The sequence below is a fragment of the Streptomyces sp. NPDC053513 genome, from assembly GCF_044544765.1.
In the GTDB taxonomy this organism is placed as follows: domain Bacteria; phylum Actinomycetota; class Actinomycetes; order Streptomycetales; family Streptomycetaceae; genus Streptomyces; species Streptomyces litmocidini.
Window position 1 is genome coordinate 323,120 of the sequence record NZ_JBITXP010000001.1, and the last position, 57,010, is coordinate 380,129.

The 57,010-nt window shown below is 74.0% G+C and carries 45 protein-coding genes (2 of these 45 cut by a window edge); 17 read left to right on the forward strand and 28 right to left on the reverse strand.

What is annotated here, in order from left to right; all coding sequences use genetic code 11:
- Positions 1 to 184, reverse strand: partial view of a response regulator transcription factor gene (locus tag ACIGW4_RS01320; RefSeq protein WP_123457530.1) — the 5' portion only. The gene continues 470 nt to the left of window position 1, outside the view; only the first 184 of its 654 coding nucleotides appear in the window; the start codon lies at positions 182 to 184; its stop codon lies off the left edge, out of view.
- A 364-nt stretch (positions 185 to 548) separates the two neighbouring features.
- Between ACIGW4_RS01320 and ACIGW4_RS01325 the strand changes: the two genes are divergently transcribed.
- Positions 549 to 722, forward strand: coding sequence for a hypothetical protein (locus ACIGW4_RS01325; protein WP_177181614.1), 174 nt, complete (start codon positions 549 to 551; stop codon positions 720 to 722).
- Positions 723 to 858: 136 nt separating this feature from the next.
- On the opposite strand, the gene ACIGW4_RS01330 is transcribed toward ACIGW4_RS01325, so the two are convergent.
- Positions 859 to 1,659: an inositol monophosphatase family protein gene (locus ACIGW4_RS01330; RefSeq protein ID WP_399577657.1), complete on the reverse strand. Its 801-nt coding sequence runs from the start codon at positions 1,657 to 1,659 to the stop codon at positions 859 to 861.
- Positions 1,660 to 1,668: 9 nt separating this feature from the next.
- Positions 1,669 to 2,796 (reverse strand): ferrochelatase, encoded by a 1,128-nt coding sequence (locus ACIGW4_RS01335; RefSeq protein ID WP_123455830.1) that lies wholly within the window; start codon positions 2,794 to 2,796, stop codon positions 1,669 to 1,671.
- A gap of 144 nt (positions 2,797 to 2,940) precedes the next feature.
- Here ACIGW4_RS01335 and ACIGW4_RS01340 point away from each other — a divergent pair, with 144 nt between their 5' ends.
- Together ACIGW4_RS01340 and ACIGW4_RS01345 are read left to right on the forward strand one after the other, a co-directional pair.
- The gene (locus ACIGW4_RS01340) at positions 2,941 to 4,200 is read left to right on the forward strand and encodes an MFS transporter (RefSeq protein ID WP_359588464.1); all 1,260 of its coding nucleotides are present in this window, start codon (positions 2,941 to 2,943) and stop codon (positions 4,198 to 4,200) included.
- A complete protein-coding gene (locus ACIGW4_RS01345) occupies positions 4,142 to 5,479 on the forward strand; it encodes a D-arabinono-1,4-lactone oxidase (protein ID WP_123455828.1) in 1,338 nt (445 codons plus the stop codon). Before ACIGW4_RS01340 ends, ACIGW4_RS01345 begins: the two co-directional genes overlap by 59 nt.
- Before the next feature lie 3 nt (positions 5,480 to 5,482).
- Here the strand turns inward: ACIGW4_RS01345 and ACIGW4_RS01350 are convergent, their stop codons facing one another.
- Positions 5,483 to 6,379 (reverse strand): hypothetical protein, encoded by an 897-nt coding sequence (locus ACIGW4_RS01350; protein ID WP_399577660.1) that lies wholly within the window; start codon positions 6,377 to 6,379, stop codon positions 5,483 to 5,485.
- Positions 6,380 to 6,865: 486 nt separating this feature from the next.
- Between ACIGW4_RS01350 and sepH the strand changes: the two genes are divergently transcribed.
- The gene (sepH, locus tag ACIGW4_RS01355) at positions 6,866 to 7,906 is read left to right on the forward strand and encodes a septation protein SepH (RefSeq protein ID WP_123457529.1); all 1,041 of its coding nucleotides are present in this window, start codon (positions 6,866 to 6,868) and stop codon (positions 7,904 to 7,906) included.
- A 355-nt stretch (positions 7,907 to 8,261) separates the two neighbouring features.
- On the opposite strand, the gene ACIGW4_RS01360 is transcribed toward sepH, so the two are convergent.
- Complete coding sequence (locus tag ACIGW4_RS01360) at positions 8,262 to 9,089, reverse strand: sulfurtransferase (RefSeq protein WP_359588470.1); 828 nt, start codon at positions 9,087 to 9,089, stop codon at positions 8,262 to 8,264.
- Between the two features lie 159 nt (positions 9,090 to 9,248).
- Between ACIGW4_RS01360 and ACIGW4_RS01365 the strand changes: the two genes are divergently transcribed.
- A complete protein-coding gene (locus tag ACIGW4_RS01365; RefSeq protein WP_398712160.1) occupies positions 9,249 to 10,022 on the forward strand; it encodes a VOC family protein in 774 nt (257 codons plus the stop codon).
- Between the two features lie 10 nt (positions 10,023 to 10,032).
- Here the strand turns inward: ACIGW4_RS01365 and ACIGW4_RS01370 are convergent, their stop codons facing one another.
- From ACIGW4_RS01370 to ACIGW4_RS01385, 4 genes are all read right to left on the reverse strand, one after another.
- Entirely contained in the window at positions 10,033 to 11,388 is a 1,356-nt protein-coding gene (locus tag ACIGW4_RS01370) for a polysialyltransferase family glycosyltransferase (RefSeq protein WP_123455824.1), read from the reverse strand.
- A gap of 3 nt (positions 11,389 to 11,391) precedes the next feature.
- Entirely contained in the window at positions 11,392 to 12,357 is a 966-nt protein-coding gene (locus tag ACIGW4_RS01375) for a glycosyltransferase family 2 protein (RefSeq protein WP_399577663.1), read from the reverse strand.
- Positions 12,358 to 12,486: 129 nt separating this feature from the next.
- Positions 12,487 to 15,039, reverse strand: a complete 2,553-nt coding sequence (locus ACIGW4_RS01380; protein WP_399577665.1) for a YfhO family protein — start codon at positions 15,037 to 15,039, stop codon at positions 12,487 to 12,489.
- A 324-nt stretch (positions 15,040 to 15,363) separates the two neighbouring features.
- Complete coding sequence (locus ACIGW4_RS01385) at positions 15,364 to 15,981, reverse strand: isochorismatase family protein (protein WP_399577667.1); 618 nt, start codon at positions 15,979 to 15,981, stop codon at positions 15,364 to 15,366.
- A gap of 177 nt (positions 15,982 to 16,158) precedes the next feature.
- Between ACIGW4_RS01385 and ACIGW4_RS01390 the strand changes: the two genes are divergently transcribed.
- The 6 genes from ACIGW4_RS01390 to ACIGW4_RS01415 all read left to right on the forward strand — a co-directional run bounded on the left by ACIGW4_RS01390 (position 16,159) and on the right by ACIGW4_RS01415 (position 23,945).
- Positions 16,159 to 16,848 (forward strand): TetR/AcrR family transcriptional regulator, encoded by a 690-nt coding sequence (locus ACIGW4_RS01390; RefSeq protein ID WP_399577669.1) that lies wholly within the window; start codon positions 16,159 to 16,161, stop codon positions 16,846 to 16,848.
- Between the two features lie 136 nt (positions 16,849 to 16,984).
- Complete coding sequence (locus tag ACIGW4_RS01395; RefSeq protein ID WP_359588476.1) at positions 16,985 to 19,255, forward strand: serine/threonine-protein kinase; 2,271 nt, start codon at positions 16,985 to 16,987, stop codon at positions 19,253 to 19,255.
- A complete protein-coding gene (locus ACIGW4_RS01400; RefSeq protein ID WP_399577672.1) occupies positions 19,252 to 20,562 on the forward strand; it encodes a hypothetical protein in 1,311 nt (436 codons plus the stop codon). The genes ACIGW4_RS01395 and ACIGW4_RS01400 overlap by 4 nt, the downstream gene beginning before the upstream one ends.
- Positions 20,563 to 20,620: 58 nt before the next feature.
- Positions 20,621 to 22,516: an AAA family ATPase gene (locus ACIGW4_RS01405; RefSeq protein ID WP_399577674.1), complete on the forward strand. Its 1,896-nt coding sequence runs from the start codon at positions 20,621 to 20,623 to the stop codon at positions 22,514 to 22,516.
- Positions 22,513 to 23,187 (forward strand): 4Fe-4S single cluster domain-containing protein, encoded by a 675-nt coding sequence (locus ACIGW4_RS01410; protein ID WP_398712176.1) that lies wholly within the window; start codon positions 22,513 to 22,515, stop codon positions 23,185 to 23,187. The genes ACIGW4_RS01405 and ACIGW4_RS01410 overlap by 4 nt, the downstream gene beginning before the upstream one ends.
- The gene (locus ACIGW4_RS01415) at positions 23,175 to 23,945 is read left to right on the forward strand and encodes an FHA domain-containing protein (RefSeq protein ID WP_399577677.1); all 771 of its coding nucleotides are present in this window, start codon (positions 23,175 to 23,177) and stop codon (positions 23,943 to 23,945) included. The genes ACIGW4_RS01410 and ACIGW4_RS01415 overlap by 13 nt, the downstream gene beginning before the upstream one ends.
- 33 nt (positions 23,946 to 23,978) lie before the next feature.
- On the opposite strand, the gene ACIGW4_RS01420 is transcribed toward ACIGW4_RS01415, so the two are convergent.
- Positions 23,979 to 25,568: a glycosyltransferase family 39 protein gene (locus tag ACIGW4_RS01420; RefSeq protein ID WP_398712180.1), complete on the reverse strand. Its 1,590-nt coding sequence runs from the start codon at positions 25,566 to 25,568 to the stop codon at positions 23,979 to 23,981.
- 255 nt (positions 25,569 to 25,823) lie between these two features.
- Here ACIGW4_RS01420 and ACIGW4_RS01425 point away from each other — a divergent pair, with 255 nt between their 5' ends.
- The 3 genes from ACIGW4_RS01425 to ACIGW4_RS01435 all read left to right on the forward strand — a co-directional run bounded on the left by ACIGW4_RS01425 (position 25,824) and on the right by ACIGW4_RS01435 (position 29,486).
- Positions 25,824 to 27,074 (forward strand): MFS transporter, encoded by a 1,251-nt coding sequence (locus ACIGW4_RS01425; protein ID WP_398712181.1) that lies wholly within the window; start codon positions 25,824 to 25,826, stop codon positions 27,072 to 27,074.
- Between the two features lie 22 nt (positions 27,075 to 27,096).
- Positions 27,097 to 28,125 carry a guanitoxin biosynthesis L-enduracididine beta-hydroxylase GntD gene (gene gntD, locus ACIGW4_RS01430; RefSeq protein ID WP_123455813.1) on the forward strand — a complete coding sequence of 343 codons (1,029 nt, stop codon included), beginning with the start codon at positions 27,097 to 27,099 and terminating at the stop codon, positions 28,123 to 28,125.
- A gap of 452 nt (positions 28,126 to 28,577) precedes the next feature.
- On the forward strand, positions 28,578 to 29,486 hold the full coding sequence (locus ACIGW4_RS01435; protein WP_123455812.1) for a helix-turn-helix transcriptional regulator: 909 nt from the start codon (positions 28,578 to 28,580) through the stop codon (positions 29,484 to 29,486).
- A gap of 30 nt (positions 29,487 to 29,516) precedes the next feature.
- Here ACIGW4_RS01435 and ACIGW4_RS01440 read toward each other — a convergent pair whose 3' ends face one another.
- Positions 29,517 to 30,158 (reverse strand): ATP-binding cassette domain-containing protein, encoded by a 642-nt coding sequence (locus ACIGW4_RS01440; RefSeq protein WP_185094653.1) that lies wholly within the window; start codon positions 30,156 to 30,158, stop codon positions 29,517 to 29,519.
- A 322-nt stretch (positions 30,159 to 30,480) separates the two neighbouring features.
- Here ACIGW4_RS01440 and ACIGW4_RS01445 point away from each other — a divergent pair, with 322 nt between their 5' ends.
- Complete coding sequence (locus tag ACIGW4_RS01445) at positions 30,481 to 31,503, forward strand: histidine kinase (protein ID WP_399577682.1); 1,023 nt, start codon at positions 30,481 to 30,483, stop codon at positions 31,501 to 31,503.
- Positions 31,494 to 32,135: a response regulator transcription factor gene (locus ACIGW4_RS01450; RefSeq protein WP_359588489.1), complete on the forward strand. Its 642-nt coding sequence runs from the start codon at positions 31,494 to 31,496 to the stop codon at positions 32,133 to 32,135. The genes ACIGW4_RS01445 and ACIGW4_RS01450 overlap by 10 nt, the downstream gene beginning before the upstream one ends.
- Before the next feature lie 54 nt (positions 32,136 to 32,189).
- Here ACIGW4_RS01450 and ACIGW4_RS01455 read toward each other — a convergent pair whose 3' ends face one another.
- The 9 genes from ACIGW4_RS01455 to hsaA (ACIGW4_RS01495) form a co-directional block, all read right to left on the reverse strand.
- Positions 32,190 to 33,512 (reverse strand): serine hydrolase domain-containing protein, encoded by a 1,323-nt coding sequence (locus ACIGW4_RS01455; RefSeq protein WP_399577685.1) that lies wholly within the window; start codon positions 33,510 to 33,512, stop codon positions 32,190 to 32,192.
- Positions 33,509 to 42,766, reverse strand: a complete 9,258-nt coding sequence (locus ACIGW4_RS01460) for an amino acid adenylation domain-containing protein (protein WP_399577688.1) — start codon at positions 42,764 to 42,766, stop codon at positions 33,509 to 33,511. The genes ACIGW4_RS01455 and ACIGW4_RS01460 overlap by 4 nt, the downstream gene beginning before the upstream one ends.
- 17 nt (positions 42,767 to 42,783) lie before the next feature.
- Positions 42,784 to 43,719 (reverse strand): phosphopantetheine-binding protein, encoded by a 936-nt coding sequence (locus tag ACIGW4_RS01465; RefSeq protein WP_399578175.1) that lies wholly within the window; start codon positions 43,717 to 43,719, stop codon positions 42,784 to 42,786.
- Between the two features lie 127 nt (positions 43,720 to 43,846).
- Entirely contained in the window at positions 43,847 to 44,716 is an 870-nt protein-coding gene (locus ACIGW4_RS01470) for a MaoC/PaaZ C-terminal domain-containing protein (protein WP_123457140.1), read from the reverse strand.
- Positions 44,716 to 45,204: a flavin reductase family protein gene (locus tag ACIGW4_RS01475; protein ID WP_123457139.1), complete on the reverse strand. Its 489-nt coding sequence runs from the start codon at positions 45,202 to 45,204 to the stop codon at positions 44,716 to 44,718. Before ACIGW4_RS01475 ends, ACIGW4_RS01470 begins: the two co-directional genes overlap by 1 nt.
- Positions 45,192 to 46,085, reverse strand: coding sequence for a VOC family protein (locus ACIGW4_RS01480; protein WP_359590219.1), 894 nt, complete (start codon positions 46,083 to 46,085; stop codon positions 45,192 to 45,194). Before ACIGW4_RS01480 ends, ACIGW4_RS01475 begins: the two co-directional genes overlap by 13 nt.
- Positions 46,086 to 46,130: 45 nt before the next feature.
- Positions 46,131 to 47,000 carry a 4,5:9,10-diseco-3-hydroxy-5,9,17-trioxoandrosta-1(10),2-diene-4-oate hydrolase gene (gene hsaD / locus ACIGW4_RS01485; protein ID WP_399577691.1) on the reverse strand — a complete coding sequence of 290 codons (870 nt, stop codon included), beginning with the start codon at positions 46,998 to 47,000 and terminating at the stop codon, positions 46,131 to 46,133.
- Between the two features lie 12 nt (positions 47,001 to 47,012).
- Positions 47,013 to 48,179, reverse strand: a complete 1,167-nt coding sequence (gene hsaA, locus ACIGW4_RS01490) for a 3-hydroxy-9,10-secoandrosta-1,3,5(10)-triene-9,17-dione monooxygenase oxygenase subunit (protein ID WP_399577693.1) — start codon at positions 48,177 to 48,179, stop codon at positions 47,013 to 47,015.
- A gap of 116 nt (positions 48,180 to 48,295) precedes the next feature.
- Positions 48,296 to 49,465: a 3-hydroxy-9,10-secoandrosta-1,3,5(10)-triene-9,17-dione monooxygenase oxygenase subunit gene (gene hsaA / locus ACIGW4_RS01495; protein WP_399577695.1), complete on the reverse strand. Its 1,170-nt coding sequence runs from the start codon at positions 49,463 to 49,465 to the stop codon at positions 48,296 to 48,298.
- A 182-nt stretch (positions 49,466 to 49,647) separates the two neighbouring features.
- On the opposite strand from hsaA (ACIGW4_RS01495), the gene ACIGW4_RS01500 reads away from it, so the two are divergent.
- On the forward strand, positions 49,648 to 50,526 hold the full coding sequence (locus ACIGW4_RS01500; protein WP_311319332.1) for an IclR family transcriptional regulator: 879 nt from the start codon (positions 49,648 to 49,650) through the stop codon (positions 50,524 to 50,526).
- On the opposite strand, the gene ACIGW4_RS01505 is transcribed toward ACIGW4_RS01500, so the two are convergent.
- The 8 genes from ACIGW4_RS01505 to ACIGW4_RS01540 all read right to left on the reverse strand — a co-directional run.
- Positions 50,510 to 50,983, reverse strand: a complete 474-nt coding sequence (locus ACIGW4_RS01505) for an SRPBCC family protein (RefSeq protein ID WP_399577697.1) — start codon at positions 50,981 to 50,983, stop codon at positions 50,510 to 50,512. The two genes, ACIGW4_RS01500 and ACIGW4_RS01505, sit on opposite strands and share 17 nt — an antisense overlap.
- Positions 50,984 to 51,122: 139 nt before the next feature.
- Positions 51,123 to 51,899, reverse strand: a complete 777-nt coding sequence (locus tag ACIGW4_RS01510) for an SDR family oxidoreductase (RefSeq protein WP_398706772.1) — start codon at positions 51,897 to 51,899, stop codon at positions 51,123 to 51,125.
- Between the two features lie 22 nt (positions 51,900 to 51,921).
- Positions 51,922 to 52,974 (reverse strand): 2Fe-2S iron-sulfur cluster-binding protein, encoded by a 1,053-nt coding sequence (locus ACIGW4_RS01515; RefSeq protein WP_399577700.1) that lies wholly within the window; start codon positions 52,972 to 52,974, stop codon positions 51,922 to 51,924.
- Positions 52,967 to 53,269, reverse strand: coding sequence for a hypothetical protein (locus tag ACIGW4_RS01520; protein ID WP_399577702.1), 303 nt, complete (start codon positions 53,267 to 53,269; stop codon positions 52,967 to 52,969). Before ACIGW4_RS01520 ends, ACIGW4_RS01515 begins: the two co-directional genes overlap by 8 nt.
- Position 53,270: 1 nt before the next feature.
- On the reverse strand, positions 53,271 to 54,425 hold the full coding sequence (locus ACIGW4_RS01525; protein WP_399577705.1) for a Rieske 2Fe-2S domain-containing protein: 1,155 nt from the start codon (positions 54,423 to 54,425) through the stop codon (positions 53,271 to 53,273).
- A 25-nt stretch (positions 54,426 to 54,450) separates the two neighbouring features.
- Positions 54,451 to 55,473, reverse strand: coding sequence for a 4-hydroxy-2-oxovalerate aldolase (gene dmpG / locus ACIGW4_RS01530; protein ID WP_123457129.1), 1,023 nt, complete (start codon positions 55,471 to 55,473; stop codon positions 54,451 to 54,453).
- 12 nt (positions 55,474 to 55,485) lie between these two features.
- The gene (locus tag ACIGW4_RS01535; RefSeq protein ID WP_399577707.1) at positions 55,486 to 56,397 is read right to left on the reverse strand and encodes an acetaldehyde dehydrogenase (acetylating); all 912 of its coding nucleotides are present in this window, start codon (positions 56,395 to 56,397) and stop codon (positions 55,486 to 55,488) included.
- Between the two features lie 7 nt (positions 56,398 to 56,404).
- Positions 56,405 to 57,010: the 3' portion of a 2-keto-4-pentenoate hydratase gene (locus ACIGW4_RS01540; RefSeq protein WP_123457128.1), read on the reverse strand. The gene runs 177 nt beyond the window's last position; only the last 606 of its 783 coding nucleotides appear in the window; its start codon lies off the right edge, out of view — the gene reads right to left on this strand; the stop codon is at positions 56,405 to 56,407.

Sequence of the window (57,010 nt, forward strand, 5' to 3'; positions counted from 1 at the left end):
CGTCGTCGCCGTGGACGAGCGGGAGGTCGCGGTCGAGGACGACGACGTCGTAGTCGTTGACCTCCACGCGCTCCAGGGCCGCGGCGCCGTCGTACACGACGTCGACGGCCATGGCCTCCCGGCGCAGTCCGGTGGCCACCGCATCGGCGAGCAGCTGCTCGTCCTCGACGACGAGTACGCGCACGTCGTTCATTCCTTCCCGTCGAGCCGCTGTCCGGGGTGGGGACCGGCTGAGTTCCACGCACTGACTGTGCGTGTCCATCCTGCCCCGTACGCGCGTAAACCGGCTGTAAGTCGGGGGTGCGGGGCCTCGGGCGGGAGGGGGCGCGCGACGGGGCGCGCGGGCCGGAACGAAGAATTCACCGGATTCGCGGGCCAGTTGAGGTTTCTCTGAGGAAGGGGTTGGGGAGGACGACTGCACACCCCGTGATCACGCCCTGTATGTGGCGCGCCACCTACCGCTCTCTGTCCCCCAGAGTTCGCAGTGCGTGATCCACCCACCCTCGGCACACCCCCGTGCCACCGGACCCACGAGGAGGGGGCGCACGATGGACGCTTTCACCGCAGGACTGCTGCACCGCATCAGGACCACGCAGACGGACCTCACGCGGGCCCGTGAGACGGGCGACGACTACCTGGCGGAGGTGGAGCAGGCGGAGCTGGAAGACCTGCACCGGCTGGCCGCCGAGCACGGCGTGGAGGTGGCCTCGCCGGGCGTCTGACCCGTCCCACCCGCACTTCGTCCGACCGTACGCACGCGTGGGCCCCGGCGCCGTCCCGGCACCGGGGCCCACGCGCGTCCGTCTCCCGGCCCGACGGGGCCCTGTCCGGCCCGACCGGGAAGGTCCGCCGGTCCCGCTAGTCGTGCCAGGCCCCCAGCTCCTCCAGGAGCTCCTGGAGGGGCTCGAAGAGACCCGGGGAGGCCGCGAGCGTCAGTTCGCCCGACTCCGGCTCCCCGGGGCGGCCGCCCGTGCGGCCGCCGGCCTCGCGGGCGATGAGCGCGCCCGCCGCGAGGTCCCAGGGGTTGAGGCCGCGCTCGTAGTACGCGTCGAGGCGGCCGGCGGCGACGTCGCAGAGGTCGATGGCGGCCGAGCCGCCGCGCCGGATGTCGCGGACGCGCGGGATGACCCGCTGGGCCACGTCGGCCTGGTGGGCGCGGCGGGCCTGGAGGTACCCGAAGCCGGTGCCGAGGAGGGCCTGGTCGAGCGGGGGCGAGGGGCGGACGGCGAGCCGCCGCTCCCCCGCGTACGCCCCGCTGCCGAGGACCGCGCGGTAGGTCTCGCCGCGCATCGGCGCCTCGACGACGCCGACGACCGTCTCGCCGTCCCGTTCGGCGGCGATCGAGACGGCCCAGGTGGGCAGGCCGTACAGGTAGTTCACGGTGCCGTCGAGCGGGTCGATCACCCAGCGGACCCCGCTGGTCCCGGGGCTCGACGCGCCCTCCTCGCCGAGGAAGCCGTCGTGCGGGCGGTGCTCCGAGAGGAAGCCGGTGATCAGCTTCTCGGCGGCGATGTCCATCTCGGTGACCACGTCGATGGGGCTGGACTTGGTCCTCGCCACGGCCAGGTCGTCGGGCCGGCCGTCGCGCAGCAGCGCTCCGGCCCGCCGGGCGGCCCCCAGGGCGAGGTCGAGCAGTTCGGTGAGCAGGGGGTCGGTCACGTCGGCTCCTTACGCGTACGGGCTGTCGGCGCCGGCCGCCGCCGGCCGTTCGGCCCGGGCCGGGCAGCAGCCGATCGGGCAGAGGTCGTGGGAGGGCCCGAGCGCGCCCAGGGCGCACCGCTCCGCCGTGCTCCCCCGCTCGCGCGCCGCCCGCTCCAGGACGAGCTCGCGGACGGCGGCGGCGAAGCGCGGGTCGGCCCCGACGGTCGCCGAGCGGCGGACGGGCAGGCCGAGCTCGGCCGCCTTGGCCGTGGCCTCGGTGTCGAGGTCGTAGAGGACCTCCATGTGGTCGGAGACGAAGCCGATCGGGACCATGACGGCGGCGGGCACGCCGGCCCCGTGCAGCTCCTCCAGGTGGTCGCAGATGTCGGGTTCCAGCCACGGGATGTGGGGGGCGCCGCTGCGGGACTGGTAGACGAGCTTCCACGGGTGGTCGACGCCGGTCTCCTCGCGGACGGCGTCGACGATCACCCGCGCGACGTCGAGGTGCTGGCGCACGTAGGCCCCGCCCTCGCCGTGCTCGGTGACCGGGCCGGAGGTGTCGGCGGCGGAGTCGGGGATGGAGTGGGTGGTGAAGGCGAGGTGGGCACGGTCCCGCACGGCCGGGTCGAGCTCGGCGAGCGAGGCGAGGACGCCCTCGACCATGGGCCCGACGAAGCCGGGGTGGTTGAAGTAGTGCCGGAGCTTGTCGACCCGGGGCAGTGGGAGCCCCTCCGCCTCCAGGGTGGCGAGCGCGTCGGCGAGGTTCTCGCGGTACTGGCGGCAGCCGGAGTAGGAGGCGTACGCGCTGGTGGTGAGGACGGCGATGTGGCGCCGTCCGTCGGTGATCATCTCGCGGAGGGTGTCGGTGAGGTACGGCGCCCAGTTCCGGTTTCCCCAGTAGACCGGCAGGTCGAGTCCGGCCTGCTCGAAGTCCTTCCGCAGCGCGTCGAGGAGCGCGCGGTTCTGGTCGTTGATCGGGGAGACGCCGCCGAAGAGGAAGTAGTGCTGTCCCACTTCCTTGAGCCGTTCCTTCGGGATGCCGCGGCCGCGGGTCACGTTCTCCAGGAACGGGACCACGTCGTCAGGACCCTCGGGGCCGCCGAAGGAGAGCAGCAGCAGGGCGTCGTACGGGGCGGGATCGTGCTGATCGGACATGGCACCGATCCTCCCACCCGCCTCGGACGGCGAGGGGCACGGCCCGTGGTCGCGGAACCCTTCGTCCGAAAAAGGAGGATGACCGATCGACTTCAACACCGTAGGCTTTAGCTATTAATTACACGTGTTGACCAAGGACCTCTCTTGCCCAGTCCCTACCGCGCGATCTTCGCGGCGCCCGGAACCGCCTCGTTCTCCGTGGCGGGCTTCCTCGGCCGGATGCCGCTCTCCATGATGGGCATCGGCATCGTGACCATGATTTCGCAGGTCACCGGCCGATACGGTCTCGCCGGGGCGCTCTCGGCGACGCTCGCGATGTCCGCGGCGGTCCTCGGCCCGCTCGTCTCGCGCCTGGTCGACCGGCACGGACAGCGCAGGGTGCTCCGCCCGGTGACGCTGGTCTCGCTCTCCGCCGCCGCCGGACTCCTCCTCTGCGTGCAGCAGAAGGCACCGGACTGGACCCTCTTCGTCTTCACGGGCGTGATCGGCGTCGTGCCGAGCGTCGGCGCGATGACCCGTGCCCGGTGGGCGGAGATCTACCGGGGCGAGGAGCGGCGCCTGCACACGGCGTACTCCTGGGAGTCGATCGTCGACGAGGTGTGCTTCATCTTCGGCCCGATCCTCTCGATCGGACTGTCGACGGCGTGGTTCCCCGAGGCCGGTCCGCTGTTCGCCGGGGTGTTCCTGGCCGCCGGCGTGTTCTGGCTGACCTCGCAGCGCGCCACCGAGCCGGTCCCCCACCCGCAGCCCGGCGCCCGGGGCGCCTCCGCGCTCCGCTCCCGCGGCCTCCAGGTCCTCACCCTCGCCTTCGTCGCCACCGGCGCGATCTTCGGCTCGGTGGACGTGGTGACCGTGGCCTTCGCCGAGGAGCAGGGCCACAAGGCCGCCGCCAGCCTCGTCCTGGCCGTGTACGCGCTGGGCTCCGGCCTGGCCGGCGCCGTCTTCGGGCTGCTCCACCTCAAGGGCGAGCCGTACCGCAGATGGCTCCTGGGCATCTGTGCGATGGCCGTGAGTATGATCCCCCTCCTACTGGCCGGGAACCTGCCGTTGCTGGCCGTGGCGCTCTTTGTCGCGGGCCTGTCCATCGCGCCGACGATGGTGACCACCATGGCCCTCGTCGAAGCGCACGTACCGCGCACCAAGCTGACCGAGGGCATGACCTGGACGAGTACCGGGCTCGCGGTCGGCGTGGCGCTCGGCTCCTCGGCCGCCGGCTGGGTGGTCGACGCGTCGGGGGCCGAGGCGGGGTACGTGGTGCCCGTCGTCTCGGGCGCGCTCGCGGTCGCGGTGGGTCTCCTCGGACACCGCCGGCTGCGCAGGCCGGCGCCGAACCGGGAGGGGCAGCGTGAGCAGGACGACAGCGGGGTCGGGGAGCGCCAGGACGGCGGGCAGCCCGTGGCGTAACTGGGCGGGGAACGTCACCTCCCGCCCGGCGCGCGAGGTGAGTCCGGCCTCGGCCGAGGAGCTCGCCGAGGCGGTGCGCCGTGCGGCCGAGGACGGGCTGCGGGTGAAGACGGTCGGCACCGGCCACTCCTTCACCTCGATCGCGGCCACCGACGGCGTGCTGATCCGGCCGGGCCTGCTCACCGGCATCCGGCGGATCGACCGCGAGGCGATGACCGTGACGGTCGAGTCGGGCACCCCGCTGAAGCGGCTCAACGTGGCGCTGGCCCGGGAGGGCCTCTCGCTCACGAACATGGGCGACATCATGGAGCAGACCGTCGCCGGCGCCACCTCCACCGGCACGCACGGCACGGGCCGCGAGTCGGCGTCCATCGCCGCGCAGATCCGCGAGCTGGAGCTGGTCACGGCCTCCGGCGAGCTGCTCACCTGCTCGGAGAAGGAGAACCCCGAGGTCTTCGCGGCCGCCAGGATCGGTCTCGGCGCCCTCGGGGTGGTCACGGCGATCACCTTCGCGGTGGAGCCGGTCTTCCTGCTCACCGCGCGTGAGGAGCCGATGAGCTTCGACCGGGTCACCTCGGAGTTCGACGCGCTGCACGCGGAGAACGAGCACTTCGAGTTCTACTGGTTCCCCCACACGGACAACTGCAACACCAAGCGCAACAACCGCAGCGCGGGCCCCGCCGCTCCTCCGGGACGGATCAGCGGCTGGATCGAGGACGAGCTCCTCTCCAACGGGGTCTTCCAGCTCGCCTGTTCGCTGGGCCGCGCGGTGCCGCCGGTGATCCCGTCGATCGCCAAGGTCTCCAGCCGGGCCCTGTCGGCCCGTACGTACACCGACATCCCGTACAAGGTCTTCACCTCGCCGCGGCGGGTCCGCTTCCTGGAGATGGAGTACGCGCTCCCGCGGGAGGCGGCGGTCGCCGCGCTGCGCGAGCTCAAGGCGATGATCGAGCGTTCGCCGCTCAAGGTGAGCTTCCCGGTGGAGGTGCGCACGGCCCCGGCGGACGACATCGCGCTGTCCACGGCCTCGGGGCGGGAGACCGCGTACATCGCCGTCCACCTCTACAGGGGAACGCCCCACCGGGCGTACTTCACCGCGGTGGAGCGCATCATGACGGCGCACGGCGGCCGGCCCCACTGGGGCAAGGTCCACACCCGCGACGCCGCCTACCTCTCCGAGGCCTATCCGCGCTTCGCCGAGTTCACGGCGCTGCGCGACCGGCTCGACCCGGACCGGCTGTTCGCCAACGACCATCTGCGCCGGGTCCTGGGCGACTGACGGTCACTCGGTTCCCGTGCCGGTCCCGGCTCCGGCCGTCGCCGGGGCCGAGGGGGTCCGGGGCGGCTCCGTGCCGGTGGTCGGGTCCTGGGTCGGCGCCGTCGGTTCCGTCGGCCCCTCCGGTTCCGTCGGTTCCGTCGTCGGGGCGGTCGGCGCGGGCGTCGTCCCGTCACCGGCGGAACCGGAGGGGGCGGGCTCCGCCGAGGGCGTTCCCGCGCCGGTCCCCGGGCCGCCCGGGGTCGGCGTGGACCCCGTCGTGGGGGTGCCCGCGCCGTCCCGCTGCCGCCCGGTGCCGTCGGCGGATCCCGAGGGCGTCGGGGCGGGCTCCCGGTCCCGCTCGGAGGTGTCGTGGCCGGTGCTTCCGCCGCCGCGGACGACGGAGCCGAAGGTGGTGGTGCCCTGCTTGCCGCTGAAGTCCTGTCCGGCGACCAGTTCGTAGGCGGTGATGCCGCCCATCGTGACGCCGAAGACCAGGGCGGCGGCGATCGCCGGGCGCTTCCAGCCCCGGACGCGGGTGCCGTGGGTGGTCGCCGCGCCGAACTCCCCGTCGGACGGGGGCGGGGCCTGGAGGGCGCCCAGCAGGAGGGTGCGGTCGTCCTGCCGCCCGGCCGGGACCGGGACCTGACGCGCCTTCGGCTTGGCCGCCGCGGTCACGTCGCGGACCTGTTCGCCGGTGCGCTTGAAGAGCTGCTGGAAGAGCGGGCCGCCGCAGGTCGCGATGACACTGATCACACCGGCGCCGAGGATCGTGCCGTACACGCCGAGGGTCGAGGCGAGTTTGGCGGCGATGACCGCGGCCAGGGCGCTGCCGGAGACCTGAGCCACGCTCAGGTCGATCCTGCCGCCGCTCTTCTTCCCCTCCTCCGGCTCGTCCCCGTCGATTTCCGGCCTGTGACGCATCTCCGACCCCTGCTGGCTCATCCGTTCGGCTTGCACCCAGAAGGGACAAACAGGAGAAGCGAATAGTTCCGTTTCTGCTGTTTCTGTGAAGAGTGACACGTACGGGGGAAGATCGCGGAGACTCAACTCCCGTGCCGCCCGAGAAGTTGGGCGGCGCGCCGGTCCACCCAGGTGGCCCGAATGGAGTACATTGACGAACCCTGGGTCCGGACGCCCTCACGGGTGCCCGGGATCAAGGGGAGGGGGCCGTACACGGCGCTCGAACCGGCGGCGCTTCGGCATCGCACGGAAACCGGCTGCACAGAGTGACCGCCAGTCACTCCCCGTAGCGAACAGGTAACCGTGCCATAACGGCGTTCCAGGGTCCACGCCCGACACGCCGGGCAACTCGGCAAGGTAGTGGCAGGCTGCACCCGGGCAGGCCACACTCGACTAGCGGAAGCAGCGACGCACGTGACGTCGGCAGGCACCACCCGGGAGGTCCCCATGCCCGAACTGCGTGTCGTGGCCGTCTCCAACGACGGCACACGACTGGTGCTGAAGGCTGCTGACAGCACGGAGTACACGCTTCCGATCGACGAGCGGCTCCGTGCCGCCGTGCGCAACGACCGCGCGCGCCTCGGCCAGATCGAGATCGAGGTGGAGAGCCACCTCCGCCCCCGTGACATCCAGGCGCGGATACGAGCCGGTGCCTCCGCGGAGGAGGTCGCCCAGCTCGCCGGCATCCCCGTCGACCGCGTGCGCCGCTTCGAGGGTCCCGTGCTCGCGGAGCGCGCCTTCATGGCCGAGCGCGCCCGCAAGACCCCGGTCCGCAGGCCCGGCGAGAACAGCGGCCCGCAACTCGGCGAGGCGGTGCAGGAGCGGCTGCTGCTGCGCGGCGCCGAGAAGGACACCGTGCAGTGGGACTCCTGGCGGCGCGACGACGGCACCTGGGAGGTGCTGCTCGTCTACCGGGTCGCGGGCGAGGTCCACACGGCCAGCTGGACGTACGACCCGCCCCGGCGGCTCGTCCAGGCCGTGGACGACGAGGCACGGGCCCTGATCGGCGAGACGGACGACACGATCGCCGCCGCGCCGGAGCCGAGCTTCCCCTTCGTGCCGCGCATCGCCCGGCTGCCCCGGGACAGGCCGCTCGACCGTGCCCTGGACCGTCAGATCGACCGTTCCGACCGGCAGCTGGAGCGGGCGCCCGCGCCCGTCGAGCCGGAGGAGGAGCGGGACTCCCTGACGAGCCTCCTGGAGGCCGTGCCGAGCTTCCGCGGCGACATGGTCGTGCCCGAGCAGCCGGACAGCGAGCACGCGGAGGAGGTCGAGGCGGAGGAGCCGCCGGCCCCGGCCGCCTCGGCGGGCGCGGGTTCGGCCTACGCCGACGTCCTGATGCCCCGCGCGGTCTCGGGCCACCGCGACCGCCTGCACGGCGCCACGGACCGCCAGGCCGAGGCGGACGGCGTCCGCCCGGGCCGCCGCGCCGCCGTACCGAGCTGGGACGAGATCGTCTTCGGCACCCGCCGGAAGAAGCAGGACTGACACGACCGCACGCGCGCGGGGGAGGCGGGACCGCCCCGTCCACGCGCCCGCGTGTGCGGGACTCGCTGCGCGCCTGTGCGTACGGGGGACGGGAGCGCGCCCCGTTCCCGGCCGCGCCACGGGGTGGCAGGAGCGACCGGGCCGCGGGCGCGGGACTCTCACCCTGCTGCGCGCGCACGTACGGGGCGCTGGGCCGGCGCCCGTACGCGCACGCGTGCGGAGGCAGCAGGGCCGGCGCCCGTACGCGCGCGTCAGGGCGGGGCCGGCCCCGTCATGGATCCGAAGGGGCGGTCACGCGTCCGCATGGGCGGGAAGGGCCCGCTGTGTGCTCCGGTGCGGGCCCTGGTGGGGGACGTCAGCGGGGGGCCGGGCCCGTGGCGACCGGGCGGGCGGGGTCCGAGGACCATTCCGACCAGGAGCCGGCGTAGAGACCCGCGGGGATGCCCGCGATCTCCAGGGCGAGCACCTCGTGGGCGCCCGAGACGCCCGAGCCGCAGTAGACGGCCACCGGGGTCCCCTCGGTCGCGCCGAGCGCGGTGAAGCGGTCCCGCAGGGCGTCGGCCGCCAGGAAGAGGCCCTCGGCGTCGACGTTCTCCGTCGTCGGGGCCGAGACCGCGCCCGGGATGTGCCCGCCGACCCGGTCGATCGGCTCCACGTCGCCCCGGTAGCGCTCGGCCGCCCGCGCGTCCAGGAGCAGCCCCGTGTCGGGCAGCGCCGCGGCCGCGTCGGCGTCGAGCAGCTCCAGGGCGCCCGGCTTCGGCCGGAAGTCGCCCGGCTCCGGCGCCGGCACCTTCTCCGTGAGCTCCCCCGTCCAGGCCGCGAGGCCCCCGTCCAGGACCCGCACGTCCGGGTGGCCCGCCCAGCGGAGCAGCCACCAGGCGCGGGCCGCGCCCCAGCCGAGGCCCCCGTCGTAGACGACGACCGGCCGGTCCGCCGAGACGCCGGCCCGGCGCATCACGGCCCCGAAGGCCTCCGGGTCGGGCAGCGGATGGCGGCCGCCGCTACCGGGCGGGCCCGCGAGTTCCGCGTCCAGGTCGACGTAGACCGCGCCGGGAAGGTGACCCGCCTCGTAGGCGGGCCGCCCGGGCGGGCCGCCGAGCGTCCAGCGGACGTCCAGGAGGACCGGCGGCCGGTCCCCGGCCGACTCGCTCAGCAGTTCGCTTGCGGAGATGATGGGCTTCATGGGTGCCATCCTCGCGCAGCCGCACGGCCGCGGGGGACGGACCCGGCGACCTCCGACGGGTTCTCGCCACGTCCGGTGTGGCCTGGGCACGTCGCGGCCCCGTCGATGTCACCATCGGACGGAGCACGGCCACGACGACGGTCCGAGGAGAGGGTGACGATGACCGAGGCGACTCCGCGCCCGCCCGGCACACCCTGCTGGGTGAGCCTGATGGTGCACGGGATCGACGCCACGCAGGAGTTCTACCGCGCGCTGTTCGGCTGGGACTTCGTCCCCGGTCCGCAGCAGCTCGGCCCGTACGTGCGCGCGCTGCTCGGCGGCAAGGAGGTGGCGGGCATCGGCCAGCTGCCGCCCGACCGGCACCTGCGGATCGCCTGGACCCCCTATCTGGCCACGGCGGACGCCGACGAGACCGCCGAGGACATCCGCAGCTGCGGCGGCACCGTCGCCGTCGGCCCGCTGGACGCGGGCGAGGCGGGCCGTCTGGTCATCTGCTCCGACCCGTCCGGCGCGGTCTTCGGCGTCTGGCAGGCGGAGGCGCACCACGGCACGGCGGCGGCGGGGCCGCCGGGGACGCCGGTGTGGAACGAGCTCCTCACGTACGAGACGTCCTCGATCGGCAAGTTCTACCGGTCGGTCTTCGGCTACGAGGTGGAGCCGGTCGTCTCGGCCGACCACGACTACGCGACGCTCCACGTGGCCGGGGCCCCGGTGGCCTCGCTGCACGGCATGGGCGACGCGCTCTCCCGGGACCGGGGCCCGCACTGGATGACGTACTTCGAGGTCGCCGACACGGACGCGGCCGCCGCGCTCGTCCTGGAGCTCGGCGGCCAGGTGCTGCGCCCGCCGCGCGAGGGCACGGCGGGCCGGCTCGCCCTGGTGGCGGACCCGGAGGGCGCGGTCTTCAGCCTGGTCAGGTCCCCGGGGAACTGAACGCCGTGGCTCAGCCGCGCCTGCTTCGGGCCAGGGTGCGGCGCAGCCGGGAGGCGCCGGTGCGGCCCGGGGCGGGGCCGCCGCCCGGGAGGCCGAGCAGGGTGAGCCGTTCCGCGGTGAAGTGGTGCGCGATGCCGGGCTCCGCATGGTGCTCCGCCAGGAAGGCGGCGGCCTCCTCGCGGAGCCCCGGGTGGACCTTGTGCCGCATGCAGTAGCCGACGGCCCTGACCAGGGGCGTGAGCGAGGCCGGGGCCGCTCCGGGCACGGCGGGCTCCCCGCCGCCCTCCAGGTCCGCGACCAGGTGGTCGACGACGGTGAGCGGGACGCGGTTGCTGTTCTCGAAGGGGGTGAGCCGTTCGAGGACCTCGGCGGTGCCCACGCGCGCGATGGGGATGTCGTAGTAGACGGCGGCGGTGAGCATCGCGGTGGAGAAGCAGCCCACGACGAGCTCGGGCCGGCAGCGCTCGTAGAAGGTCTCGGCGAGCAGCGGCCCGTCGAGGACCGTGAGCCGCACGCCGCTCCGCCCGGCCTCCTCCTCCAGGGCCCGGGAGTAGCGGGCGGGGGCGGTCGGGTGCGGCTTGAAGACCACCGACCGGTGGCCGGCCGCGGCGGCCCCGCGCAGCATCCGTACGTGCAGCTCCTCTTCCTCCTCGGGGGTGAGCAGGGAGAGGGCGGCGAGGTACTGGCCGAGCAGCAGGGCCGTCGGACCGGCGGCCGCCGCCCGCGCGATCCGCGGGTCGTCGGCCGCCTCCTCGGCGAGCTCGGCGAGGACGGCGCGGAAGGCGGCGTCGGGGACGAGCTCGGGCTCGACCCCGTACTCGCTCAGGAGCAGGGGGCGGAGGCCCGGCACCAGGTCGAGGTGGAGCACGCGGCGGACGCGGCAGGCGATCGACTGCGCGAGGTCGGAGCGGGTCGGGCCGTAGCTCATCAGGCCGTCGGCGTAGACGTGGACGGCGCTCTCGGGGAAGGCTCCGGCGAGTGCCTTGGCCGGGTTGACCTGGATGGATTCGACGACCAGCTCGACCGGGCCGGTGCCGAGGCCCCAGGCGGTGCGCAGGACGCGCTGCCAGAGCGGGGCCTCCTCGGGGCGGGGGGCCCAGGCGGCGGGGTGGTACGGGCGGATCGTCTCGTTCCAGTCGAGGGTGCCGTCGAAGCGGGCGGCGATCCGCTCGTACCCGGTCATGGTCTCCAGGCGCAGCGCGGTCTCCGGGATCTCGGCGTTGTGCGAGACCAGCAGGAGCCTGCGGGCGGAGCCGCGGGGGCCGAACCGTCCGGCGTCGAGCGCGGCGGCGAGGGTCGCGGCGCCGTACAGGGTGGACACCTGGAAGATCTGGACCGGCGTGTCGGGGGTGGCGTCGGGGGCCATGGGTCAGGCGGTCCTTCCGGTGTCGCGCAGGCTCCGGAGGAGGGTGCTGCGCGGGGTGTCCATGGTGGCGAGGGTCTCGTCGAGGACCTCCTGCGGCATGCGGTGCAGGGCGCTCCGGACGTCGGTGCGCAGCCGCGCGGCGACGGCGGGCTCGTACGTGTCGGCCTTGCCCATGTGGAAGGCGATCATCGCGCAGTAGGTGCGGACCGCCTTCGGGAGGAAGCGGTCGGCCTCCGCGTCCCGGGAGACCTCGTCGAGCAGGAGGTCGTACGAGGGGATGAAGTCCAGCTGCCGGTTGTCGGAGATCTGGGTGAGCGAGGTGGTGACGCCCCGCCGGTAGAAGACGCCGTGCAGGGAGAGCGCCGCGAACGTGCGGGCCTTGAGGTGGAGCCGCCAGACCCAGAGCCGGTCCTCGGCTGTTCTCAGGGAGGTCTCGAAGCGGGATTCACCGTTCTCGAAAAGGCGTCCGCTGTAAATGCCGAAGGGGACGAAGGGATAGTCGACCATCGTCACCATGGAGGCCGGTGAGATTCCGTCCCTGGGGTCCATCACGGTGTCGCGCCGTTGGGCGGGGGCATAGCGGATCTGTCGCTTCCGGCCTTCCGACAGGACGTGGTCGGTGCGGGCGAAGTCGCAGCCCAGGCGGGAGATTCCGGCCACGGCGGCGCTCAGGTGGCCGGGCGCGTACCAGTCGTCGCCGTCGAGGAAGGTGAGGTAGTCGCCGCGTGCCGCGTCGATTCCGGTGTTGCGGGCCTGGGCGACGCCCTGGTTCGTCTCGTGCCGGATGACGGTGGCGTTCGGCAGGCGGCCCTGCCAGCGGTCGAGGATCTCCGGGGTCTCGTCCGTCGAGCAGTCGTCGATCAGCAGGAACTCGAATTCCGGATCCGCGTTGTTCGCGAGACTGCGCAGGGTGTCGGGCGCGTATGCCCCGACATTGTGGAACGGGACGACGACGGACAGTTTCGGCACTCGGGATCCCCACACTGAATCAAACAATTCAACACCGTTACGGCGGGCACAGTAACGATCGACTTTTCCCGGCGAACGATCCGCGCGTGCACTCCGGGTGAACTCTTGTCGTCTCCGGCGGAAACCCCGTCACCTCCGGGCCCGTCGGCGGTGCGGGAACCACGTCGCGGCGAGCGCGAGGAGCGCCGCCGCGCCGACCGCGCCGCCGAGCTTCAGCCCCGGCGGCCGGAAGGAGCAGCTGACGGTGTCCGCCCGTCCGTCGAGGGGGACGGCGACGAGGCCCTCGTACGCGCGCGCGGGGCGGGCGTCCGCGTCGCCGGCGGCGCAGCGCCAGCCGGAGATGCGCGGCGCGGCGAGGACCGCGACGCCCCTGCTGCCCGGCGGGAGTTCGGCCGTGACGGTGTGTCCGGTGGCACGCACGCGCGTGGCGCCGTCGGCGGTGAGCTGCCGCACGGCGGAGTCGAGCCGGGCGCGGACCAGGCAGCCGACCGGTTCCCGGGGCAGCCGCACCGTGCCCTCGGGCCCCAGGTCGATCCGTACCGCGCCGGAGTCCGGGGCGGTGCCGAGGGCCTGCATGGGGGCGCGTACGGAGGGCGGCTTGCCGTCGAAGTCCACGGGCCGCTCCCCCGCCAGGGCCGCCGTGCCCCGGTACTCGGGCGCCCAGAACCAGACCTGGGAGCCCGCGGGGCAGCGGGCGGTGACGGTGTGTCCGGTACGGCGCGGGGCGGGCAGTTCGTACACGTCGGCGCCGAGGAGGCGTTCCTGGCGGGCGAAGGCCGAGTCCCCGGGGTGCGTGGCCGGGCGGCCCGCCGGGCGGACGGTGACCAGGGGCGGGACGGGGGTGGTGGTGGCGGTGACCGTGGCGCGGGGCAGGGCGTCCTGCCGTACGGGCTCCGTGGGCCGCGAGCGCAGCCGGGTGCCGATGGAGAAGAGGGCGTCCGCGACGGGGTTGTCGAGGCTGACCGGGTGCCGGCCCTTCGCGTAGTGGCCGAAGCCGAGGGAGGCCAGGGTCCGGGAGGTCACGTCCGAGGTGAGGCTGCTGTAGTAGTCGGCGCCCTGCCCTCCGACGAGCAGCACGTCGTTGCCTCCGGGCACCTCGCCGGGGTCCGTGCGGTACCGGGGCCAGGCGTCCGCGCGGTCCGTCTCGGCGGCGGCGGTCTCCTGCCAGGGGCCGACCCGGGGCGACCAGGAGACCTCGCCCCGCCGCTGCTCCTCGATCCGCTTCCCGCTGACGGCCGTCTCGCCGGCCTGTGCGGCGACGAGCAGGACCACGGCCAGGACGGGGAGCACGCGCGCGCGTGGTGCCCGATCCGGCCGCACGCGCGCGTGGCCGCGGCGGTCGGCGGCCAGGGCGAGGGGGGCGGCGGCGAGCGCGAGGAACGCGGCCGTGCCGAAGGCGGGGAAGGTCCACCGGTCGATGTCGGCGCTTCCCCGGGCCGTCCAGGCCAGGGCCCCGAGCAGTGCCGTGCCCGCGAGGAGCGGGGCCGGCCGGGGCACGCCCCGGGCGGCGGAGAACCAGGCGGCGACGACCAACAGGCCGCACAGCACGAAGGCCTGACGGTACGGGATGCCGTTGGGCGAGGCGCCCGCGTGCCACAGCAGGTGCGTGGGCTCCCACTGGAGGGAGAGCGTCACCAGGACGATCGCGGTCGTCCAGCCCGCCCGGACGCGCGGGGCGACGGCCCGGTTGAAGGGCAGCGTCAGCGCGAGCACGAGGGCGGGCGTGCCGATGAAGAGGGCGGGGCTGGCGACGCTCGCGGTGGCGGGCAGGAACCGGGCGAGGAGGTCCGTCCAGGGCGCCGGCGCGAAGACGGTCGCGGGGGTGGGGTCGGCGACCTTCGTGGCGAGGAAGACGACCAGGACGAGCGGCGCGGCGAGCCCGATGCCGATGAGGACGCTCCGGGCGGCGCGCAGCGCCCCGGCGAGGCGCCGCCGGGCGTCGGCGGTCTCCTCGGCGGTGAGGAGGCGGACGGCGAGGACGACGGCGGCGCCGAGCGTCGCCATGTACGCGGTGTAGAAGTTGGCGATCCAGGCCAGGGCCACGACGAGGGGGCCGAGGACGGGCCGGCGGCCGGTGCGGGCCCATTCGCCGACCAGGCAGAACAGGGGGAGGGCGACGAGCCCGTCGAGCCACATCGGGACGGTGGAGCCGTGGTCGAGGGTCCAGCCGGAGAGGGCGTAGGCGGTGCCGAGCACGGCGGCGACCGGCCACGGGCCGGGGCGCAGCCGCGGGAGCAGCAGCGCCATCGCGGCCGCCGCCGCGGTGATCTTGGCGGCGGTGACGACGTACAGGGCGAGTTCGACGCGGTCCGCCGGGAAGAGCACGACCAGCAGGTCGAAGGGGCTGCTCAGGTACGTGCCGATGTCGCCGAGGAAGTTGGAGCCGAAGCCGGAGTTCCAGTTGAGGAAGACGTCGCCGTGGGTCTCGCCGAGCAGGAAGGCCCGCCAGTAGGCGTGGAACGGCAGGTACTGCTGGCCGAGGTCGACGGTGTTCCGGGTCACCGGCCCGAAGGGGTACGTGCGGGAGAGCCGGGTGGCGAGGCAGAACAGCACCGCGGTGAGCAGGGCGGCGGCGGCCGGGGCCCGCAGGACCGCGAACCGCCGCTCGTCGCCGCGGTGCCGCTCCGCCTCGTCGCGTACGGTCTCGTCCTCGGCGCGGGCGGCCTCGACGGCGGGGGGCACACGTCCTCCAGGGGGCGCACGGTACGGAGGGCCCGGAGGGATCGTCACGGGCCGGCCGCCATTACCGCCGAGGCGGACGACCCGCAACCGAGCGGCAGGCGCTCTTCAGGCGCACCCCGGGTGAACTCCGGGTGCCGACGGATGCCGACGGATGCCGACGGGTGCCGACGGATGCCGACGGGCGAACTCCGGGTGCCTACGGATGCCGACGGGCGGACTCCGGATGCCTACGGATGCCGACGGGCGGACTCCGGATGCCGTCGGGAGCCGACGGGTGGACTCCGGATGCAGTCGGATGCCGGCGGGCGCCGTCGGCTCCTCGTGTCACCCCACGGGCGCCGGGGCGACGAGCTCGTCGACCGTGCGGGCCACCGTGCCGAACAGGTCCCGGACCGTCGTGAGGCCCGCGGCCTGGAGGGCCTCCGCGGGCAGGGCGGTGCCGTCCGGCGCCTCCAGGGGGCGGGTCGCGGTGGCCTCGGCGACGACGGTGGGCCGGTATCCGAGGTTGAAGGCGCCCTGGGCGGTGAAGAGGACGCACATGTGGGTCATGAAGCCGGCGATGACCAGGTCGCCGCCCACGCCGAGCTCCTTGAGCGTCTCCTCCAGGTCCGTGCCGTGGAAGGCGTTGGGGAACTGCTTGACGACGACCTTCTCGCCCTCGACCGGGGCGACCTCGTCGCTGATGGAGCCGATCTCGGCCCGGATGTCGTACGGGGTGCCCCCGCCGCCGTCGTTGACGACGTGGACGACCGGGGCGCCCACGGCGCGGGCGGCGGCGAGCAGCCGGGCGCCGGCGGCCACGGCCTCCTCGGCGCCGTCGAGCCGCATGACGCCGGTGCGGTAGGTGTTCTGGAAGTCGATCATGATCAGCGCCGACTCGCCCAGTCGCGGCAGCTCCTGGGGCAGGCCGATCACATCGCGCAGGGTGGTGGACACGGTCATGGCGGTTCCTCTCGTCGTGAACGGCGGGACGGCTCGGGCGCGCCGCCCCGGGCATGTTTCACACGCTAACACAGTTCGTTAGCGGCGATAACAAGCAGGAGGGCGGCGCCGTCGGCAGTCCCTCCCGGCGCGGGATCCGCCCAGGTCCGCCGTGTTAGCGCTGTTATCGTGGGGGCCATGTCGACGGCACGAGAGCGCATCCTGGAAGCCACCGGGGAACTGCTCGCCACCAAGGACGCGCTGGCCATCTCGACCCGGGCCATCTGCGACCGGGCGAAGGTGGGCATGCCCGAGATCTACCGCCAGTTCGGCGACAAGCAGGGCCTGCTGACGGCGGTGGCCGACATCGGCTTCGAGCGCTTCCTCGCCGAGAAGCGGCGCAACCCGCTCACCGAGGACCCGGTGGCGGACCTGAGCACGGCCTGGGACAGCCACGTCGCGTTCGCGCTGCGCAACCCGTACCTCTACCGCCTGATGTTCACGCCGACGGGCGACGCCAAGCCGCAGGCGATCAAGGAGGCGCAGGCGATCCTCCTGAAGGCCGTGGAGCGCTGCCGTGACGCCGGGCGGCTGCGCATGAGCCCCGAGCTGGCCGGCCAGTCGATCCTCTCCGCCAACGTGGGCGTGTGCATGATGGCGCTGTCCTTCCCCGAGCTGTTCGGGGACCCCGCCATCTCGTACGCGGTCCGTGACGCCGTCATCGGGAAGGTCACCGGCGACGAGCGCGAGGACGCCCGGCTCGGCTCCGCGACCGTCCTCGCCCAGGCGCTGGTCGGCACCCTGACGGGGACGGCGCCGGTGAGCGCGGCGGACCTCGAACGGCTGACGCGCGCACGGCGGGCACCGGACACGACCCCGGAGCCGTGACCCCCGGCCGTACCCCCGTCCGTGCCCGGAGACGCGGAAGACCATTTCTCTCTTTGGCCACCTGGACGCAAGACCCGGCCGGATAGAATCCCGGCGCGGGGGGTGAGGTGTGGAAGAGCGGGCTTCGGCAGCCGATGTGACGCGTCGTGACGACGCCGGTTCCGGCGCGGGAGCGCCCGACGCCGCCGTGACGCGCCGCGACGGCGGCGGGGAGCCCGGGCCCCTGCTGCGATTACCCTCGGCGCTGGCCGAACGGTTCACGGTGGTCCGGGAGTTGCCGCACCAGGGCCGCGAGGCGGACGTGCTGCTCGTCCGCGACGCCACCGGGAACGCGTTCGTCGCCAAGGTGTACCGCCACGGGGTCCGGGTCGCGCCGGAGGTCTGGGAGCGCTTACGGGGGCTGGAGAGCAGCCATGTGGCGCGCGTGATCGAGACGGGCTTCTCGGACGGGCGCGACTTCGAGGTCTCGGAGTACCTCTCCGGAGGATCGCTGGAGGACCTGGCCGGGGCCGGGACCCCGGTGCCGCCGGACGTCCTGTCCGAGGTCGTCTCCCAGTTGACGGCGGCGGTGGCCCATCTGCACGGCGCGGGGATCGTGCACGGCGATCTGAAGCCGTCGAACGTGCTCCTCCGCCGCGGGGAGCCGCTGGAGCTGGCGTTGGCCGACTTCGGCGTGAGCAAGTCGCTCGACGCGACCTCCCGGTTCACCCAGCGCGTGTTCGGGACGCTGGCGTACGCGGCCCCGGAGTACGTGTTCGGCGCGGAGGTCTCCGGTTCCCAGGACTGGTGGGCCGTCGGGATGATCGCCCGCCAACTGGCCACCGGACGCGCCCCGTTCGAGGGCCTGTCCGAGCAGGCGGTCCGGCACCACCTGGCGACGCGGCCGGTCGACGTGTCGGACGTGCCGGACGAGCGGGTGCGACTGCTGTGCCGCGGGCTGCTGGTGCGGGACCCGGGGCGCCGGTGGGGAGCCGCCGAGGTCCGCGGATGGCTCGGGGGCGGCTCCCCCGGGGTGCCGGAGGAGCCGCCCCCTCCCGCCGTTCGGCCGGCGGGCCCCGGCGGGCGCAGGCCCCTGCAGTTCAAGGGCGTGAAGTACACCGAGAAGGCGGCGCTGGCCCGGGCCCTGGCGGCGGACTGGGAGACCGCCGCGCGCCGGTTCTTCGTCGCCATGGGCGACCGGGACGACCCCAGCCAGGGCTGGCGTCAACTACGCGCCTGGCTGGCACAGTTCGAGGACCCCGAGTACGACGACCTCGAAGACCTGGTGGACCTGGTCGACGTCCACCTCCCCGGGCCCGAGGCCCCGGACGCGAAGCTGCTGCGGCTGCTGCGCTGGCTCGATCCGACGATGCCGCCCGTCTACCGCGGAAAGCGCATGCTCCCCGAGGACCTGCTCGCCCTCGCCGAACAGGCCTCCTCCCCCCACGACGACGAGGAGCGCCGGGCCGCCCGGGAGCTCGTCGACGAGCTGTACACGGGCGACCTGGTCACCGCCCTCGCGACGTTCGGCGAGGGCGCCGGACAGCTCGCCGACGTCGACCGGCGGTGGCGCGACCTGAACGCCCGCTGGGACGAACTGCGGAGGTCCACCGCGCTGCCGACCAGGGTCCGGAGGGAACTCGCGGACTCCGAGATCCGGGTGGAGGCGCTGGCCGTCGCGGTGGCCCCGGACTGGGCACGGGCGCTGCGCCGTCGGATCGAGTCCGCCGCGGAGCCCGTCCGGGGCAGGACCGGCTGGTTCGACGCGCTGCTGGCCGACGGCGGGGACCCCGTCCGTCATCTGGCGGCCACCCTCGCCCTGCCGGCCGCCGTCGCCGAGGCCCGCAGGCTGGACGAGCTGCGCCGCGCGCACGCGGCCGCGGAGACGGCCCACCGGCACGAGTGGCGGGACTCCGAGGAGCACCGGCGGTCCGGCACCGGAGAGGCCGTGCTGCGCGCCCTCGGCGGAGCGGCCCTGCTGTTCGCCCTGCCGGTCGGTCTCCCGCTGGTTCTGGGAACCCTGGTCGGCGAGGCGGAGTTCCTCGGGCGGTTCGTCCCCGCCGCGACGGTGACCTGCGGGATTCCGCTCGCCTGCGAACTGGCGCTGGCAGCGGGGCTCGGCGGGGACTACCACCCGGGGTGGTCCCTCCGGTCCCGCCTCGCCGGCCTCCGCCGTCGGCTGCCCGGCCGGCAGGGAGCGCTGGCGACGCAGTTGCAGCCGCTGCGGAAGAGCACGATCGCCTGCGGCGGGGGCTGCCTCCTCTATCTGGCGCTCGGCACCGCGATCTGGGGGATCGTCACCCTGCGGGCGTGGTCACCGGTCCCCTTCCTGATCGGGGCGGGGTACGGGGTCTGGACGTTCGCCCGGTACCGGGATTGGCGCACGGCACACCAGTCACAGCGGACACAGGTTCTGGGGGAGCGATGAGCGGGCCCAAATGTACGACGTACCAGCTCGACCAGTCCTTCACCGCCGCCGAGTTGCGCGCGGCCGCGCGCGACGCCGCGGTGCGCGAGGCCACGCGGCGCCGTCAGGAGGCCGCCCGCGAGGCGGCCCTCCGGGCGGCGGCCGCCCGGGACGCGGCCGTGCGCGGGGTGAAGGCGCTCAACGCGCGGATCACGGCGCTCTCCCGGGCACGGGACGACCGCGGGAAGCAGTACGGCGCGGCCGTCTCCGTACGGGTTCCCGAGCCGCTCGTCCTCGGCACGCAGTCCACGTCCGAGCTGGAGTCCTGGTGCGCCGAGGCCGACGGCGCGCTGGCCGGCGCGGAGCGGGAACTGCGGGAACAGACCGCCCGCGCCCTCGCGACGGAACTGTTCGCCGGCATGAGCGGGCACACCGCCGGACGCCGCCCGGCCGAGGCCGCCGAGCTGTTCGCGGACCGCCCGGAGGGCTCCCCCGCCGTGCCCTCCGGTGCCGACGGCCCCCGGGACGGGGACGAGGCCGCGCGCGAGGACGTCGGACAGGCCCTGGCTCGGGTCCTCTCTCGCCTCCTCCCCGACTGCGACGAGGACCGTCGTACGGCCGCCCGGGCGGCCGCGGCGCGGGTGGCCGCGGCGGCGACCCCCGACGAGGCACGCACCTGGCTGACCGAGACGAGGCTCCGCGTCCAGCGTGCCAACGAGGCGGCGGAGGCCGCGCGGCGCGAGGCCCGCGAGGCGATCGAACTCCTCCACGACCTGGAGGAACCGGAGGGCACCGGGGAGACGGAGGCGGACTCCGTGCGGGCCCTGCTCACGGAGGTCGTCTCCGGCCACCGGGCGCTCGACGAGTCGCTGCGCCGGCGCGCCGCCGACTGCCGGGCCGCGGCCGAGGCGGAGGCCGAGCAGCGGTACGTGGTCAACACGGTGACCGACGCCCTCGCCGACCTCGGCTACCACGTCGGCGAGGGGTTCGAGACGCTCACCGTCGCCGACGGCGCCCTGCGCCTGTCACGGAGCGAATGGCCCGAGCACGCGGTCAACCTGGCCGTCGACCGGCAGGGCGGTCAGCTGCGCACCGCCGTGGTGCGCACCGCCGCCGGACACGGCGACGACGCCGCGCACCTCGACGTCGAACGCGAGGAGCAGTGGTGCCGGGACTTCCAGGAACTGCGCGACCGCCTGGCGGAGGCGGGGCTGAGGACGGACGTCCAGGTCGCGGTCCCGCCCGGGCGGGTTCCCGTGCCCCTGGTGGCCGCCCCGGCCGCGCCGGTCCCGCGGGCCCGGCGCGGGCACCGGGAGCGCGAGCGGTGACCCGCCCGTGACGACGACAGGGCCGTGGACCATGAGCCGGTGACAGGAGGAGGGGTCTTTGTCCGTCGAGGACACGCGCGCGCCCGGGAGCGTCCCGCCGGGCGGAGGGCCGCCGTTCATCAGGGAGTTCGAGGCGACCCTGCCCGTCCACGCGCAGTTCGTGCTGTGGGGGAACCGCCATGACAGCTTCCTCGTCCGGGAGCCGGGCGGCGCGCGCCCGCGCCTGCTGTCCCTGCCGGACCTGCTCTGGGAGACCCTCCGGGCCAGCGGCTACGCGTGCCTGCTCGTGCACGACCCCGTGGACGGCCTCCGGGTGCACCTGCCGGCCACCGCCACGGCCGAGGAGACCGAGCGGGCCGAGGCGGCCGCGGCCCGGCTGCTTCCCCGCCTCCCGCGGCCGGGGGCCCTCCCCTCGCTGGAGGCGCTGCGCACGCTGATGGCCGAACTGGCCCGTCCCGCGCTGCGGATCCGGGCCGCGCTGGCGATCGACGACGCCTCCCGCATCGCGCGCGGCCCGACGGAGATGGAGCCGAACGAGCGGGACTTCTTCCGGTTCTGCGCCAGGCTCTCCCGGATCGCCGTCCCGGTCGGCGCGCCGGAGGGCCGGACGACCCCGCTGTACAACCCGGTGATCTGGCTGGCGGACCGGGAGGGCGACCTGCCGGCCTGGCTCACCTCGGGCAACGACCAGATCCGGTCCATCGGGCTGCCGGTCCCGGACCTGGGCGACCGTCAGACCACCGCGCGCCTGCTGATGAAGCTCTTCGGCGTCACGGACCTCGACTCGGACGCGCGGGCGGCCGAGGCGTGCGAGGCGTTCGCGGCCCGGACGGACGGGCTCACCCTGCAGGCGATGATCGAGGTCACCCGGCTGGCCCGGGACCGCGGCCTGACGATGACGGAACTCCCGGACGCGATCCGCCTCTACAAGCTCGGCGTCATGGACAACCCCTGGAAGCGGGAGTACCTCCGCAAGCGGATCACGGACGGCCAGCATTCGATCCCCCGGCGCGTCGTCGGACAGCCGCAGGCCGTCACCAAGACCCTCGACATCCTGAAGCGGGCGGCCCTCGGACTGTCCGGCGCGCAGCAGTCCAGGTCCTCGGACCGGCCGCGCGGCGTGCTGTTCTTCGCCGGCCCCACGGGCGTGGGCAAGACGGAACTGGCCAAGGCCGTCTCGTCGTTGGTCTTCGCGGACGAGTCCGCCTACCTGCGCTTCGACATGAGCGAGTTCTCCGCGGAGCACGCCGGGGACCGGCTGATCGGGGCGCCGCCGGGATACGTCGGCCACGAGGCGGGCGGCGAACTGACCGACGCGGTGCGCCGACAGCCGTTCAGGGTGATCCTCTTCGACGAGATCGAGAAGGCGCACCCCCGGATCCTGGACAAGTTCCTGCAGATCCTGGAGGACGGCCGGCTGACGGACGGGCGCGGCTCGACGGTGCACTTCTCCGAGTCCGTCCTCGTGTTCACCTCCAACCTCGGCATGAGCGTGGAGGACGACGGCGGACGGCTCGTGCCCCACGTCCACCCCGGGATGCCGTACGGGGAGATCGAGGAGCGCGTGAAGGCGGCGATCAGCGACCACTTCACCCGGGTCCTCGGCCGACCGGAGCTGCTCAACCGCTTCGGGGACAACATCGTGGTCTTCGACTTCATCGGCCCCGAGGCGGCCGCCCGCATCTTCGACCTCCAGCTCGACAACATCGTGTCCCGGGTCCACGAGGAGCAGGGCATCGCCCTGGAGGTGGCCCCCGAGGCCCGGGAGGCCCTGCGGGAGCGCTGCACCGGCAACCCGCACACGGGCGGCCGGGGCATCGGCACGGCCCTGGAGTCGCAGTTCGTCAACCCCCTCGCCCGGGCCCTGTTCGACCGCGACCCGGCGGCGGACGCGCACGTCCGGGTGACCGGTCTGCGGCGCGAGGGCGACATCGTCTCCGTGGAGCTGGCATGACGGCCTCCCCCGCCTCCCCCCGCCCCGTGCGGCTGATGCTGAACAAGGCGCACTATCCGGTGACCTCGCTGGGCCCCGGGACCCGGGCGGGCATCTGGACGCAGGGCTGCACGATCGGCTGCGCCGGGTGCGTCTCGCAGGACACCTGGGCGGCCGATCCCGGCACGCTCGTGGACGTCGAGGCGGTCGGGGCCTGGCTCGCCGGACTGCCCGAGCCGCTCGACGGGATCACGGTCTCGGGGGGAGAGCCGTTCCAGCAGCCGGAAGCGCTCGCCGCGCTCCTGGACCGGGTGGACGCCTGGCGCCGCGAGCGGCCCGCGCCCCTGGACGTGCTCGTCTACAGCGGGTACTCCCTCGCCCGGCTGCGGAAGGAGCACCCCGCGCTGCTCGACCGGTGCGACGCGGTGCTCACCGGTCCGTACGTCGAGCGCCTCAACACCCCCGGCCTGTCGTGGAGGGGTTCGAGCAACCAGCGGCTGACCGCGCTGACCGCTCTCGGGCGCGAGCGGTACGAGGGGACCGGCCCGGCCGGACCGCCGCCCATGCAGGTCGCGGTGGCCGACGGCCGCATCTGGTTCATCGGCGTTCCCCGCCGGGGTGACATGGACCGCCTGAGCACCCGGCTCCGATCGGCCGGCATCACCATGGAAGAAGTGTCGTGGCGCAGCTGACCTGCTCGATCTGTGGACTGGAGGCGGAGGACGACGACCTCGTCTGCCGGGGCTGTTCCGGGAACCTCAGCCGTCCCGTCGCCGCCCGTCATCCGCTGCCCGGGGCCGGGGCTCCGGGGGCGGCGGACGAGGGCGGTCCGGCCGAGGAGGACCAGGATGACCAGGAGGAGGGGCCCCTGGTCTGCCCGCACTGCGGGGCTCCGGTTCCCGTGCCGACCAATCAGGTGTGCGTGGCCTGCCAGCGGTTGCTGGGGGAGGCGCGGCCGACCCGTACCGCCCCGGCGGAGGCGCGGCCGACCCGTACCGCCCCGGCGGAGGCGCGGCCGACCCGTACCGCCCCGGCGGAGGCGCGGCCGACCCGTACCGCCGCCGTGGACGCCCGGCCGTCCCGTACCGCCGCCGTGGACGCGCGGGCGACCCGCCGTGATCGGCCCACCACCGTCCTGCGGATCCGGTTCGGCGTGGTGGAGCGCACCGTGGTGCCGGGCGGCACCCTGCTCCTCGGCCGGGCTCCGGCCGCCGGCGCGACGCGCGGCCTGCTGGCCCGCCACGACAACGTCTCCCGTCGGCACGCGACCGTCGGCCTGGAACCGGACGGCACCGCCTGGGTGCGGGACGAGCACTCCACCAACGGCACCTTCGTGAACGGCAGTCCGGTCGGCGCCGGGGCGCGGACGCCCCTCCGGGACGGTGACGTGCTGAGGCTGGCCGCGGACTGCACGCTCGTGATCGCCCTCGACGGGCCGGACGAGGGGTGACGGCCGGGACCGTCGCCCCTCGTCCGCCCCGGTTCAGTCGCAGCCCTTGGCGCTCTCGGCCGTGATCGCCTCGGCGGTGTACGGGCACTGGAAGCCGATCCAGCGCAGCTGCTCCCACAGTCGCGGCCAGGGCTTCAGCGGGCCGCGGCACACCAGGAACCTCTGGCCGTCGTCGGAGACCGGGAGGTCGTTCTCGTACGCGCCGCGCGGTTCGCACGAGGCGAAGAGCGCCCCGAACCGCTTCGGGTCGACGCCGATGGCGATGACGGTCGTCTTGTCCTCGCCGGGCACGCCGAAGTCGGCGTACGAGTTGTGGCCGCTGTACGCCTTCGGCAGCCCGTACTCCGGACCCCACTTGTCGATCGCGCCCGCCTGGCCGTAGTGGTTGCCGTAGATGACGGTGTGCGCCTGCTCTCCCGCCGGCAGCGAGCGGTAGACGGCGCCCACCTGCCGGGTCATCTCCGGCCAGCCGACCTGGTCGAACTGGACGATGGCCATGCCGCTGAGGACGGGATTGCTCGCGTACACGTTGATCGGGAGCGTCGGCAGCAGCAGGATCGCGCTGCTCACGGCGTTGAGCACGGTCAGTCCGCCGACCACCCCGAGCCGCTTGGCGTCGCGGGCCCACCGGTCGACGACCACGGCCCCCGCGGCGAGGAGCACGTACTGCAGCGCGGTGGTGTAGGCGCCCTGGCCGCCGACGACCAGCAGCACGACCACCATCAGCGGGTACGACCAGCCGACGAACCGGTAGGCGCGCCACTCGGGGCGGCGCAGCAGCGCGACGAGACCGGCGATCCACACCGGGTTGAGGAAGAAGCCGATGAGGAGGAGCTGCATCGGGACGAAGGTGCTGCGGGACAGGGAGTCCAGCGCCTTGGACAGCGCGGCGCTCATCTCCAGCTGCGGCATGCCGTGCGTGACCTGCCAGATCAGCACCGGCGAGGCGATCACCACGGCCACGCCGACGGCGGCCGGGAAGCGCCGGGTCCGGAACACCCACCGCGGTCCGAACACCAGCAGACCGGCGCCCAGGCAGAGCATCAGGAGGACCAGCAGGTACTTCGCGGTCAGGCCGACGCCGACCACGACGCCGATCGCCCACCACAGCCGGGTGTCGCGGGTGCGCACCATCCGGATCAGCAGCCAGGTCACCGTGATCCAGGACAGCTCGTCCCAGTTGTTGGTGCCCATGATGTGGCCGGTGTACATGACCAGGCCCGAGGCGAACGCCATGAACCCCGCGAGCGTCTGCGCCCGGGAGCCGCCGCCCAGCTCGCGGGCGATCAGCGGGGCGAGCAGCACGGCGAGGGAGGCGAGCAGCGCCGGCACCACGCGGAAGCCGAAGAGGTCGTCCCCGAAGACCGCCATCTCGGCCTTGGCGACGAGCGCGACGAGCGGCGGCTGGTCGACGTAGCCCCACGCGAGGTGGCGGCTCGCCGCCCGGGTGTAGAGCTCGTCCACGTGGTAGCCGTGCCGGGTGGCCAGCACCAGCAGGCACACCGTCATCGCTGCGGCGGTCAGGGACACCGGCCGCCACGGCACGGGAGCGAGCCCCGCCCCCTCCGGCGGCGGCGTGGACGCCTCCTGGTCCGAGGGCGCGGTCGCTTTCACGAAAGTCATCGGGGACTCCGTTCCGTCAGGGCTCGCCGGCCGTGTCGGAATGCCGGACACGACTCAGCCCTCCAATATCGGCGCGCCCACCGGCGCCCTCAACGAACTTGAACCGTGCCGACATTGCGCAGGCCGTGGCCCGCGTCCGGCGGCGGGGCGCGGTTGGCCTGGGAGTTTCGTCCAGGGGGCAACTTGATGGCGAGGTCCGACCCGCCGCCGGAACACTCGGTGACGTCGGCTGCCGTCACACAGGGAAGGCACGGCATGACCCCACCCCTGCCGCGCAACCGGAACTACCGCGTTCTCTGGTCCGGCATGTTCCTGTCGGAACTGGCCGGCGAGGTCGCGTACATCGCGTTCCCGCTGCTCGTGCTGGCCCACGGGGGCTCGGCGGCCGCGGTCGCCGGGGTCGCCGCGGTGCTCGCCGGGGCCCGCACCCTGGTCAGCCTGCCCGCCGGGGTGCTGGCCGACCGCGTGGACCGCAAGCGGGTGATGGCGGCGACCCAGGGCGTCCGTACGGTGGCGATGCTCAGCGTCGCCGTCACCGTCCTGCTGGGCGACTGCCCGCTGTGGCAGGTCCTGCTCGTGGCCGTCGTCGAGGGCGCGGCCGCCGGCGTCTTCGTACCGGCCGAGAACGCGGCCCTCCCCCAGGTCGTGCCGGAGGACGTGCTGCCGCGGGCGCTGGCGCGCAACGCGGCCCGGCCGTTCGCCGCGCTGCTGATCGGTCCGGCGCTGGCCGGCTTCACGTTCGGGCTGCACGAGGTCCTGCCGTTCGCGCTGAACACGTCCGTCCTGGCGGCGTCGTTCGTGGCGCTGGCGGCCCTGCACCTGCCGCGCCGGGCCGCCGGGGTCCCGGCCGACGGAGGGACCGTGAGCGTCGCCGCGCCACGGCTCGGCGGGTTCGGGCCGCTGCTGCGCATGCGGACCGTACGCGCGACGATGGCATGGATCGTCGGGGTCAACCTCGCGTTCCACACCCTGGTCGTGCTCGTGCTCGTCGTGTCGGGCGAGGAGCACGTCGCGCCCGGGCAGATGGGCCTGATGATGACGTGCTTCGGCGCGGGCGGTCTGGTCGGCGCCCTGATCGCCGACCGCCTGCACGCGGCGGCGCTGCCGCCGGGGGCGCTGGTCATCGGCTCGACCTGGGTCTTCGCCGCCGTCGCCGTCGCCATGGCGTACGCCTCGCGCGGCGTGCCGCTCGGCGTCCTGCTGGGCGTGGCCGCGACGGCCATGCCCGTCGCGAACACGACCGTGATCACCTGTCAGTTGGCGTCCGTGCCCGACGGCCTGCGGGGACGGCTGTCCGGCCTGGTCGCCCTCGGTTCCGAACTGGCTGCCACGGCCGGCCCCGTCACGGCCGGCGTCCTGGCGACCGGCACCGGGAACGGGGCCGCGAGCATGCTCGGCGCGGCCGGGCTGCTGGCGGTCGTCGCCGTCGGCGCCACCCTGAGCCCGGCACTGCGCGGCCTCGCGCTGCCCCGGCCGTCCGGCGCACCCCAGCCGGCCCGCTCCTGACCACCGACAACGGAGGAAGAAGATGCTGCAGCTCCAGCTGAGCGACGAGGACGTCGTCGCGATCGAGAAGATCACCGAGGAGGTCGCGGGGCGCTTCTCGTCCATCGAGGATCCCGCCCTGCACCGGGCCGCCCAGGTCTACGCGCACGAGCTGCCCCGCGGGCTGCGGACGGCGCTGGTCGACTTCAGGCTGACCGAGCCGTCGGGGGTGCTGGTCGTGTCGGGGCTGCCGGTCGACGACGCGTCGCTCGGCCCCACGCCGCCGGACTGGCGCGAGAAGGCCGCGCCCGACGCGACGCTGCGCCTCGACATCCCGTTCCTGCTCGTCGCCTGCCTGCTGGGCGAGCCGATCGGCTGGGCCACCCAGCAGGACGGGCGGGTCATGCACGACATCTTCCCGATACGCGCCCACGAGCACGGTCAGATCGGCTGGGGAAGCGCGGAGACGCTCGCCTGGCACACCGAGGACGCCTTCCACCCCCTGCGCACCGACTACCTGGGGCTCATGTGCCTGCGCAATCCCGACGGGGTGGAGACGACCTTCGCCGACATCGCCGACGCGCGGCTCGACGAGGCGACGCGCGCGGCCCTGGCGGAGGAGCGCTTCAGGATCCTTCCGGACGACTCGCACCGCCCGCAGAACCAGGTGGCGGGCGACCACGAGGACCCCGAGGTGGCCGAGCTCATGAGGCGCAGCGCCGAGCGGGTGGAGAGCGCCCTGCGGTCCCCCGAGCCGGTGGCGGTCCTCTTCGGCTCCCCCAAGGATCCGTACATCCGGCTGGATCCCTACTACATGCAGGGGGTGCAGGGTGAGGGGGAGCAGCGGGTGCTGGACGAGATCGGGGCGGCCCTGGACTCCGCGATGAGCGGGGTGGCGCTGGCTCCCGGCGACATCGCCTTCATCGACAACTACCGCGTGGTGCACGGTCGCAAGCCCTTCCGGGCGCGGTTCGACGGCACCGACCGCTGGCTGCGGCGGCTGAATGTCACCCGTGATCTGCGCAAGTCCCGGCACGCGCGGCTGACGGCGGAGTCGCGGGTCATCTACTGACGATTTATCTAATGGCAGGGCGTCCGCCGGCACACGGCTTGTGACCGCCGACCGGTCCGGGTCTCCGACAATGAATTTTCAGCCGACTGCGACTGAATCCCACCCATCGCTTTCGAGACACCGGGAAAAGCACGGAAGGCCCGTACGGAGTTCGACGGAATGATCAACGGCGGCGCGGGACGGTCGGGCCCGGTCAGAGGGGTGGAACATGCCGGGTGCGGGTGACGGCGGGAGATGAAGCGGTCACGCGGCTCACAATTACGTGGCCGGGGCACTAAATCACGAGGAGTCGCCCCTCTACCAAATCATTGACGGATCAATATCATTGCCATCGTCGGCGACCTACGCATGATCTCCTGCATGCAAATTGCGTCTCGGGGGTGGCAATGCTGCGCATCAAAGTTTCCAGCGAAGACATACAGCGGTTAAGAATGGTCCATACTTTAGGACCCGTGTCGGAAGCGGTCTTCGCCCTCCACCACTTCGGACGCGAACGGGCGCGCGGCGGCGCCGGCTGGCACAAGTTCGTGCGCGAGCGCCTCGGCGACGACCTGCCCGCCGTGGGCGAGGTGGTGTCCAAGTACCGGCCGGTTCCCGATCTCCTGTGGCTGTTGGAGCGGGAGGGGGCCGACGCCGATTCGGTGCCGCCGGCCGTGCGCGCCCGCGCCCGCCGCCTCGCCCAGGTCGCCTTCCTGTTCTGCAGCGCGGGCATCCTGCCCTACTGGTCGCAGATACGGGCCCGGCTGGAGATCGAGCGCGACGTGCGCGGGCGGATAGCGATCACGAACGGTGTCGAATTCCTGCTCGCGGGGCTGCACCCCAAGGTGACGTGGGAGTCCTCGGAACTGCGCATCGCGTCCCCCACCGACCTCGAGATCACTCTCGACGGACGCGGCATGATCCTGAGCCCCTCGCTCTTCCTCCCCGACAAGACCTGCGTGCTCGTGCGCTCCGAACGGCAGGCCGGCGTACCGGCGCTCGTCTTCTCCGTGCCCCTGGACCTCAACGACCTGGAGTCGCCCTCCGAGGAGTCCGGGGTCGAGGGCGACCGGGCGCTGGCCGCCCTGGTCGGAGCCACCCGCGCGGCGGCCCTGCGCGCGCTGTCCGAGAGCGGCACCACCGGCGACCTGTCGGACCGGCTCGGCATCTCCCTCTCCGGCGCCAGCAAGCAGGCCACCGTCCTGCGGGAGGCCGGACTGATCACGACGCTCCGCAACCGCACCACCGCCACGCACACGCTCACCCCGCTCGGCCTGGCGCTCCTGCAGAGGGAGTTGCCCGCCGAGGTCACCGGCCCGTGGGGCCACCCGGGCGAGCCGCGGGCGCGTGAGCCGAGGGGCGCCGCGGGACCGCGCGGCTGAGGCATGACCCGCGTCCCGACGGCCGCGCCGCTACGGCACGACCCGCGTCTCGACCACACGCCCCTCGGCGAGCAGCACCACCGCGTCGGCCCGTTCGAGGGAGGCCAGGTCCGTGGCCGAGGCCACGACGCAGAGCCCCTGCCGGTCCACCAGCCCGCGCACCAGGTCCAGTACCCCCTCGGCGGTGGCGGGCGGAAGGCCGACGGTGAGGTCGTCGGCGAGCAGCACGTCGGGGGCTCCGGAGACCGCGGCCACGACCGCGGCCACCCGCTGCCGGTCCTCCGTCAGTTCGCGTACGGGAGTGTCCCGCTCCTCCCAGAGGTCCAGCCGGCGCAGCGCGTCCCGCACCACCTCCGCCGCTCCGGCCGGCATCGGGCCGAGTCCCGAGGCGAGCGTGGCGATCGTCGCCGCCTGCTCCGGCGCCGGCAGGAGACCGACGTGCGCGAGCCGGAGTCCCTCGGCGAGACGGACCTCGCCCGCCGTCAGCGGTTCCAGACCGGCGGCGCACCGCAGCACGCCGGTCTTGCCCGCGGCGGCCGGTCCAGCCAGCGCCGTCCAGGTGCCGCCGTCGCACGCGAAGGACACGTTCTCGATCGCGTATCCGGATTCGGCGCCTTCGGCGCCGTTCGTGCCGACATGACACAGCTGCAGAGCCGGACTCTGTTCCGTCATGGTGTCTCTTTCCTTGCTCGGGAGGTAGGTTGTGCAACCGGTCCGCCGTTCCCGTTCCACTTCGGCGGAAGTGAGTCGATTCCGTCCACCTCTGGTCCCCGACACTCGGTCTGACGGGCATGTTAGGGCCTTCGGTACGGAAGAGCCCATACCTTCCGCCACAGGGAAAGAACTACAGCCTGCTGTAATGCGCGCGAGGTCGCGTTCTGCTCCGGTGATCCGCGCCTGGTCGCCGCCTCTGCGGTCCACGGCTTATCTCCTCGGGGAATTGGGCACCGCGATCATGAGCATTCTTTCCTTCCTGCCGCTCTTTCATCCGGGCATGCGCCGGTCGTGGGCCGAATGGCACCGGCAGCGGGCCGGCCGGCTGCTGGGCCGCCCCGTCCGCGAGCGGGACATCGACCTCCCCCGCCATCTGTACTGGTTCGCCCTGCACGTGACCCTGGGCGCCGCCTGCGGGCTCGCCGCGGTCGTCTGCGTCGGCAACGCGCTGGTGATCGCGGCGACTCCCCTGCTGGCATGGGCGTTTCCGGCCCAGGGGCACCCGAAGACGGTGCTGGACGTCCCGGTGGCCGGCTGGCAGGAGGCCGTCACCGGCCCGTCGGTGGGCTCCGTCCTGTTCGCCGTCGGATGCCTGGCGCTGCCGCCGCTCGCCACGGGGTACGCCCGTCTGACCCTCGCCGTGCTCGCGCCGTCGCGCACCCGGATGCTCGCCGACCGCGTGGCCGCGCTCACCCGCACCCGCATCGACGCGATCGAGGCGCACGGCGCCGAACTGCGGCGGATCGAGCGCGACCTGCACGACGGCACCCAGGCACGGCTGGTGGCGGTGGCCATGCGGCTCGCGGTCGCCCGGCAGTGCCTCGACCGTGACCTGTCCACCGTCGCCCGGATGCTGCGCGAGGCGACCGACGTCACCGAGGAGGCGATGGTCGAGCTCCGCGAGGTGCTCCGCGGCATCTATCCGCCCATCCTCGCCGATCGCGGGCTGCCGGGAGCCCTGCGCACCGTCGCCGCCCGGGGCGGCGTCCCGGTCTCGATCGACATCGGCGAGCTGCACCGGATCCCGGCGGCCATCGAGGCGGTCGCCTACTTCGTGGTCACCGAGGCGCTGACGAACGTGGCCAAGCACAGCCGGGCCACGGCGGCGGCGCTCAGGGTGTGGCGCGTCGAGGACGTGCTGACGGTCGTCGTCACCGACAACGGCGTGGGCGGCGCGCGGGAGAGCGCGGGCAGCGGACTGGCCGGACTCCGCGGCCGCGCGCAGGCCCTCGACGGCCGCGTCACGGTCGTCAGCCCGGCGGGCGGTCCCACCACGATCACCGTGGAGCTGCCGTGCGGATAGTCATCGCCGAGGACAACGTCCTGCTCGCCACCGGCCTGGAGCTGCTGCTGACCCACGCCGGCTACGAGGTGGCCGAGGTCGCCGACGACGCCGGGGGGTTCCTGGCCGCGGTCGACCGGCACCGCCCGGCCGCCACCATCGTCGACGTACGGCTGCCGCCCTCGTACCGCGACGAGGGGATCCGGGCCGCGATCGAGGCCCGGCGCCTCCACCCCGGCCTGCCGGTCCTGGTCCTCTCCCAGTACGTGGAGCAGACGTACGCCTCCGAGTTGCTCTCCGGCGGCGGGGGCGGCGTCGGTTATCTGCTCAAGGACCGCATCAGCCGGGTCGACGAGTTCCTGGAGGCGCTCGACCGGGTGGCCGGCGGCGGCACCGCGCTCGACCCCGACGTGGTGGCCCAGTTGCTCGCCGGGCGAGCCCGGCCGCTGTCCACGCTCACCCGCCGGGAGCGGGAGGTCCTGGCGCTCATGGCGGAGGGGCACGACAACGCCACGCTGGCCGCGAAGCTGTCCGTCACCGACAACGCCGTCCACAAGCACATCGGCAACATCTTCGCGAAGTTCGGCCTCACCGAGACCGACGCCGGCCACCGGCGGGTCCGGGCCGTGCTGACCTATCTGGAGGCGCGCTGACGCAAAGACGGCGGGGCCCCTTCGGGGAAGGGGCCCCGCCGCCGGCGGGACGCGCTACCCCTGCCGGAGACAGAGCCTCCCGGTGATCTGCACCCGGTCGGGGGCGCCGGTCGCCGGGTCGCGCAGGAACCGCCCCAGGTAGGGCATCGCCGCGCGCGGACCGTCCCCGGAGGGCGTACGGAAGGAGAGGTCCGCGCCGACGAGGAGCCGGACCGGCGCCGCTCCGGCGACCGAGAGCAGGAGGTCACCGCCCTCGGCCTCCACCCGGCACGACCAGTCGCCGTTGGCGTAGTGCCCCGCGCACTCCGCCGGCGCCGGCACGGACCCGCCGCCGCCCGTCTCCCGGAGGTGGCCGTCCTGGGAGTGGCCGTCCCTGGGGTGGCCGTCCCGGAGGTGGCCGTCCCGGGGATGGTCGCCGATCTCCGGGCCGGTCTCGCGCAGCCGCCCGAGCAGCGACTCCCACAGGCGCGCGCCGGTGCTGCCGTTGGCGGTCAGCGCCACCACGGTCCGCGTCGACGGGTCCACGCGCAGATGGCTCCACGCCCCGTCGCCGGTGCCGTCGTGGCCGAACCAGTCCCCGTACCGCGACCATCCGGCGCCCCAGCCGTCCGCGAGCCCGTAGGCGCCGACGGCGAGCCCCTCCGTGACGTCCTCGCGCATCGCCCGCGCCGTCGCGGCGTCGAGCAGGGCGCCGCCCGGGCCGAGGCCCAAGTGCGCGGCGCCGAAGACCGCGAGGTCGCGGGCGGAGACGCACAGGCCCGCGGCCGGGTCCTCCAGCGGCGGCACGGACTGCTCCCCGATGGGCCGGGGCGGGGCGTCCGGACGTACGAGGTGCCCCGAGGCGGTCGGCGCCCCGGCGTCGTGCCCCAGCGGACGCAGCAGCATCGTCCGCACGGCCTCCGCCCAGTCCAGGCCGGTGATCTCCTCGACCAGCCGGCCGGCGATCACGTACCCCGGATTGGAGTAGGAGAAGACCGTGCCCGGTTCGTGCACGGCCTGCTCGGCCGCGTGGCGGGCGAGCCACCGGGCGCGGGTGGTCCCGACGGGCGCCTCGGCGGTGTTGGCCGCCAGGCCCGCGGTGTGGCTGAGGACCTGACGGAGCGTGAAATCCGGTCCTGCGCGCAGCTCGCCCAGCTGCTCCGCCAGGGGCTCGTCCAGGTCCACGTCGCCGTCGGCGACCAGCAGGGCCGCGAGGGTCGCGGTGAACGGCTTGGTGAGCGAACCGAGCGGGAACGCCGTCGCCGCCGTCACCGGCCTTCCCGAACCGGCCTCCTCCTCACCGGTCTCCGCGGTGCTCAGGAGGCCGTCCCGCCAGACCGCCAGCTGGGCGCCGGGCACGCCGTGCCGGAGCGCGAGCTCCGTCAGCAGTTCCTTCACCGGTCGCCCCCCGTCCCGAGGGCCGGCTCGCAGAGCCGGGCGACGGACCGCAGCGCCGCCACGAGTTCGGCGCCGACCCGCTCGATCGTCCCGGGCTCGTGCAGGTTGACCGAGTAGTAGAGGTCGAAGCCGAGCCGGCCGTCCTCGACCGCGCCGACCACCTCCAGGGCCTGCACGACCCGCTCGCGCTCGTCCTGCTCCCGGCCGATCGGCTCGTGGAAGGCGTGGAACAGCGAGCGGTCGGCCGTGCGGGTGATCTCCTCGGTCTGGCTGTGGTAGTTGAACAGCACCGCGGGAGGCGTGTGCTCCGCCGCCGGGGCACCGGCCCCGGCGAGGTGGCGCAGCGCGCCGTGGCCGAGCCCGTTGCCGGGCACGGCGCGCAGGCAGCGGCGCACCGACCGCACGACAGCGGGCCAGTCCGCCTCGCCGTCCGTCCGTCCGGGGACCTCCAGCGCGACGGGGTACGAGCTGGTGAACCACCCGACGGTGCGGGACAGGTCGATGTCGTCGAAGATCTCCTCGCGGCCGTGGCCCTCCATCTCGATCACCAGCCGGTCCTCGCCGGACCAGCGGCACATCGTCCAGGCCAGCGCGGAGAGCAGCACGTCGCTGGCCCGGGCCCGGAACCTGCCCGGCGCCACCCGCAGCAGCACCTCGGTCTCGTCCCGCTCCAGGCGCACCGGCATGATCCGCCGCGACGACACCACGTTCGGTCCGGGGCCGTCGGTCGGCAGCGGCGCCGCCTCGGGCACGGCGTCCCAGTGCGCGGCCTGGTCCGCGAAGCCGCCGTCGGCCGCGTGCGCCGCGAGCCGCGTGGCCCACTGCCGGAACGAGGAGGTCTTGGCGCCGAGGTCGACCGGCTCGCCCGCGAGGGCCTGCCGGTAGGCGAGGTCCAGGTCGTGGTTGAGGATCCGCCACGACACCGCGTCGATCACGAGGTGGTGCACCGTCAGGTGCAGGTGCGGCCGCCGGTCCGGGCCGAGGTCGAACAGGACCGCCCGCAGCAGCGGCCCCTCCGCCAGGTCGAAGCCCGTGTCGGCCGCCGCGGCGAGCCGGTCCATGGCCGGGGGGAGCTCCTCGTCGGGCAGCCCCGAGAGGTCGTGGCGCTCGAACAGCTCGCCGGTCTCGGCTTCGGCGTTCCGCTGCGACCAGCGGCCCCGCTCGTCGCGGACGTACCGCATCCGCAGCGCGTCGTGGTGCGCGACGACCGCCGCGAGGGCGGCCCGCAGCGCGGTCTCGTCGGTGTCCGCCGCCAGCTCGACGTGGACCGACTGGGCGAGGTGGTGCGGGGCGACGGTGTTGCGCGCGAAGAACTCGTACTGGATGGGGGTGAGCGGCACCTCGCCGGCCTCGGCCCGCTGGGTGGCGGCGACCCGGCGGTCCCGGCCGGCCGCGGCGACGAGCCGCTCGACGGTCGGGTGGCGGAACAGGTCGCTGGAGGAGACCTGCAGTCCCGCCCGGCGGCTCTTGAACACGACCTGGATGCTGAGGATCGAGTCCCCGCCGAGGTCGAAGAAGTCGTCGGTGACCCCGACGCGCTCCACCCCGAGCACCTCCGCCCAGATCGCGGCCATCGTGCGCTCGTCGGGGGTACGGGGCTCCACCGAGGCCCGGCCGGCCGCCGCGGTCGCGGGCTCCGGCAGGGCGCGGCGGTCGACCTTGCCGTGCGGGGTGAGCGGGATGCGGTCGAGCCGGACGAGCACGGCCGGGACCATGTACTCGGGCAGGCGGGAGGCGAGGTACGAGGTCAGTTCGGCCGGGTCCTGCTCCGAGACCACGTACCCGACGAGACGCCGGCGGCCCGGCTGGTCCTCGCGGACGACGACGGCCGCCCGCGCCACGTCCGGGTGTTCGGCGAGGGCCTGCTCGATCTCGCCGAGCTCGATGCGGTAGCCGCGCAGCTTCACCTGGTCGTCGGTGCGGCCGACGAACTCCAGCGTGCCGTCGGGGCGCCACCGCATCAGGTCGCCGGTGCGGTACATCCGGGAACCCGGTTTCCCGAACGGGTCCGGCAGGAAGCGTTCGGCGGTCATCGCGGGGCGGTCGCGGTAGCCGCGGGACACGCCGTCCCCGGCGAGGTAGGCCTCCCCGGCCACGCCCACCGGCACCACCTGGAGGTCCCGGTCGAGCAGGTAGACCCGGGTGTCCGCGGTCGGCCGGCCGACCGGGACGGTCCGTCCGGGCCGCCCGCCGCGCTCGACCGGGAAGCAGGTCGCGGTGACCGAGCACTCGGTGGGCCCGTACGCGTTGACGATCCGCAGGTCGGGCAGCCGGTCGAGGACGCGTGCGCAGTGCGGTGCGGACAGCGCCTCGCCGCCGACGACGACCTTGCGCAGCCCCGCCAGGATTCCCGGGTCGGTGTCGGCGACGGCGTGGAAGAAGCCCGCCGCGAACGACATGGCCTGAACCTCGTGGTCGCGCAGGAACTTGTCGAGCTCGTCGACCGAGCGGAAGTCGCCCGGCCGCACGGCCAGGCACGCGCCGCTCAGCAGCGCCTGCCACAGCTCGTTCTGCGCGGCGTCGAACGAGATCGAATGGTGCTGGGCGATCGTGGCGGCGTCGCCGAAGGTGTGCTCGCCCGCGGCGCGCACCAGGCGGACGAGGCCGCGGTGGGTGACCATGCCGGCCTTGGGGACGCCGGTCGAGCCCGAGGTGTAGACGAGCACGGCGAGGTTGTCCGGGACCGTGCGCGAGGGCGGCGGTCCGGCGACGGGCCCCGGCCGCAGGTCGTCGACGAACAGGATCTCGGCCCCGGTCGGCGGCAGTCCGGGCGCGAGCGCGGCGCTGGTCAGCAGCACCGGCACGCCCGAGTCGCGGAAGAGGTAGGCGAGGCGCTCGGACGGGTAGCCGGGGTCGAGCGGCACGTACGCGCCGCCGGCCTTGAGGACGCCGAGCATGGCGGTGATCATCTCGGCGCCGCCCGGCAGGCAGATGCCCACCGGCACCTCCGGGCCGACGCCCCGGCCGACCAGGTCGTGGGCGAGCCGGTCGGAGCGGGCGTCCAGTTCGGCGTAGGTGAGCCGGGTGTCCCCGGCGACGACCGCGAACCGGTCGGGGTGCTCGCGCGCGACCTCCGCGAACAGCTCGTGCAGGCACCGCTCGGGGTAGCCGGAGGGGGTGCCGTTGAACTCCTCGACCAGCCGGTGGCGTTCGGCGCCGCGCACCGTCGGCAGGTCCCGCAGCGCGGCGTCGGGCGCCGCCACCATGGCGTCGAGGATGCCGAGCAGGTGATCGGCGAAACGGCCCGCGGTGTCGTCGTCGAAGAGGCGCGGGTCGTAGCCGAGCCGCAGGTGGAGTCCGTCGACCAGGTGCGCCACGCAGGTGAGCGGGAAGTTCGAGGTCTCCAGGCCGGCCAGGGACCGCACCTCCAGGCCGTGCCGCTCGGCCGCGTGCTCGTCGTACGGGAAGTTCTCGAAGACCACGCAGCTGTCGAAGAGGTCGGTGCCCGCCGGGATCGCGGCCCAGTTCCGGACCTGGGCGAGGGAGGCGTACGCGAACTGGCGGCCGTCGACCTGCTGTTCCTGGATCTCCCGCAGCCAGGCGCGGAGTTCGCGGTCGGGAGAGACCGTCAGCCGGGCGGGCAGGGTGTTGATGAACAGGCCGACCATCCCGTCGGAGCCGGGCAGTTCGGCGGGCCTGCCGCCCACCGTGGTGCCGAAGCAGACCTGCCGGTCGCCGCTGTAGCGGGAGAGCAGCAGGGCCCAGGCGCCCTGGATCAGGGTGTTGACGGTGACCCGGGCCTCCCGGGCGAAGCCCTCCAGGCGCCCGGTCTCCTCGGCCGTGAGGGCGAGGTCGATGTGGCCGGTGTCGCGGGACTGGTGCGAGCGCAGCGGCGGCCGGTCGTACGGCAGCGCGGTCGGCGCGGAGAACCCGGCCAGCAGCCCGGTCCAGTACGCCTGTGCCGCGGCGGTGTCCTGCTCGCCCAGCCAGCGCACGTACTCGCGGAACGGGCGGCGCGGGCGCGGCGGCGCGACCTCGCGTCCGCGGAGCGCGGCGTGCTCCGCGAAGACCTCGCCGAGCACGTCGGCGAAGCTCCAGCCGTCGAGCAGCAGATGGTGCGAGGAGCAGCGCAGGTGGACGGCGGAGGCGGAGAGCCGGGCCAGGTGCAGCCGCAGCAGCGGCGGCCGCGACAGGTCCAGCGGCTCGCTCGGGGCCTCGGCGAGCAGGCGGATGCGGTCCTGCTGCTGCGCCTCGGTCAGCTCCGACCAGTCCTCGATCACGGCGGGCACGCGGACGTCCCGGTGGACCACCTGCAGGGGGCGGCCGCCCTCGGCGTCGGCGATCGCCGTGCGCAGCACGGGCGTGCGGTCGACGACCCGCTGCCACGCCTCGACGAGGAGCGCGGGGTCGGGGACGCCGTCGAGGACGAGCCCGACGTGGGTGAGGTAGATGTCCTCCTCGTGCGCGTCGAGCGAGTGGAACAACAGGCCGCTCTGCATGGGGGTGAGCGGGTAGACGTCCTCGACCATGCGGCCGTCCCCGGCGATCCGGTCGACGCCCGCCTGGTCGAGTCCGGCGAGCGGGAAGTCGGACGGGGTGCAGCCGCCGGCCCGGGAGCAGTGCGCCACGATGTCGGCGAGCGCCGTGGTGAACCGCTCCGCGAGGCCGGCGATCGTCGCCTCGTCGTGCAGCGCGGCCGAGTACTCCCAGGAGAACTCGAGCCGTCCGTCGCGGACCATCCCGGTGACCTCCAGGAGGTTCGGGCGGGTCAGGTCGGCGCCCCGGTCGGGCACCGGGCTGGGCTGCCAGGCGCGCAGCAGGCCGTCTCCCGTCGCCACGTCGAAGTGGCCGTGGTAGTTGAAGCCGACCTGGCAACGGGCGCCGCCCAGGCCGGAGTTCGCGGTCAGGTGGCGCAGGGCGCCGTATCCGATGCCGGCCTCGGGGACCGCGCGCAGGGTCTCCTTGACGGCCTTGATCCGGGTGCCCCAGTCCTCCCCGGGCACGGGCAGCACCACCGGGAAGAGCGTGGTGAACCAGCCCGCCGTGCGGGACAGGTCGACGTCGTCGAAGAGGTTCTCGCGGCCGTGGCCCTCCAGCTCGACCGCGACGGCGTCGCCGCCGGTCCACTCGGTCAGCACCGCCGCGAGCGCGGTCAGCAGCACGTCATTGACCTGGGTGCGGTACGCCGCCGGGACGTCCCGCAGCAGCGCGCGGGTCAGCTCGGCGTCGAGCCCGGCATCGACCGTGCGGGCGTGGGCGAGGGTGTCGGGGGCGGTGTCGGTGTGGGCGTCGGGCGCGGTGTCGGCGTGGGCGTCGGGTGCGACACCGGCGTGGGCGTGGGTGCCGGATGCCGCGCCGTCGGCCGGCAGGGGTGCCGTGGTGTCGCCCGGCAGGGGCGGGCAGGTGGTGGAGGCGGCCTCCACGGCCTGCCAGTACGGCCGTTCGTCGTCGAAGCGGCCGGACGCGGCCGCCTCGGTCAGCCGTCTCGACCACTCCCGGAAGGGGGTGGTCTTCTCCGGGAGGCCGACCGGCAGGCCCCGCGCCGCCTGCTCGTGGGCGAGTTCCAGGTCGGAGAGCAGCACCCGCCAGGTCACCCCGTCGACGACGAGGTGGTGCGCCGTGACGAACAGCCGGTCGGGCCCGGGCGCGCCGGTGAGGAGCACCGCGGCGAGCAGGGGTCCGGTGTCGAGCCGGAAGCCGGTCTGCGCCGCCGTGACCGCCTCGTGGACCGCCCGCTCGCGGGCCTCGCGGTCGAGCCCGGACAGGTCGACCGTGCGGAACGGCTCGCCCGTCTCGGCGAGCGCGCAGTGCTGCCGCCAGGAGCCGTCGGCGGGGACGGCGCGCAGCCGCAGCGCGTCGTGGTGGTCGAGCAGCGCCGTCACCGCCGTGCGCAGGGCGGCCGGATCGGTGCCGGGCGCGAGCTCGACGAACATCGACTGGTTGAAGTGGCCGGCGCCCCGCGGGTACTGCTCGAAGTACCAGTGCTGCACCGGGGTGAGCGGCACGTCCCCGACGGCGGTGGCGGGCGTCCGCGGGGCCCGCCCGTCCCCGGCCCACTCCTCCGCGGCCCGCTCCTCCGCGGCCCGTACGACGGCGGCCAGGTCGGCGACGGTCTGGTACTGGAAGATCTGCTTGGCGGTCAGGCGCAGGCCCGCCCGCCGTGCCTTCGACACGACCTGCAGTCCGACGATCGAGTCGCCGCCGAGCTCGAAGAAGTTGTCGTCGGCGCCGACCGTGCCGGGCGCGAGGCCCAGGACCTCGGCCCAGATCGCGGCGAGCTCGGACTCGGTGCGGTCGCGCGGCGGCACGTGGCCCGCGGGGGCGTGGTCGGTGGCCGTCGGCGTCGGCAGCGCCTTGCGGTCGAGCGTGCCGCTCGGGGTCATCGGAAGCTCGTCGAGGACGACGAGGGCGGAGGGTATCGCCGGGTCGGGGACGATCCCCGCGAGGAACGCGCGGAGTTCGGTGAGGGTGGGCGCGGTGCCGTCCGCGGTCAGGTAGCCGACGAGCCGGTCGCGGCCGGCCGGGTCGGGTCGTACCGCGGCGGCCGCGGCGGCGATGCCCGGGTGGCGCAGCATGGCCGCCTCGACCTCGCCGAGCTCCACCCGGAAGCCGCGGACCTTGACCTGGTCGTCCGCGCGGCCGAGGTACTCCACGTCGCCGTCGGGCCGCCAGCGTCCGATGTCGCCGGTGCGGTAGAGCCGCCCGCCGGTGAACGGGTCGTCGAGGAAGCGCTGCGCGGTCAGCTCGGGCCGGTTCCAGTAGCCCTGGGCCACGCCGTCGCCGCCGATGTGGATCTCGCCGGGCACGCCGACGGGGACGGGACGCAGCCGGGAGTCGAGGACGTACGTACGGGTGTTGCCCAGCGGCCGGCCGACCGGCACGATCGCCGTGCCGACCGGCTCGCCGGCCCGCAGCCGGTACGTCGTGGAGTCCACGGTGGTCTCCGTGGCGCCGTAGTTGTTGGTGACGACGGCGTCGGGGGAGAGCAGTTCCAGGACCGCGGCGGCGTCGTCGGCGAGCCACGCCTCCGAGCCGACCGCGAGGACGCGCAGCGAGTCCGCCCGGCCGCCGGTCCAGGACAGCTCCTGGGCGATCGCCTTGGCCAGCGACGGGGTGGTCACGAGGAGCTGGGGGCGGACCTCGGAGATCAGCGCGGCCAGCGCGGGCGGGTCGGTGATCACCTCCGCCGGGCAGATCACCATCTCGCCGCCGTACATGGCGGACATCAGGAAGTCGCCGAGGAACAGGTCCACGGCGAGGCTGGACACCGACAGGGAGCGGCCGCGCAGTCCGGTCAGGTCGTAGCGGTCGTCCCAGGCGCGCATCATGTGGGCGGCGTTGCGGTGGCTGACCATCACGCCCTTGGGGCGGCCGGTCGAGCCGGAGGTGTAGACGACGTACGCGAGGTCGTCCGGTCCGGCGGCCGTGACGGGCGGGGTGGCGGGCCGGCGGGCGATCGCGTCCTGGTCGGTGTCGAGCCGGACGGTGGTCCAGGGTCCTTCGCCCACCGCCGTCGAGTCGGTGATCAGCACCGGTGTCGCGGCGTCCTCGAGCATCATGGCGAGCCGTCCGGCGGGGTGCTCGGGGTCGAGCGGCACGAACGCGCCCCCGGCCTTGAGCACGGCGAGCAGCGCGACCATGGCGTCCACGCCGCGGTCGAGGCAGACGCCGGTCAGCACGCCCGGCCGGACGCCGGCCGCGACCAGGTGGTGCGCCAGCCGGTTGGCGCGCTCGGCCAGTTCGGCGAAGGTGAGCCGCCGGCTGCCGTCGCTCACCGCGACGGAGTCGGGCGTCCGGGCGGCCTGTTCGTCGAAGATCTCGTGGAGGGTCCGCGCGGCCGGAACCTCCAGGGCCGGGCCCTGCCAGTCGGCGGTGAGCGTGCGCAGCTCGTCGGCCGGCAGCATGGACAGTCCGGCGAGCGGGGCCGTGGACTCCTCCGCCACCGCGCGCAGCAGGGTGACCAGATGGCCGCCGAGCCGCTCGACGGTCGCCCGGTCGAACAGGTCGGTGCTGTACTCCAGGTAGCAGACGAGCGAGGAGGCGTCCTCGTAGAAGTCGAAGGTGAGGTCCAGCTTCGCGACGTCGACCGGCGGCTGGATCTCGGTGACGTCGAGGCCCCGGAAGGCCGGCAGCGTGTCGGCCATGTTCTGCAGGTTGACCATCACCTGCACCAGCGGCGGCCGGGACGCGTCCCGGTCCGGCCGCAGCGCCTCGACGAGGCGCTGGAAGGGGACCTCGTCGTGGGCGAACGCCTCCAGCAGGCCGGTGCGCACCCGGCCGAGCAGCTCGGTGAACGACAGCGACTCGTCCACCTGGGAGCGCAGCACCACGGTGTTGATGAAGAAGCCGATCAGGTTCTCCAGTTCGGGCCGCTGCCGGCCCAGGGTGACGGTGCCGACCGCCACGTCCGTCTCGCCGCAGTAGCGGGCCAGCAGCACCTTCGTGACCGTGACCAGGGCCATGAACAGCGTCGCGTCCTGCCCGCGGCTCAGCTCGCGCAGCCGGTCCAGCACGTCGGCGGGGATCTCCACCGGCAGGGTGGCGCCCGCGGGCGTGCGGACGGGCGGCCGCGGCCGATCGGTGGGCAGTTCGGCCGTGCGCATCCCCGCGAGCCGGTCGCGCCAGTGGGCGAGTTCCTCGTCGAGGCCGGCGGCCCGCTCGCGCTCCCAGGCGGCGTAGTCGGCGTACTGCACGGGCACGGGCGGCAGGGCCGCGGTGGTGCCGCCGACCGCCGCCTCGTAGCCGGCGGCCAGCTCGCCGAGCAGCCGTCCGGTCGACCAGCCGTCGCACACGATGTGGTGCATGGCCAGGACGAGCACGTGCTCGCGGTCGTCCACGCGCAGCAGCTTGGCCCGCAGGAGCGGTCCGTGGCGCAGGTCGAAGGGCTCGTTCATCGCGGTCGCGAGGAAGCGCTCGACCGCGGCCTCCGCGCCGGGCCCCGAGACGTCGACGGTCGGCAGGTCCTGTGCGGTGTGCTCGTGCACCACCTGGACGCCGCGGCCGGCCGGCGCGTCGAACGTGGTGCGCAGCGTCTCGTGCCGGCGTACGACCTGGTCGAGGGCGGCGGTGAGCGCCGCGGTGTCGAGGTCGCCGCGCAGCCGCAGCGCGCGCAGCGTGTTGTACTCCGCGCTGTCGGGTTCCAGTTCGGCGAGGAACCAGAGCCGTTCCTGCGCCGAGGACATCGGCAGCAGGCCGTCGCGGGGGACGGTCGGGATCGGCCGCTCCTCGGACGCGGACTCGCCGGCGAGGCGACGCAGCAGCTCCGCCTGCAGGTGCGCCGGTACGGACGCGAACTTCTCGTCTGGCTGGGTCATCTGCGTTCCTCCCTGGGTCAGATCCGGCCGGGCGCCTGGGTGCCGGAGACGGCGGTCAGGCTCGCGAGGACGCGCTCCTGGACCACCCCGGCGAGGTCGCTCACGCGTCGGTGCTCGAACAGGTCCCTCGGGGAGACCGGCACCCCGAACGCCGCGCGCATGCGGACGGCCAGGCGGATCGCGTTGATCGAGTCGCCGCCGAGGTCGAAGAAGCTGTCGCGCGTGCCCACCCGGGGCACGGCCAGCACCTCGCCCCAGATCCGGCAGAGGGCCTCCTCCGTCGGGTTGGCCGGCGCCACGTACGACTCCTCGTCCGGGCGGACGCTCGCCACGGGCAGCGCCGCCCGGTCGAGCTTCCCGTTGCGGTTGACCGGCAGCACCGTCAGCGTCACCACGGCGGCCGGGACCATGTAGGCGGGCACGTGCCGGGCGACGTGGGCGCGCAGTTCGTCCGCGGTCGGCACGCCCGCGCGCGGCACCACGTAGGCGACGAGCCGCTTGCCGGCCGCGTCGGCCTGGACGACGACGGCGGCCTCGGCCACCGCCTCGTGCCGCAGCAGCACGTTCTCGACCTCGCGCGGCTCCACCCGGAAGCCGCGGATCTTGACCTGGTCGTCCGCCCGGCCGGCGAACCGCAGCGTGCCGTCCGGGTTCCAGCGGGCCAGGTCGCCGGTGCGGTAGAGGCGGGCGCCGGGCCTGCCGAAGGGGTCGGCCACGAAGCGCTCCGCGGTCAGGCCGGGCCGTCCGACGTAGCCGCGGCCCACGCCGTCGCCGCCCAGGTAGAGCTCTCCCGTGACGCCGGGCGGCACGGGGCGCAGCCGGTCGTCGAGGACGTGGACGCTGGTGTTGGGGATCGGCCGGCCGATCGGCACGTTGTCGTACCGGACGCCGGGCTCCACGGCGAAGAGCGTCGCGGCGACCGCGCACTCGCTGGGTCCGTATCCGTTGAGCAGGCGGCGGCCGGGCGACCAGGCGGGGGGGGGGGGGGGGGGGGGGGGGGGGCCGCCCCCCCCCCCCCCCCCCCCCGGGTCGTCGCGCGGTGGCCGCGCGTCGGTTCGGCGCGGTGGTCACCGCGTCGGTTCAGCGCGCGGTGATCCGCGCGTCGGTGAGGACCGGCGCGTCCTCGCGGTCCGCGGCCGTGGCCGTCAGCCGGTGGCCGTCGGGGGTGTCCCAGACGCGCAGCCGCAGGGTCTCGCCGGGGAAGAAGACCCCGGCGAAGCGGGTGCGGCAGGCGGCGACCGCGCTCGCGTCGCCGCCGAGGAGGCGGTCGGTGACGGCCTTGACCGCCATCCCGAAGGTGCAGAGCCCGTGCAGGACGGGCCGGTCGTGGCCCGCCCGCCGGGCGGTGGCGGGGTCGGCGTGCAGCGGGTTCCAGTCGCCGGTGAGCCGGTAGAGCAGGGCCTGCTGGCGGAGCGTCGGGATCTCGGCCACCAGGTCGGGCGCGCGGTCGGGGGCGGGGAGGCGTTCGGAGGGGCCGCGGTCGCCGCCGAAGCCGCCCTCCCCGTGGACGAAGATCTGGTTGCGCTGGGTGATCAGCGGCTCGCCGTCCTCGCCGAGGAGGGTGGACTCCTGGACGATGACGGCGGCCTTGCCCTTGTCGTGCACGGCCGCGACGCGGGTGACCGCGGTCGCCCGGCCCGTGGCGGGCAGCGGGCGGTGCACGGTGATCTCCTGGCCGCCGTGCAGCACGCGCGCCAGGTCGATGTCGACGCCCGGCAGGTCGAAGACCTGGAACCCGACGCCGCCGGTGCCGCCCGCGACGACCCCGAAGGTGGGCAGGACCTGGAGGCCCCGCTCGTGTCCTTCGTACGCATAGCGCAGTTCGCGCGGGTCGGTCTCGGGGACGCCGGCGCCGAGGGCCAGGTGGTAGAGCCGTACGTCGCGCTCGTCCCACCGGACGTCGGTGCGCACCGGCGGCGCGGAGGTCGCCTTCTCGACGTCGATCGGCATCAGAAGGCTCCCACGGCGTAGCGGCTGCGGAAGAACAGCAGCGGCCGGCCGTCCTCGCCGGCGTCGAGCGCCACCACCTGCGCGGTGACCAGGTGGTGGTCCCCGGCCTCGTAGACCGCGTCGAGCTCGCACTCCACGTGGGCGAGGGCCCCGTCGACGCGTACGGTGCCGTGCTCGCCGGTGCTCCAGGGCACCCCGGCGAACTTGTCGGGGCCGCTGCGGCCGAGGGCGGCGCAGGTGGCCCGCTGGTCCTCGGCGAGGATGTTGACGCAGAAGCGGCCCGCGCGCTCGATCCTCGGCCAGCTGGTGGAGTTCTTGCCGACGGCCAGCATGACCAGCGGGGGGTCGAGGGAGAGGGAGGCGAAGGACTGGCAGGCGAACCCGACGGGCTCCGCGCTGTCGGCGTCGAGCGTCGCGACGACCGTGATGCCGCTGGCGAAGCGGCCGAGCACGTCCCGGAACTCGGAGGGCGGGATCAGCCGTTCCACTGGTGGCCCCAGAAGCTGTCGGCGGTGATCTCCTTCGCGACCCAGGTGGCGGGGTCGACGACGAGGCCGTCCCAGCCGTACTCGACCTGGAAGCCGCCGGGGGCCTGGGCGTAGAAGGACACCATGCGGTCGTTGGTGTGGCGGCCGAGGCTGGAGGCGATGGGGATGCCGGCGGCGTGCATGCGGTCGAGGCCGCGGCCCACGTCGTCGAGGGTCTCCAGCTCCACCATGAAGTGCACGATGCCGGGGGGCAGGGCGCCCGGGTAGAGGCCGAGGCTGTGGTGGCGGCGGTTGGGGCTGAGGAAGTGCATCCAGTGGAAGTCCCGCTGCTCGGTGGCGGTCGGGACGGCCTGCGGCGGCAGCTTCATCGAGTCGCGCAGCTGGAAGCCGAGCAGGTTCTCGTAGAAGTCGAGCGCGGCCTCGATGTCCGGCACGGGGAGCACGACGTGGCCGAGGCCCAGGTCGCCGGTGACGAAGCGGTTGCCGTACGGGGTGCCGAGGGCGCTGTGGTCCTGTGCCTGGCCCCAGTAGATCTCCAGCGGGTTGCCGCCCGGGTCCGTGACGTGGATCAGGCCCTGGACGCGGCGCTCGGCGAGTTCGGCGGGGTCGGCGGCCTTGACGGCGACGCCGGCCGCCTCCAGCTCCTCGGCGGCGCGGGCGAGGGCGGCGGCGTCGGCCACCTCCCAGCCGGCCGCGAGGAGCCGGTCGCTCTCGCCCGCCTGGACGACGATGCGGTGGGCGCGGTCGTCCAGGCGGAGGCAGAGGGTGTCCTCGGTGGTGCCGGATGCCTCCACCATGCCGAGGACGTCGAGCGCGTAGCGGCGCCACTCGTCCAGGGTGGTGGTCTCCAGGCGCAGGTAGCCGAGAGCACGGATGTCCATGGTGTGCACCTCTTCGGTGGAAGGTTCAGAGGGGTTCGGTGGGGTTCAGTGGGAGAAGAAGTCGACGGCGAGGCGGTTGAACTCGTCGGCCTGCTCGGTCTGGGCCCAGTGGCCGCAGTGCGGGAAGACGTGCAGCCGGGCGTCGGGGATGGTCTTGAGGGCGACGAGCGCGCCGTCGAGGGGGTTGACGCGGTCCTCGCGGCCCCAGGTGAGGAGCACCGGGTGGGTGATCCGGTGGGCCTCGCGCCAGAGCATCGTGTCCCCGGCCCAGGCGGGATCGGCGAACGAGGCGCCCATCCGGACGCTGCCGAGCCGGGTGTCGGGGTCGGTGGCCGAGGCCCAGCGCTCCTCGACGAGTTCGTCGGTGACGATCGACTGGTCGTACGCCATCACGCCGAGGAAGGCGCGCAGTTGGTCCTTGGTGGGCTCGGGTGAGGCGTTGAACTCGAAGAGCCGCTTGATGCCCTCGGTCGGGTCGGGGGCGAAGAGGTTGACGGAGACTCCGCCGGGGCCCATCAGGAGGAGCTTGCCGACCTTGTCCGGGTGGTTCAGGGCCATCCGGACGGCGGTGCCGCCGCCGAGGGAGTTGCCGACGAAGTGCGCCTGTCGGACGCCCAGTTCGTCCATGAGGGCGGCGACGGCGTCCGCGCTGTAGCTGAAGTAGTCCTTGTCGAGTTCCGGCTTGTCCGAGCGGCCGAAGCAGGGCTGGTCGACGAGCAGGGTGCGGAAGTGCTCGGCGAAGACGGGGAGGTTGCGGCCGAAGTTGCTCCAGGCGGAGGCGCCGGGGCCGCCGCCGTGCAGCATGATCACGACGGGGGCGTCGTCCCGGCCGGCGGGCGCGGCCTCGTGGTAGTGGAGGGTGAGCCCGGCCGCCTCGGCGGTGCGGGAGGTCGACTCGTAAGTGAGCTCTGCCATCGTCAACGCCTCTCAGGCCATGGTGTCTTGGATGTCGATGCCGAGCACGCTCTGCCCGTACATGACCAGGGCTCGCTCGGGGTCGTTGGCGGCGTGGCCCCGGCCGGTGTGGGCGTCGCGCCAGGCGCGCTGGACGAGGCCGGGGCCGGTGCGCATGGCGCTGCCGCCGGAGTTCTCCATGAGCAGGTCGACCGCGGCGACGGAGCGTTCGGTGGCGAGGACCTGGTCGCGGCGGGTGCGGGTGCGCAGCTCCATGGGGATCTCCTCGCCGCGCTCGGCGAGGGCGTACATCTCGCCCATGTTGCGGGTCAGCTGCAGCCAGCTCGCGTCGATGTCGCCGGCGGCGCGGGCGATGCGGACCTGCGCGAAGGGGTCCTCGGCGACCTTCTGGCCGTACGAGACGCGGAACCGCTTCCGGGTGGCCTCGGCGTAGGACTCGAAGGCGCCCTCGGCGATGCCGACGATCGGGGTGGAGATGGTGGTGGTGAACACCCCGGCGTACGGCAGCCGGTACAGCGGCTCGGGGTTGACCTCGTGGCCGGGCACCTCCAGGGCGGTGACCGGGCCGAAGCTGAGGGCGCGGTGGTCGGGGACGAAGACGTCCTCGACGACGACGTCGTTGCTGCCGGTGCCGCGCAGGCCGACGGTGTCCCACACGTCGTCGATCCGGTAGTCGGGCCTGGGGATCAGGAAGGTGCGCATGTCGACCGGGTTGCCCTCGCCGTCGGTGACGAGGCAGCCGAGCAGCGCCCAGCGGGCGTGGTCGCAGCCGGAGGAGAAGTGCCAGCGGCCGGAGAGCCGGAATCCGCCGTCGACGGCGGCGGCCTTGCCGGTGGGGGCGTACGAGGAGGCGATGCGGGTCTTGGGGTCCTGCCCCCAGACCTCCTGCTGGGCGCGGGGGTCGAACAGGGCGACGTGCCAGGGGTGGACGCCGACCACGGAGGCGACCCAGCCGGTCGAACCGCACGCCTTGGCGATCTCCTTGACCGCCGTGTAGAAGACCACCGGGTCGGCCGCGCGGCCGCCGAAGGCCTTGGGCTGGAGCAGCTGGAAGAAGCCGGTGTCCTCCAACTCCTTGACGGAGGTGTCGGGCACGCGTCGCAGCGTCTCGGCCTCGGCCGCGCGGTCGCGCAGGGCGGGGGCGAGGTCACGGATCGCTGCCAGGACGTCGTCGGCCATGGGGCATCCCCTTTCGGGTCGTGGTGGGGGAATGCCAGGACCGTACGGCGTGCCGTACGGCGACGAAATGCGCTGCTCCCACTGAGCGGGAACCCGCCCGGGGAAGGCCTTCCGGGTCAGAGCATCGGGTCGTGGACGTCCATGCCGAGGGCGTCCTGGGCGTAGAGGACCAGGGCCCGCTCCACGTCGTTGGCCGCCTGGCCGCGGCCGGTGTGCAGGTCGCGCCAGGCCCTCTGCAGGACGTCGTCGCCCGTGCGCAGCGGTCCGCGGCCGGCGTTCTCCATGAGCAGGTCCACGGCGGTGATGGCGCGCTCGGTGGCCAGGGCCTGGTCGCGGCGGGCGCGGGCGCGCAGTTCCCTCGGGATCTCCGCCCCGGCGCGCGCGACCGCGTACAGCTCCGCCATGTTGCGGGCGAGCTGCAGCCGGGCGGCGTCGATCTCGCCGGCGGCGCGGGCGATGCGCACCTGGGCGAAGGGGTCCTCGGCGGCCCGCCGGCCGGGCGCGGTCCGGAGGCGCGCGCGGGCGGCGGTGACCTGGTCCTCGTGGGCGCCTTCGGCGATGCCGACCATCGCGGTGGAGATGGCGGTGGTGAAGACGGCCGCGTACGGCAGCCGGTACAGCGGTTCGGGGTGGACGTCGTGCCCGGGGCAGCGCAGCACGGTCACCGGGCCGTAGCCGAGCGCCCGGTGGGCGGGGACGAAGGCGTCCTCGACGACGATGTCGTTGCTGCCGCTGCCGCGCAGGCCGACCGTGTCCCACACGTCGTCGACGCGGTAGTCGGCGCTCGGCACCAGGAAGGTCAGCATGTCGACCGGGTTGCCCTCGCCGTCGGCGACGAGGCCTCCGAGCAGCGCCCAGCGGGCGTGGTCGCAGCCGGCGGAGAAGTGCCAGCGGCCGGAGAGCCGGAATCCGCCGTCGACGGCGGTGACCTTCCCGGTGGGGGCGTGGGAGGAGCAGATCCGGGCGGACTCGTCCGCGCCCCAGACCTCCTCCTGCGCCCGGGGGTCGAACTGGGCCACGTACCAGGGGTGGACGCCGAGGACCGACGCCGCCCAGCCGGTCGATCCGCAGGCCTTGGCGATCTCGTGCACGGCGGCGTAGAAGAGGGCGGGGTCGGCGGCGAGTCCGCCGTACGCCCGGGGCCGGAGCAGCCGGAAGAAGCCGGCGGCCTCCAGTTCCCCGACGGAGGCGTCGGGCAGTCGGCGCAGGTCCTCCGCCTCGGCCGCGCGCTCGCGCAGGGCGGGGGCGAGGGCGCGGACCGCCGCGAGGACGTCGTCGTCGCGCATGGGCGCCCCTCTCGGATTCCGGTCCGGTCGTGCCGTGACGGGAAGGAACCTACGCGTTACTGTTCCGAGACGGAACTCCCCCTTCCCAGCGCCCGTCATCCTCTGGCAATCTCCACGCAATACCGGAGATTACGGACCCAGCCACGGGCCGTTCGGCTGTGCTGTCCGTGTGGGAGGTGTCGATGACGACCCATGCTGTCGAGCCCGTCGAGGCCGGGGCGCCGCCTCTGTCCCTGCTGGAGAAGGCGGCGAAGGTGCTGAGCGCCTTCGAGAGCGCGGGCCCCCGTCTCACCCTCACCGAGGTCGTGCAGCGCTCGGGCATCCGCCGCTCCTCCGCGCACCGCATCCTCGACCAGCTGGTGCAGCTGCGCTGGCTGGAGCGCGAGGGCCGCGACTACCGGCTCGGCATGGGAATGCTGGAGCTCGGCGCCATGGCCTCGCACCACAACCGGCTCCGCCGGGCGGCCCTGCCCCATCTGCACGCGCTGCACGAGTCCACCGGCCATCTGGTGCACCTGACGGTGCTCGACGGCTCCGAGGTGGTCTATCTGGAGCGCATCGGCGGTTCGGACGACTCCGTCGTGCCCTCGCGCACGGGCGGCCGGCAGCCGGCGTACTGCACGGCCTCGGGCAAGGCGATCCTGGCCTTCGGCGACAGCGGGCCGGTGGAGCAGGTGATCCGGGACGGCCTGCGGGCACGCACCCCGCGCACCATCACCCGCCCCGAGTCCTTCCGTCGTGAACTGGCGATGACGCGGGAGCGCGGCGTGGCCTTCGACCACGAGGAGGGGTACCGGGGCGTGTTCTGCGTGGCCGCCCCGCTGCGCGGCGCCGGCCGGGCCGTCGCCGCGATCTCGGTGAGCGGCCATGGCGTCCACCGGGAGATGGAGCGGCTGGCCCCGGTCGTGCGCGGCTGCGCGCGGGCGGTGTGGCAGTCGATGTTCGGGCCGGGGCGGCAGCCGGAGAAGCGGGCCCAGCCGGTCGACGCGGGGCCCGTGGGGCTTTCGCAGCCCTCGATGGACAACATGATGGCCTGGCTGCGCTTCAGCGACTGGATGTGAAGCGCGCCCTCAGGGCGGCGAGGCCGGTGCCGTACGTGCCGTCCCCGAAGACCGACTCCACCCGGGGCACGACGTCGTCCGTGCCCCGGTAGGCGGCGGACCACCGGACCTCCGCGCCTTCGGGGTGCGGGCGCACGGCGAGCGTCGCCACGTAGTCGTGGACCGGGAGCATGACGGGGTCGAGGAGGGTGTAGCGGTACGAGCGGGCGGTCGCGTCACGGTCGAGCAGGCGCTCCCGGGCGACGGTCTCGCCGTCGACGGCGAAGACCCGGACGGTCCCGGGGACGGCCGGGTCCCCGCCGTCCTCCAGGGTGGACGGCGGCACGTGGGGGTGCCAGTCGGCGAGGGCGCCGAAGTCGCCGACGACGGCCCACACGGCGTCGGGGGCGGCCGGGACGACGGCGGAGCGTTCGAGCGTACGGCGGTTCATGGGCGTCTCCTCGTTGCGGGGGCTCATGGACGTCTCCTCGTGACGGACACGGGTGCGGGCACGGGCACGGGTGCGGATACGGATGCGGATACGGGCGTACGGCGAGGGGCACCCGTACCCGCACGGGTGCCCCTCCAGGTCCTGCCGGGTCTCCTCGTACGGGACGTCACCAGGTGCGGTCGCCGCGCAGGACCGCGTCGGCTCCCCCGTCGGCGAAGACGACCTGCCCGGTCACGAGGGCGTTCTCGGGCGAGGCCAGCCAGGCGATGAGCGGGGCGATCTGCTCGGGGCGGGCATGGCCGTGCAGCGGCATCGGCACGCTCCGTTCGACGAGTACCCGCATCTCGGGGTCGTCGAGCAGCGGCCGGGTCAGGGGCGTGACGACCACGCCGGGGGCGACGGCGTTGAGCGGGACGCCGTCACCGGCCCACGCCCCGGTGGGGGCGGCGCGGCGGACCCAGCGGGAGATCGCCGCCTTGGAGGAGGAGTAGACGAGGTGGCCCTCGCCCCGGTCGACGGCCGCGCGTGAGGCGGCCACCGCGGCCTCCTCGTCCCCGGCGAGCGCGGCGTCCACGATGGCGGGGTCGACCGGGTGGACGGAGTCGACGGATCCGACGACCACGGCCCGGGGATCGGTGCCGGCCACGAGCAGCGGACGCAGTCCGTCGAGCGTGGCCACGGCACCGAAGTGGTTGACCTTGACGGTGAGGGGGTCGAAGTGGGCGACGCCCGCGCAGGAGACGACGGCGTCGAGACGGCCGCCGGTCAGCTCGCGGGCCCGGGCGACGAGTTCGGACCGGCCCTCGGCGGTGGAGAGGTCGGCGCGGATGTCGCCGTCGGCGAGGTCGGCCCCGACGACGGTGTGGCCTTGTCTCCGCAGGAGGTCGGCGGTGGCCTTGCCGATGCCGGAGGCGGCTCCGGTGACCAGGCAGGTTCGGGACATGACGGTCTCCTCGTCGGGAGTATCAGGAGTAGGTGATCTCGACCCGGCCGGTGAGCGGGAGGGCCTGGCAGGCCAGGACGTATCCCTCGGCGACGTCCTGGTCGTCCAGGACGTCGTTGCGGAGCATCTTGACCTCGCCGGACACGACCCGGCAGGTGCAGGCGCTGCAGGCGCCCTCCCGGCAGGAGTACGGGGCGTCCACGCCCGCGGCGAGGAGCACGTCGAGCAGGGGTGCCGTCGGCGGCCAGGCGACCGTGCGGGTCTCGCCGTCGAGCTCGACCTCGGCCTCGGCCGTGCCGCCGTCCTCGGCCGCCGTGGCCGTGGGCACCGTCGGGGCGTCGAAGACGTCGGCGCCGAGGGAGAAGAACCGCTCCCGGTGGACGCGGTCGCCGGGCGCGCCGAGCGTGCGCAGGGCCTCCTCGACGGCGTCCATGAGCGGCTGCGGGCCGCAGACGAAGGCCTCGCGGCCGGCGTACGGCGCGAGCGCGGCGGCCAGCAGTTCCACGACGGGCAGGCCCTGGAGCGACTCCAGCCAGTGGATCACGAGCAGCCGGTCCGGGTGGTCCTCGGCCAGCTCCCGCAGCTCGTCGCGGAAGATGACCGAGGACTCGTCGCGGTTGGCGTACAGCAGCACCACCCGGCCCCGGCCGGCGACCAGGGCCGACTTGGCGATCGACAGGACCGGGGTGATGCCGCTGCCTCCGGCGACGAGCAGCAGGTCCTCGTCGAGGGAGTCCGGGGTGAAGGTGCCGGCCGGGGGCAGCGCCTCCAGTTCGTCGCCGGCCGCCAGCCGGTCGCAGACCCAGTTGGAGCCGTACCCGCCGGCGACCCGTTTGACGGTGATCTTCAGGGGCTCGCCGGTGTGGGGCGAGCCGGCGAGGGAGTAGCAGCGGGCGGCCGGCCTCCCGTCGGCGCCGGGCAGCTTCAGGGTGAGGAACTGCCCGGGGCGGTACGCGAAGCGGTCCGCGCTCTCCGCCGGCGCCCGGAGCACCAGGGAGTGCGCGTCGGCCGTCTCGGCGATGACCTCGACGACGCGCAGCCGGTGGGTGCGGGCCCCGGTCGTGGACTCAGACATCGACGGCCTCCGGGGTTCCGACGGCCGGGGAGCCGTACGCCGGGGAACCGGCCTCCGGGATTCCCCGGTCCGGGGTGCCGACCGTCAGGGTGCCGTCCTCGACCGCGCGGTCGATGCTCGCCCGCAGGGCCCGGCAGGTCAGCGTCCGGGCGGTGGTCGCGCCCGGGCGCACCCGGTCGCGGAACTCCGCGCAGGCGACGGCCGCGTCGGCCGTCCACTGCACGGAGGTGTGGGCGACGCTGAACTTCTCGCACAGGACCTGGTTGCCGCAGGCCGCGCACTCCACCGCTCGCATGTCAGGCTCCGCTTCCCGTCTCCGCCGCGCGGCGCGCGAGGTTCTCCTCGACCTCGGCGCGCCAGGCCGTGTTGGCGCGCCGGGTGTCGATCTCGAACTCGAAGCGGCGGGTCATCTCGTCCTTGACGTCGGCGACGTCGACGTAGAACTGCTCGTACCAGCGGCGCAGTTGGTAGACCGGGCCGTCCTCCTCGGTGAGCAGGGGGTTGTCGATCCGGGTCTTGTTCCGCCAGATCTCGACGTCCTGCTCGAAGCCGACGGTGGCCCCCTCGGCGGTGAGCCGCGCGGCCTCCGCGGCCTGCTCGTCCGTCATCCCGGGGAGGCGCTTCACGATCGCCCCGTACTGGAGCAGGAAGCTGTTCTCGTCGATCGGGTAGTGGCAGTTGATGAGGACGATCTCCATCTCCGCGCCGCCGCCGACGTCGCTGTAGAGGTGGTCGATCATGTAGGAGGGGCCGAAGTAGGAGGCGTCGGAGCGCAGGCGGCCGGAGCTGAGGGTGCCCAGCTCCATGTCCCCGCGGGGGCTGCTCTCCATGTACTGGGTGGCGACGTGGCCGTCGAAGACGTTCTTGAAGTACTCGGGGAAGGCGTAGTGGACGTAGTAGAAGTGCGCCATGTCCACGACGTTGTCCACGATCTCGCGGCAGTTGGCGCCCTCGACCCGGAGGGTCTTCCAGGTCCAGTCGCTCCACTGCTCGGCGTCGGGGCCGTGGACGCCCGCGATCTCGGGGACGGTCACCTCGGGGGGCGGCGGGTTTCCCTCCGGGTCGTTCCAGACGAAGAGCTGCCTGTTGCGCTCCAGGGAGATCCATGAGCGGGTCCTGGCGCGGGGCGGGACGCGGCGGGCGTACGGGATGCCGGCGCAGCGGCCGTCGCCCGACCAGCGCCAGTCGTGGAAGGGGCAGGCGACGGCGTCGCCCTTGACGCTGCCCTGGGCGAGGTTGCCGCCCATGTGGGGACAGTAGGCGTTCAGGACGTGCAGCTGTCCGTCGTCCTCGCCCCGGAAGACCACCAGCTTGGTGCCGAAGGCCTCGATCTCGTGCGGCTTCCCGTCCTTGAAGGCTTCGGCGAGGCCGAGGCAGTGCCAGCCGCGGGCGAACCGCGTCGGCGGCCTGCCCGCGTCGATGACCCGGACCTCGTCGTTGAGAGCAGTCATCTCGTCCCTCCTGCTTTCTGTCGGTTCACTTCTGTGCGGCGAGTTCGACGGCGATGTCGATGAGCTGGTCCTCCTGACCGCCGACGAGGCGGCGTTCACCGGCGCGCAGGAGGATCTCGGCGCCGGAGACGCCGTAGCGCTCGGCCTGCCGGTAGGCGTGCTTGAGGAAGCTGGAGTAGACGCCGGCGTGGCCCATGAGCAGGGCGAGGCGGTCGAGCCGGCACTCCTCGTCCATGACGGGGCGGACGACGTCCTCGGCCGCGTCGATGATCTTCAGGACGTCGACGCCGGTACGGATGCCCATCTTGGCGCAGACGGCGACCAGGGCCTCGACGGCGGTGTTGCCGGCGCCGGCGCCGAGCCGGCGGGTGGAGCCGTCGATCTGGAGGGCCCCGGCCCTGATCGCGGCGATGGAGTTGCCGGTGCCGAGGGCGAGGTTCTCGTGGCCGTGGAAGCCGACCTGGGCGTCGTCGCCGAGCTCGGCGACCAGGGCCTCGACCCGGGCGGTGACGTCGTCCATGACCATGGCGCCGGCCGAGTCGACGACGTACACGCACTGGCAGCCCGCGTCGGCCATGATCCTGCCCTGCCGGGCCAGCTTCTCGGGGGTCGTGGAGTGGGCCATCATCAGGAAGCCGACGGTCTCCAGGCCCATCTCCCGGGCGAGTCCGAAGTGCTGGTCCGCGATGTCGGCCTCGGTGCAGTGGGTGGCGATGCGGCAGATGCCCGCGCCGTTGCCGTGGGCGGCCCGGATGTCGTCCTTGACGCCGAGTCCGGGGAGCATGAGGAAGGCGATCCTCGCCCGCCGCGCGGTGTCGACGGCGACCTTGATGAGTTCCTGCTCGGGGGTCTTGGAGAAGCCGTAGTTGAAGGAGGATCCGCCGAGTCCGTCGCCGTGCGTCACCTCGATCACGGGGACGCCGGCGTCGTCGAGGGCGGCGACGACCGACCGTACGTCCTCGGCGGTGAACCGGTGGCGCTTGGCGTGGGAGCCGTCGCGCAGGGAGGAGTCGGTGATCCGGATGTCGAGGGTGTCCGAGTAGGGCATGCGGGGTGCTCCTTACGCGCCCGGGGCGAGGATCGCCTTGGCGAACTCCTCGCCGACCTTGGTGGCGGCGGCGGTCATGATGTCGAGGTTTCCGGCGTAGGGCGGCAGGTAGTCGCCCGCGCCCTCCACCTCCAGGAAGATCGCGACGCGTGCCGTCCCGCCGTTCTCGGGGCTCGGGTCGTCGAACTGCGGTTCGGCGCGCAGCCGGTAGCCGGGGACGTACGCGGCGACCTGCTCGGCGACCTCCTTGACGGAGAGGGCGATGGCGTCCCGGTCGGCGTCCTCGGGGATGGCGCAGAAGACGGTGTCGCGCATGATGACGGGCGGCTCGGCCGGGTTGAGGATGATGATGGCCTTGCCGCGCCCGGCGCCGCCGATGGTCTCGATGCCGCGGGAGGTGGTGCGGGTGAACTCGTCGATGTTCGCGCGGGTTCCGGGACCGGCGGAGACGGACGCCACCGAGGCGACGATCTCCGCGTACGGCACGGGGACGACGCGCGAGACCGCGTACACCATGGGGATGGTGGCCTGTCCGCCGCAGGTGATCATGTTGACGTTGGGCCGGTCGAGGTGCTCGTGGAGGTTGGCGGGCGGTACGACGGCGGGGCCGACGGCCGCCGGGGTCAGGTCGACCGCCTTGATGCCGAGCTCCGCGTAGCGCGGGGCGTTGGCGCGGTGGACGTAGGCGCTGGTGGCCTCGAAGACGATGTCGGGCTTCTCGTCCTGGGAGAGGAGCCGGTCGACGCCCTCGTGGGTGGCCTCCAGGCCGGCGCGGGCGGCGCGGGCCAGGCCCTCGCTGTCGGGGTCGACGCCGATCATCCAGCGGGGCTCGACGTGCTCGGAGCGCAGCAGCTTGTAGAGCAGGTCGGTGCCGATGTTGCCGGATCCGACGATGGCGGCGGTCGCCTTTGTCTTGATGGTCATGATCACCTCAGATGAACGAGAGGGAGACGGAGCCAAGGCCGGTGAACTCGGCGGTGAAGGTCGCCCCGGCCGCCACGTCGACGGCCCGGGTGCACGAACCGGGCAGCACCAGGTGCCCCTTCTTCAGCGGCACGCCGAAGCGGGCGACGGTACGGGCGAGCCAGGCGACGGAGCGGGCCGGGTCACCGAGCACGGCGTCGCTGCGTCCCTCGGCGAGGAGCTCGGCGCCGGAAGTCAGCCTGGCGTCGATCGCCGTGAGGTCGAGCTCACGGGGCTCCCGCCCCTCGCCGATCGCATAACCGGCGGAGGAGGCGTTGTCCGCGATGGTGTCGGCGATGGTGATCCGCCAGTCCCGGATCCTGCTGTCGATCAGCTCCAGGGCGGGCACGACGCGTTCGGTGGCGGCGAGGACGTCCGCCGGGGTGCAGGTCTCGCCCGGCAGGTCGTCGCCGAGGACGAAGCCGACCTCGACCTCGACGCGGGGGGAGCAGTAGCGGGCGGCGCGGACGGGGACCTCCGGCCGGAGCTCCATGTCGTCGAGCAGATGCCCGTAGTCCGGTTCGTCGACGCCCATCATCCGCTGCATGACCGGCGAGGACAGACCGACCTTGTG

Coding starts and splice junctions, on each gene's coding strand:
- ACIGW4_RS01325 (WP_177181614.1), top strand. CDS start 549: ATGGACGCTTTCACCGCAGGACTGCTGCACCGCATCAGGACCACGCAG.
- ACIGW4_RS01335 (WP_123455830.1), bottom strand. CDS start 2,796: ATGTCCGATCAGCACGATCCCGCCCCGTACGACGCCCTGCTGCTGCTC.
- ACIGW4_RS01350 (WP_399577660.1), bottom strand. CDS start 6,379: ATGCGTCACAGGCCGGAAATCGACGGGGACGAGCCGGAGGAGGGGAAG.
- sepH (WP_123457529.1), top strand. CDS start 6,866: ATGCCCGAACTGCGTGTCGTGGCCGTCTCCAACGACGGCACACGACTG.
- ACIGW4_RS01360 (WP_359588470.1), bottom strand. CDS start 9,089: ATGAAGCCCATCATCTCCGCAAGCGAACTGCTGAGCGAGTCGGCCGGG.
- ACIGW4_RS01365 (WP_398712160.1), top strand. CDS start 9,249: ATGACCGAGGCGACTCCGCGCCCGCCCGGCACACCCTGCTGGGTGAGC.
- ACIGW4_RS01370 (WP_123455824.1), bottom strand. CDS start 11,388: ATGGCCCCCGACGCCACCCCCGACACGCCGGTCCAGATCTTCCAGGTG.
- ACIGW4_RS01385 (WP_399577667.1), bottom strand. CDS start 15,981: ATGACCGTGTCCACCACCCTGCGCGATGTGATCGGCCTGCCCCAGGAG.
- ACIGW4_RS01390 (WP_399577669.1), top strand. CDS start 16,159: ATGTCGACGGCACGAGAGCGCATCCTGGAAGCCACCGGGGAACTGCTC.
- ACIGW4_RS01400 (WP_399577672.1), top strand. CDS start 19,252: ATGAGCGGGCCCAAATGTACGACGTACCAGCTCGACCAGTCCTTCACC.
- ACIGW4_RS01410 (WP_398712176.1), top strand. CDS start 22,513: ATGACGGCCTCCCCCGCCTCCCCCCGCCCCGTGCGGCTGATGCTGAAC.
- ACIGW4_RS01420 (WP_398712180.1), bottom strand. CDS start 25,568: ATGACTTTCGTGAAAGCGACCGCGCCCTCGGACCAGGAGGCGTCCACG.
- ACIGW4_RS01425 (WP_398712181.1), top strand. CDS start 25,824: ATGACCCCACCCCTGCCGCGCAACCGGAACTACCGCGTTCTCTGGTCC.
- gntD (WP_123455813.1), top strand. CDS start 27,097: ATGCTGCAGCTCCAGCTGAGCGACGAGGACGTCGTCGCGATCGAGAAG.
- ACIGW4_RS01440 (WP_185094653.1), bottom strand. CDS start 30,158: ATGACGGAACAGAGTCCGGCTCTGCAGCTGTGTCATGTCGGCACGAAC.
- ACIGW4_RS01445 (WP_399577682.1), top strand. CDS start 30,481: ATGCGCCGGTCGTGGGCCGAATGGCACCGGCAGCGGGCCGGCCGGCTG.
- ACIGW4_RS01460 (WP_399577688.1), bottom strand. CDS start 42,766: ATGACCCAGCCAGACGAGAAGTTCGCGTCCGTACCGGCGCACCTGCAG.
- ACIGW4_RS01470 (WP_123457140.1), bottom strand. CDS start 44,716: ATGCCGATCGACGTCGAGAAGGCGACCTCCGCGCCGCCGGTGCGCACC.
- ACIGW4_RS01480 (WP_359590219.1), bottom strand. CDS start 46,085: ATGGACATCCGTGCTCTCGGCTACCTGCGCCTGGAGACCACCACCCTG.
- hsaD (WP_399577691.1), bottom strand. CDS start 47,000: ATGGCAGAGCTCACTTACGAGTCGACCTCCCGCACCGCCGAGGCGGCC.
- hsaA (WP_399577693.1), bottom strand. CDS start 48,179: ATGGCCGACGACGTCCTGGCAGCGATCCGTGACCTCGCCCCCGCCCTG.
- hsaA (WP_399577695.1), bottom strand. CDS start 49,465: ATGCGCGACGACGACGTCCTCGCGGCGGTCCGCGCCCTCGCCCCCGCC.
- ACIGW4_RS01500 (WP_311319332.1), top strand. CDS start 49,648: ATGACGACCCATGCTGTCGAGCCCGTCGAGGCCGGGGCGCCGCCTCTG.
- ACIGW4_RS01505 (WP_399577697.1), bottom strand. CDS start 50,983: ATGAGCCCCCGCAACGAGGAGACGCCCATGAACCGCCGTACGCTCGAA.
- ACIGW4_RS01510 (WP_398706772.1), bottom strand. CDS start 51,899: ATGTCCCGAACCTGCCTGGTCACCGGAGCCGCCTCCGGCATCGGCAAG.
- ACIGW4_RS01515 (WP_399577700.1), bottom strand. CDS start 52,974: ATGTCTGAGTCCACGACCGGGGCCCGCACCCACCGGCTGCGCGTCGTC.
- ACIGW4_RS01520 (WP_399577702.1), bottom strand. CDS start 53,269: ATGCGAGCGGTGGAGTGCGCGGCCTGCGGCAACCAGGTCCTGTGCGAG.
- ACIGW4_RS01525 (WP_399577705.1), bottom strand. CDS start 54,425: ATGACTGCTCTCAACGACGAGGTCCGGGTCATCGACGCGGGCAGGCCG.
- dmpG (WP_123457129.1), bottom strand. CDS start 55,473: ATGCCCTACTCGGACACCCTCGACATCCGGATCACCGACTCCTCCCTG.
- ACIGW4_RS01535 (WP_399577707.1), bottom strand. CDS start 56,397: ATGACCATCAAGACAAAGGCGACCGCCGCCATCGTCGGATCCGGCAAC.